Annotated in this window: 49 protein-coding genes, 1 tRNA gene and 2 pseudogenes (2 of these 52 only partly in view); 29 read left to right on the forward strand and 23 right to left on the reverse strand. The window is 55.0% G+C overall.

Annotation, left to right across the window (positions count from 1 at the left end; translation table 11 throughout):
* Together A0U92_RS06480 and pdeM are read left to right on the forward strand one after the other, a co-directional pair.
* Positions 1–1,146 carry the 3' end of a ligase-associated DNA damage response DEXH box helicase gene (locus A0U92_RS06480; RefSeq protein ID WP_077812516.1) on the forward strand. The gene continues 1,278 nt to the left of window position 1, outside the view, so only the last 1,146 of its 2,424 coding nucleotides appear in the window; its start codon lies off the left edge, out of view; its stop codon occupies positions 1,144–1,146.
* Positions 1,143–1,808 (forward strand): ligase-associated DNA damage response endonuclease PdeM, encoded by a 666-nt coding sequence (gene pdeM, locus A0U92_RS06485; RefSeq protein WP_077812517.1) that lies wholly within the window; start codon positions 1,143–1,145, stop codon positions 1,806–1,808. The genes A0U92_RS06480 and pdeM overlap by 4 nt, the downstream gene beginning before the upstream one ends.
* A gap of 88 nt (positions 1,809–1,896) precedes the next feature.
* On the opposite strand, the gene glyS is transcribed toward pdeM, so the two are convergent.
* Both glyS and A0U92_RS06495 read right to left on the reverse strand, forming a co-directional pair.
* A complete protein-coding gene (glyS, locus tag A0U92_RS06490) occupies positions 1,897–3,972 on the reverse strand; it encodes a glycine--tRNA ligase subunit beta (RefSeq protein ID WP_077812518.1) in 2,076 nt (691 codons plus the stop codon).
* 3 nt (positions 3,973–3,975) lie between these two features.
* Complete coding sequence (locus A0U92_RS06495; protein ID WP_149026396.1) at positions 3,976–4,878, reverse strand: glycine--tRNA ligase subunit alpha; 903 nt, start codon at positions 4,876–4,878, stop codon at positions 3,976–3,978.
* A 184-nt stretch (positions 4,879–5,062) separates the two neighbouring features.
* Here A0U92_RS06495 and A0U92_RS06500 point away from each other — a divergent pair, with 184 nt between their 5' ends.
* Together A0U92_RS06500 and A0U92_RS06505 are read left to right on the forward strand one after the other, a co-directional pair.
* Positions 5,063–6,691 (forward strand): dihydroxyacetone kinase subunit DhaK, encoded by a 1,629-nt coding sequence (locus A0U92_RS06500; RefSeq protein ID WP_077812520.1) that lies wholly within the window; start codon positions 5,063–5,065, stop codon positions 6,689–6,691.
* A 55-nt stretch (positions 6,692–6,746) separates the two neighbouring features.
* A complete protein-coding gene (locus A0U92_RS06505; protein WP_077812521.1) occupies positions 6,747–7,220 on the forward strand; it encodes a YbaK/EbsC family protein in 474 nt (157 codons plus the stop codon).
* A gap of 222 nt (positions 7,221–7,442) precedes the next feature.
* On the opposite strand, the gene A0U92_RS17225 is transcribed toward A0U92_RS06505, so the two are convergent.
* The 6 genes from A0U92_RS17225 to A0U92_RS06535 form a co-directional block, all read right to left on the reverse strand.
* On the reverse strand, positions 7,443–7,817 hold the full coding sequence (locus A0U92_RS17225) for a hypothetical protein (protein WP_149026397.1): 375 nt from the start codon (positions 7,815–7,817) through the stop codon (positions 7,443–7,445).
* Positions 7,818–8,038: 221 nt separating this feature from the next.
* Positions 8,039–8,584, reverse strand: coding sequence for a peptide-methionine (S)-S-oxide reductase MsrA (gene msrA, locus A0U92_RS06510; RefSeq protein WP_077812522.1), 546 nt, complete (start codon positions 8,582–8,584; stop codon positions 8,039–8,041).
* A 239-nt stretch (positions 8,585–8,823) separates the two neighbouring features.
* Positions 8,824–11,517: a valine--tRNA ligase gene (locus A0U92_RS06515; RefSeq protein WP_077812523.1), complete on the reverse strand. Its 2,694-nt coding sequence runs from the start codon at positions 11,515–11,517 to the stop codon at positions 8,824–8,826.
* A gap of 141 nt (positions 11,518–11,658) precedes the next feature.
* On the reverse strand, positions 11,659–12,585 hold the full coding sequence (locus tag A0U92_RS18235; RefSeq protein ID WP_236748296.1) for a DUF2497 domain-containing protein: 927 nt from the start codon (positions 12,583–12,585) through the stop codon (positions 11,659–11,661).
* 23 nt (positions 12,586–12,608) lie between these two features.
* Positions 12,609–14,048 (reverse strand): TolC family outer membrane protein, encoded by a 1,440-nt coding sequence (locus tag A0U92_RS06530; protein WP_187668879.1) that lies wholly within the window; start codon positions 14,046–14,048, stop codon positions 12,609–12,611.
* 141 nt (positions 14,049–14,189) lie between these two features.
* On the reverse strand, positions 14,190–14,927 hold the full coding sequence (locus tag A0U92_RS06535; RefSeq protein WP_077812525.1) for a protein-L-isoaspartate O-methyltransferase family protein: 738 nt from the start codon (positions 14,925–14,927) through the stop codon (positions 14,190–14,192).
* 219 nt (positions 14,928–15,146) lie between these two features.
* Here A0U92_RS06535 and A0U92_RS06540 point away from each other — a divergent pair.
* Positions 15,147–15,220, forward strand: a tRNA-Cys gene (locus A0U92_RS06540).
* A gap of 332 nt (positions 15,221–15,552) precedes the next feature.
* Here the strand turns inward: A0U92_RS06540 and A0U92_RS06545 are convergent.
* Positions 15,553–16,527 (reverse strand): glucokinase, encoded by a 975-nt coding sequence (locus A0U92_RS06545; RefSeq protein ID WP_077812526.1) that lies wholly within the window; start codon positions 16,525–16,527, stop codon positions 15,553–15,555.
* An 84-nt stretch (positions 16,528–16,611) separates the two neighbouring features.
* Positions 16,612–17,427 (reverse strand): SDR family NAD(P)-dependent oxidoreductase, encoded by an 816-nt coding sequence (locus tag A0U92_RS06550; RefSeq protein WP_236748348.1) that lies wholly within the window; start codon positions 17,425–17,427, stop codon positions 16,612–16,614.
* Positions 17,428–17,617: 190 nt separating this feature from the next.
* Here A0U92_RS06550 and A0U92_RS06555 point away from each other — a divergent pair, with 190 nt between their 5' ends.
* The 4 genes from A0U92_RS06555 to A0U92_RS06570 all read left to right on the forward strand — a co-directional run bounded on the left by A0U92_RS06555 (position 17,618) and on the right by A0U92_RS06570 (position 22,403).
* Positions 17,618–18,784, forward strand: a complete 1,167-nt coding sequence (locus A0U92_RS06555) for a GNAT family N-acetyltransferase (protein WP_077812527.1) — start codon at positions 17,618–17,620, stop codon at positions 18,782–18,784.
* Positions 18,785–19,124: 340 nt separating this feature from the next.
* Positions 19,125–21,122, forward strand: coding sequence for an FUSC family protein (locus A0U92_RS06560; protein WP_408736112.1), 1,998 nt, complete (start codon positions 19,125–19,127; stop codon positions 21,120–21,122).
* A complete protein-coding gene (locus A0U92_RS06565) occupies positions 21,119–21,325 on the forward strand; it encodes a DUF1656 domain-containing protein (protein WP_077812529.1) in 207 nt (68 codons plus the stop codon). The genes A0U92_RS06560 and A0U92_RS06565 overlap by 4 nt, the downstream gene beginning before the upstream one ends.
* A 121-nt stretch (positions 21,326–21,446) precedes the next feature.
* A complete protein-coding gene (locus tag A0U92_RS06570; protein ID WP_077812530.1) occupies positions 21,447–22,403 on the forward strand; it encodes an HlyD family secretion protein in 957 nt (318 codons plus the stop codon).
* Between the two features lie 139 nt (positions 22,404–22,542).
* Here the strand turns inward: A0U92_RS06570 and A0U92_RS06575 are convergent, their stop codons facing one another.
* Positions 22,543–23,460, reverse strand: coding sequence for a DMT family transporter (locus A0U92_RS06575; protein ID WP_257788160.1), 918 nt, complete (start codon positions 23,458–23,460; stop codon positions 22,543–22,545).
* 114 nt (positions 23,461–23,574) lie between these two features.
* On the opposite strand from A0U92_RS06575, the gene A0U92_RS06580 reads away from it, so the two are divergent.
* From A0U92_RS06580 to A0U92_RS06635, 13 genes are all read left to right on the forward strand, one after another.
* Positions 23,575–24,159, forward strand: coding sequence for a TetR/AcrR family transcriptional regulator (locus A0U92_RS06580; RefSeq protein WP_077812532.1), 585 nt, complete (start codon positions 23,575–23,577; stop codon positions 24,157–24,159).
* Between the two features lie 46 nt (positions 24,160–24,205).
* Positions 24,206–24,865 (forward strand): hypothetical protein, encoded by a 660-nt coding sequence (locus tag A0U92_RS06585; RefSeq protein ID WP_149026398.1) that lies wholly within the window; start codon positions 24,206–24,208, stop codon positions 24,863–24,865.
* A gap of 86 nt (positions 24,866–24,951) precedes the next feature.
* Complete coding sequence (locus tag A0U92_RS06590) at positions 24,952–26,919, forward strand: copper resistance system multicopper oxidase (RefSeq protein ID WP_077812534.1); 1,968 nt, start codon at positions 24,952–24,954, stop codon at positions 26,917–26,919.
* Complete coding sequence (locus tag A0U92_RS06595; RefSeq protein ID WP_077812535.1) at positions 26,919–27,671, forward strand: copper resistance protein B; 753 nt, start codon at positions 26,919–26,921, stop codon at positions 27,669–27,671. The genes A0U92_RS06590 and A0U92_RS06595 overlap by 1 nt, the downstream gene beginning before the upstream one ends.
* Before the next feature lie 192 nt (positions 27,672–27,863).
* On the forward strand, positions 27,864–28,091 hold the full coding sequence (locus A0U92_RS06600) for a Flp family type IVb pilin (protein WP_077812536.1): 228 nt from the start codon (positions 27,864–27,866) through the stop codon (positions 28,089–28,091).
* Positions 28,092–28,117: 26 nt separating this feature from the next.
* Positions 28,118–28,603 (forward strand): prepilin peptidase, encoded by a 486-nt coding sequence (locus A0U92_RS06605; RefSeq protein ID WP_077812537.1) that lies wholly within the window; start codon positions 28,118–28,120, stop codon positions 28,601–28,603.
* A complete protein-coding gene (gene cpaB, locus A0U92_RS06610; protein WP_077812538.1) occupies positions 28,603–29,472 on the forward strand; it encodes a Flp pilus assembly protein CpaB in 870 nt (289 codons plus the stop codon). The genes A0U92_RS06605 and cpaB overlap by 1 nt, the downstream gene beginning before the upstream one ends.
* Positions 29,459–30,871, forward strand: coding sequence for a type II and III secretion system protein family protein (locus A0U92_RS06615; RefSeq protein ID WP_077812539.1), 1,413 nt, complete (start codon positions 29,459–29,461; stop codon positions 30,869–30,871). The genes cpaB and A0U92_RS06615 overlap by 14 nt, the downstream gene beginning before the upstream one ends.
* Position 30,872: 1 nt before the next feature.
* Positions 30,873–31,169 carry a hypothetical protein gene (locus tag A0U92_RS17230; RefSeq protein ID WP_149026399.1) on the forward strand — a complete coding sequence of 99 codons (297 nt, stop codon included), beginning with the start codon at positions 30,873–30,875 and terminating at the stop codon, positions 31,167–31,169.
* Positions 31,166–32,422: a CpaE/TadZ family protein gene (locus A0U92_RS06620; protein ID WP_077812540.1), complete on the forward strand. Its 1,257-nt coding sequence runs from the start codon at positions 31,166–31,168 to the stop codon at positions 32,420–32,422. The genes A0U92_RS17230 and A0U92_RS06620 overlap by 4 nt, the downstream gene beginning before the upstream one ends.
* Positions 32,419–33,765 (forward strand): TadA family conjugal transfer-associated ATPase, encoded by a 1,347-nt coding sequence (locus A0U92_RS06625; protein ID WP_077812541.1) that lies wholly within the window; start codon positions 32,419–32,421, stop codon positions 33,763–33,765. Before A0U92_RS06620 ends, A0U92_RS06625 begins: the two co-directional genes overlap by 4 nt.
* Before the next feature lie 3 nt (positions 33,766–33,768).
* Positions 33,769–34,740: a type II secretion system F family protein gene (locus A0U92_RS06630; protein ID WP_077812542.1), complete on the forward strand. Its 972-nt coding sequence runs from the start codon at positions 33,769–33,771 to the stop codon at positions 34,738–34,740.
* Between the two features lie 4 nt (positions 34,741–34,744).
* On the forward strand, positions 34,745–35,650 hold the full coding sequence (locus A0U92_RS06635) for a type II secretion system F family protein (protein ID WP_077812543.1): 906 nt from the start codon (positions 34,745–34,747) through the stop codon (positions 35,648–35,650).
* A gap of 57 nt (positions 35,651–35,707) precedes the next feature.
* On the opposite strand, the gene A0U92_RS06640 is transcribed toward A0U92_RS06635, so the two are convergent.
* Positions 35,708–36,517: an IS5 family transposase gene (locus tag A0U92_RS06640; RefSeq protein WP_077812350.1), complete on the reverse strand. Its 810-nt coding sequence runs from the start codon at positions 36,515–36,517 to the stop codon at positions 35,708–35,710.
* A 47-nt stretch (positions 36,518–36,564) separates the two neighbouring features.
* Positions 36,565–36,960, reverse strand: a pseudogene (locus tag A0U92_RS06645) (transposase); the annotation flags it as partial.
* A 333-nt stretch (positions 36,961–37,293) separates the two neighbouring features.
* On the opposite strand from A0U92_RS06645, the pseudogene A0U92_RS06650 reads away from it, so the two are divergent.
* Together A0U92_RS06650 and A0U92_RS06655 are read left to right on the forward strand one after the other, a co-directional pair.
* Positions 37,294–38,051 (forward strand): annotated as a pseudogene (locus tag A0U92_RS06650) (IS5 family transposase).
* 74 nt (positions 38,052–38,125) lie between these two features.
* Entirely contained in the window at positions 38,126–39,076 is a 951-nt protein-coding gene (locus A0U92_RS06655; RefSeq protein WP_077814207.1) for an IS481 family transposase, read from the forward strand.
* Between the two features lie 22 nt (positions 39,077–39,098).
* Here the strand turns inward: A0U92_RS06655 and A0U92_RS06660 are convergent, their stop codons facing one another.
* The 5 genes from A0U92_RS06660 to A0U92_RS06680 form a co-directional block, all read right to left on the reverse strand.
* Entirely contained in the window at positions 39,099–40,418 is a 1,320-nt protein-coding gene (locus A0U92_RS06660) for a hypothetical protein (protein WP_077812544.1), read from the reverse strand.
* Positions 40,419–40,569: 151 nt separating this feature from the next.
* Positions 40,570–42,729: a hypothetical protein gene (locus tag A0U92_RS06665; protein ID WP_077812545.1), complete on the reverse strand. Its 2,160-nt coding sequence runs from the start codon at positions 42,727–42,729 to the stop codon at positions 40,570–40,572.
* A 7-nt stretch (positions 42,730–42,736) separates the two neighbouring features.
* Positions 42,737–45,601: a DUF4159 domain-containing protein gene (locus A0U92_RS06670; protein WP_077812546.1), complete on the reverse strand. Its 2,865-nt coding sequence runs from the start codon at positions 45,599–45,601 to the stop codon at positions 42,737–42,739.
* Positions 45,598–46,620, reverse strand: a complete 1,023-nt coding sequence (locus A0U92_RS06675) for a DUF58 domain-containing protein (RefSeq protein ID WP_236748298.1) — start codon at positions 46,618–46,620, stop codon at positions 45,598–45,600. The genes A0U92_RS06670 and A0U92_RS06675 overlap by 4 nt, the downstream gene beginning before the upstream one ends.
* A 2-nt stretch (positions 46,621–46,622) precedes the next feature.
* Positions 46,623–47,666, reverse strand: a complete 1,044-nt coding sequence (locus tag A0U92_RS06680; RefSeq protein WP_408736113.1) for an AAA family ATPase — start codon at positions 47,664–47,666, stop codon at positions 46,623–46,625.
* A 103-nt stretch (positions 47,667–47,769) separates the two neighbouring features.
* Here A0U92_RS06680 and A0U92_RS06685 point away from each other — a divergent pair, with 103 nt between their 5' ends.
* From A0U92_RS06685 to A0U92_RS06700, 4 genes are all read left to right on the forward strand, one after another.
* Positions 47,770–48,399, forward strand: coding sequence for a DUF1285 domain-containing protein (locus A0U92_RS06685; RefSeq protein WP_077812549.1), 630 nt, complete (start codon positions 47,770–47,772; stop codon positions 48,397–48,399).
* Positions 48,399–49,658: a CCA tRNA nucleotidyltransferase gene (locus tag A0U92_RS06690; protein WP_077812550.1), complete on the forward strand. Its 1,260-nt coding sequence runs from the start codon at positions 48,399–48,401 to the stop codon at positions 49,656–49,658. Before A0U92_RS06685 ends, A0U92_RS06690 begins: the two co-directional genes overlap by 1 nt.
* Before the next feature lie 151 nt (positions 49,659–49,809).
* The gene (locus A0U92_RS06695) at positions 49,810–51,600 is read left to right on the forward strand and encodes an ABC transporter ATP-binding protein (protein WP_149026400.1); all 1,791 of its coding nucleotides are present in this window, start codon (positions 49,810–49,812) and stop codon (positions 51,598–51,600) included.
* Between the two features lie 169 nt (positions 51,601–51,769).
* Positions 51,770–52,033, forward strand: a complete 264-nt coding sequence (locus A0U92_RS06700; protein WP_077812552.1) for a DksA/TraR family C4-type zinc finger protein — start codon at positions 51,770–51,772, stop codon at positions 52,031–52,033.
* A 136-nt stretch (positions 52,034–52,169) separates the two neighbouring features.
* On the opposite strand, the gene A0U92_RS06705 is transcribed toward A0U92_RS06700, so the two are convergent.
* From A0U92_RS06705 to gatC, 4 genes are all read right to left on the reverse strand, one after another.
* Complete coding sequence (locus A0U92_RS06705; RefSeq protein ID WP_077812553.1) at positions 52,170–53,081, reverse strand: 50S ribosomal protein L11 methyltransferase; 912 nt, start codon at positions 53,079–53,081, stop codon at positions 52,170–52,172.
* 276 nt (positions 53,082–53,357) lie between these two features.
* On the reverse strand, positions 53,358–54,815 hold the full coding sequence (gene gatB, locus A0U92_RS06710; protein ID WP_077812554.1) for an Asp-tRNA(Asn)/Glu-tRNA(Gln) amidotransferase subunit GatB: 1,458 nt from the start codon (positions 54,813–54,815) through the stop codon (positions 53,358–53,360).
* Positions 54,812–56,296: an Asp-tRNA(Asn)/Glu-tRNA(Gln) amidotransferase subunit GatA gene (gene gatA / locus A0U92_RS06715; RefSeq protein WP_077812555.1), complete on the reverse strand. Its 1,485-nt coding sequence runs from the start codon at positions 56,294–56,296 to the stop codon at positions 54,812–54,814. Before gatA ends, gatB begins: the two co-directional genes overlap by 4 nt.
* Positions 56,296–56,586, reverse strand: coding sequence for an Asp-tRNA(Asn)/Glu-tRNA(Gln) amidotransferase subunit GatC (gene gatC / locus A0U92_RS06720; RefSeq protein WP_077812556.1), 291 nt, complete (start codon positions 56,584–56,586; stop codon positions 56,296–56,298). The genes gatA and gatC overlap by 1 nt, the downstream gene beginning before the upstream one ends.
* A 71-nt stretch (positions 56,587–56,657) precedes the next feature.
* Here gatC and ruvX point away from each other — a divergent pair, with 71 nt between their 5' ends.
* Entirely contained in the window at positions 56,658–57,155 is a 498-nt protein-coding gene (gene ruvX / locus A0U92_RS06725; RefSeq protein ID WP_187668922.1) for a Holliday junction resolvase RuvX, read from the forward strand.
* A gap of 48 nt (positions 57,156–57,203) precedes the next feature.
* Here the strand turns inward: ruvX and A0U92_RS06730 are convergent, their stop codons facing one another.
* Positions 57,204–57,671, reverse strand: the 3' portion of a protein-coding gene (locus A0U92_RS06730) for a hypothetical protein (RefSeq protein ID WP_236748299.1). Its footprint extends 447 nt past the window's final position; only the last 468 of its 915 coding nucleotides appear in the window; its start codon lies beyond the right edge, outside the window — the gene reads right to left on this strand; it ends in the stop codon at positions 57,204–57,206.

Raw genomic sequence — 57,671 nt, forward strand, 5'->3', positions numbered from 1 at the left:
TTATCGCTTCAGGATTTTGAAGCTGTTCTTCGGTTTGTGGAGGACGGTGGTTATGCGCTGCGTTCCTATGACCGGCATCGGCGTCTGTTTCGTAACGATCTGGGCCAGATCTGGGTTCGTAACGAAAAGATCATAAAACAGTACCGCATGAATATCGGCACGATTGTCGACTCTCCGTTGCTGCGCGTCAAAACACGGCAGGGGAAATACTGTGGTGAGATAGACGAGTTTTTCGCGTCCACGCTTCTGCCGGGTGACACCTTTCTGCTTGGTGGAGGGCTGTTTGAGTTTCTGGGCATGCGGGACACGAGTGTTCAGGTCGCCACCGGGCGAGGGCAGAATCCCCGTGTGCCTGTATATGGCGGCAATCGCCTGTCCATCTCGTCCAATCTGGCGAAGCGGGTTCTGACAATTCTGAGCACGCGCTCTCTGTGGCCTGACCTGCCTGAAACGGTTCAGAACTGGTTACAGAAACAGGAACGCTATTCCCGCATGCCAGCCCCGGAGGGACTCCTGATTGAAACATTTGCTTATAAGAAAAGATATTATCTGATCTGTTATGCTTTTGAAGGACGTAATGCCCATCAGACTCTGGGAATGCTTTTAACGAACAGACTTGAGCAGACCGGAGCTGCGCCTCTGGGCTTTGTCGCAAATGACTATGCTCTGGCGTGCTGGTCCGTTCATCCGCCTGAAAATATTGGAGAGCTTTTCAGCGAACAGTTGCTGGGCGACAACCTGCAGGAATGGCTCGATAAAAGCGCCATGCTCCGGCGCACCTTTCGTGAAGTGGCGCTGATTTCCGGGCTTGTTGACCGTAATCTCCCCGGTCGTGAGAAAAGTCGGCGGCAAATGACCATGAGCACCGATCTTCTCTATGACGTGTTGCTCAAATACGATCCCGACCACATTCTCCTGCGGGCAACGCGTATGCAGGCCGCAGCGGGACTGACCGACCTTAACCGGCTTTCGGCGATGCTGAAACGGGTGAGCGGTAAACTGGATATTGTGAGCCTTCCACGGATTTCTCCTTTTGCGGTGCCTTTGCTGCTTGAACAGGGGCGTGAAAAAATCAAAGGGGGTTCTGGTGAGGAGGCGCTTCTGGCTGAAGCGGAGGCACTTTTCAGATTGTCTGAAAAATCGTGAGCAAAACTGAAATTACACTTGGGGAGAACCGTCTTTTTCTGTTGCCGTCAGGCGCGGTTTTCATTCCTGACGGTAATATTCTTGTTGTTTCAGACCTGCATTTTGAAAAGGGAAGCTCGGCACTCACGTATGGCCTGCTCCTTCCACCGGGTGACACGTCTTCAACGCTCGAACAACTGGAACAGCTCGTAAAAGACTGCGCTCCGCAAAAAATGATCGCTTTGGGTGACAGTTTTCACGACAGGGACGCCTTCAACCGGCTCTCATCAGAAGACTGGCGACGGCTGGAGCGTATCACTGAGCAGACGAATATGGTCTGGATTACGGGCAACCATGACAGTGAACCGTTCCATGACCTCTCCGGAGAGTGGGTTGAAGAGTTCAGGTACGAAAATCTGCTGTTTCGCCATATCCCCTCTGATGACATCCCGTCAGGATATGCGGAAATTTCCGGACATTTTCATCCCAAGATCCAGATGCGGATCAGGGGGCACAGGCTGAGTCGTAAATGCTTTCTTGCCAGCAGAGAGCGACTGATATTGCCAGCCTGTGGAAGCTACACGGGTGGATTGGATATCAATCACCCACAGATAAAATCGCTTTTTCCGGAAGGCAGAATGTGTTTCGCATTGGGAAACGATAAAGTCTACCGCGTGGAGTAGTCTTTGCGGATTGCATGAGAAATCCGTCGATCTGGACTAAAAAACGGGACAGCATGAACCGTCCCGATTTTCTCAGACCGCGAACCGATCACCCGTCAATCTGGCTGAAATCCGCAATCAGACGCGTCATCCGCACCAGTTCCGACAACAGCTTCAGACGATTGCCACGCACCTGCGCATCGTCGGCATTGACTGTCACTTTGTCGAAGAACGTGTCCAGCACGGAGCGCAGGCTGGCAGCCTCGCGCATTGCATCGGAGTAGTGTTCTTCTCCAAAGGCCGTTTCAACCTTGGGAATGACCGCACCCAGCGCATTGGCCAGAGCAATTTCCTCTTCCTGCGTATAGAGCGAGGCATCCGGCGTGCCCTCGTGCGGGCCGTCCTTCTTGTCCTCGATCCGCAGGATATTCGCGGCACGCTTGGTCGCGGCGAGCAGGTTCCTGCCGTCTTCCGTCGCCAGCATGGAGGCCAGCGCCTCCGTGCGGGCCAGCAGACGAACGATATCGCTGTCTGTATTCCCGACCGATATGGCGGCGAGAATGTCGTGACGTGCGCCCTCGCTACGAAGCTGCACACGCAGACGTTCGGCGATGAAGCCGGGCAGAAGATCCAGATCAGGCGCGTTCTGAAGGGCAGGGGGCAGAGCCTCGGACGCCTTTACAAACAGCGCGACCAGATCAAGGCGCAGACTGTTGGTGCGGATCAGATTGATGATTCCCAGAGCCGCACGACGCAGGCCATACGGGTCGCCGGAACCGCTCGGCTTTGCACCGACAGCGAAGAACCCGACCAGCATGTCAAACCGGTCAGCCAGCGCCAGAGCGATGGAAACAGGAGCCGTCGGCACGCTGTCAGCAGGACCGCGCGGCATATACTGCTCGGCAATAGCAGTGCTGACATCCTCAGGCTCATGGTCATGACGGGCGTAATAACCGCCCATTACGCCCTGCAACTCAGGGAACTCACCAACCATGCCGGTGGAGAGATCGCTCTTGCTCAGCAGCGCGGCACGAGCAGCGTGGGCCGGGTTGGCTCCCACCATCGGCGCGATGATTTCCGCCAGACGCACAAGCCGCTTCACCCGTTCGCCCTGACTGCCCAGATCGGCATGGAACGTGACACGGTCGAGGCCCGCAACGCGTGACTCAAGTGTCTGCTTGCGATCCAGATCCCAGAAGTGACGCGCATCGGAGAAGCGCGCGCGAAGCACGCGCTCGTTGCCGGCAATGACCTGTGCGCCGCCGTCAGTCGGCTCAATGTTCGCCACGAACGCGAAGCGCGGAGCGGCGGTGCCGTCGCTGTGACGCAGAGCGAAGTAGCGCTGGTTCACACGCATGGAAACCTGCATCACCTCGGCAGGCAGTTCCATGAACGTCTCGTCGATACGACCCAGCAGCGGCACGGGCCATTCGACCAGTCCGGCCACCTCGTCCACCAGCCCGGCGTCGGGAGCGATGTTCAGCCCTTCCTGTCCGGCCAGATCGTTGATGCCTTTGACGATGGCCTGACGACGGTCAGACGCTTCGATCATCACGCGACGGCTGTTCAGCCCTTCGCGCCAGTCCGCGACACCCTTGACCGCAAACGGCTCGGCGCGTGTGGAGCCAACCGGGAAGAAGCGGTGTCCTTCCGTAAGGTTACTGCCTGTCAGGCCGTGACCGGTATCCGTGTCCGTCGCCAGTGAGAACGGCACGACCGTTCCGTCCAGAATGCACAGGATACGACGCAGCGGACGCACCCATGTAAAGCTGCTGCCCGTGCCCCAGCGCATGGACTTCGGCCAGGGGAACTGGCGCAGGATTTCGGGCAGACGCTCGGCCAGAGACACTTCGGCGGACACGGCAGGCGTTGCACAGTTCAGTACCCAGAAGCCGTTTTCCAGAACCAGATCGTCCTTGCTCACACCATGTTTACGCGTGAACCCGGCCAGCGCCTGTTCCGGCGCACCGTCACGCGGACCACGCTCGGCCACGGTCTCGGCGGGGACTTCCGTGTTCAACTGGCAGGTCAGGGCAATCCGACGAGGACCGGTAAAGGTTTTCACCTCACGCGGATTGAGAGCGGCGAAGGCTTTTCCGAACAGACGGGCCAGATCCTCGCCCGCCGTTTCCTGCATACGGGCCGGGATTTCTTCCGAGAGAAGTTCGAGCAGAAGTTCAGCCATGACTCAGCCCTCCACCTTCTTTGTGGCGACTTCTTCGGCCAGCCAGGTTTCACAGCAGAGTTTCGCCAGCGTGCGGACGCGACCGATATAGGAAGCGCGCTCGCTCACGCTGATAACGCCGCGCGCATCGAGCAGGTTGAACAGGTGGCTGGCTTTCAGGCACTGATCGTAAGCAGGCTGGGCCACACCGGCTTCCGCCAGCGCCACGGACTCTTTTTCAGCGTCGATGAAGTGGCGATGCAGCATCTCCGTGTTCGCCAGTTCAAAGTTATGCCGCGAGTAATCGCGCTCGGCCCGCAGGAACACGTCGCCATACTTCAGCCCCGCGTCGTTGAAGGCGAGGTCATAGACGTTCTCGACGCCCTGCACATACATGGCGAGGCGCTCAAGTCCGTAGGTCAGTTCCGTAGACGGCACCGACACAGGAATACCGCCGACCTGCTGGAAGTAGGTGAACTGCGTCACTTCCATGCCGTCACACCAGACTTCCCAGCCGAGACCCCATGCGCCGATGGTCGGGTTCTCCCAGTCATCCTCGACAAAACGGATGTCGTGCAGATCCGGGTCGATCCCGATGGCGCGGTAGCTCTCCAGCAGAAGTTGCTGACTCTCTTCCGGCGTCGGCTTCAGCAGCACCTGATACTGGTAATAATGCTGGAGCCGGTTCGGGTTCTCGCCATAGCGTCCGTCGGAAGGACGGCGGGACGGCTGCACATAGGCGGCCTTCCACGGCGTATCGCCCAACGCCCGCAGCGTGGTGTGCGGGGAGAGCGTGCCCGCGCCGACCTCGATGTCGTAGGGCTGAAGGATGGCGCACCCTTGGGCCGACCAGAAGCGATGGAGGGTCAGGATCAGATCCTGAAACGACAGGGGTTTGCCGGTAGGGCGAGGGGACGCCGGGTCCATGGGACTTAACAAGCTCCGCTTATATGCAGGGGCGGGCACCATACAGTGATGAAGCCCGGACGGAAAGAAAGGAGCCGGAGGGGACCGTCGTGCGTTACGGGAATGACGGCTCGCGGGGCTGTTTCTTGTCTCGGAGGTCATTGGCGGGCAAGACGGATACGAACAAAAGAAAGAGACAGTGCCGATGAAGCGCTTCTTCAACTCCCGAGAAACTCTGGTGACGGAATCGCTCGACGGCCTGTTGCGCTCTTCCATGGGGCAGCATCTCTGCCGCCTCGACGGCTATCCCGAGATCAAGGTTGTCCTGCGTAAAGAACGCAATCCGGAGCATGTGGCGATCATCTCGGGCGGTGGCTCCGGCCACGAACCGGCCCATGCGGGTTTTGTCGGGGAGGGGATGCTGGACGCGGCAGTGTGTGGCTCCGTGTTCGCTTCGCCCGGTGTCGATGCCGTACTGGCCGCGATTCTGGCCGTCTCGGGAAAAGCCGGATGTCTGCTGGTCATCAAGAGCTATACCGGAGACCGCCTGAACTTCACGCTGGCCGCCGAGCAGGCCCGCGACATGGGTATTCCTGTCGAGACGGTCATCGTGGGCGACGATATCGCTCTCCCTGACAGTCGTTTTCCGCGTGGGCTTGCCGGAACCGTGCTGGTCCAGAAGATTGCCGGTCATGCGGCGTCACAGGGCGAGCCGCTGGATGTCGTGGCCCGAAAGGCGCGGGAGGCCGCAGAGAAAATTGCGTCGATCGGTCTCTCCCTGACGGACTGTAACGCCTACGACACCGCGCATAAAACCCGTCTGGACGACACTCAGGCCGAACTCGGTCTGGGCATTCACGGCGAGCCGGGCGCCCAGCAGATCGACGTCGCCAAAGCGGACAACCTCATGGCGCAGGCGGCGGCCGCGCTTCAGAAGGCGCTTTCTGGTGGTGAAAAGAAATACGCCCTGCTGCTCAACATGCTCGGCAGCATCCCGCCTGTTGAAATGACGCTGCTGCTCGAAGCCTTCGCCAAAACACCCCTCGCGCAAAAGGTCGAACTCATCATCGGGCCAGCGCCCGTCATGACGGCACTGGATATGAACGGCTTTTCGCTGACCGTCATTGAACTGACTGACGACATCACCAAGGCGCTGAAGGCGTCCGTCGAGCCGCCCGCATGGCCCGGTGTCGCGACTTTCGGCAAACCCGCCCTCCGCAAGATGCCCGCGCTTCCGGAAACCTTTGAAGTCGCGGCCTCCTCCAGCCCGCAACTGGAAGCTCTGATGCGTACGGGGGCCGAAGCCCTGATCGAAAATGCTGACAGTCTCAACGCGCTTGACGCCAAGATCGGCGATGGCGACGCAGGCTCGACCTTTGCCGAAGCCGCAAAGGAAATCCTCAATGCGCTGGACCGTCTGCCTCTCGCTGACCCGCACGCGCTGTTCGGCACCATCGGGCGCGTGCTGACCCGTCACACTGGCGGTTCCAGCGGGGCTCTTCTGTCGGTTCTGTTCTCGACAGCAGGCCGCAGCACGTCATCATGGGCCGTGGCGCTACAGGAAGGGCTGGAGGCCATGCAGACACTGGGAGGCGCGAAGCCGGGTGACCGGACCATGATCGACGCGATTGATCCGGCTCTGAAAGCGCTGGCTGATGGCGGCTCGATCAGAGACGCGGCAGCAGCGGCCCGCAAGGGCGCCGACGCCACCAGAAAGATGGGCAAGGCTCACGCCGGACGCGCGTCCTACGTGCCGGAGAGCCAGATGAACGACGTGCCGGACCCCGGCGCGGAGGCGATCGCCCGGTTGCTGGAAGCCATGTCTGCATCGTGATGATTGAAGAAGGATTCCCGCTGTTTCGGGAACCCCGTTGCCAGAGGCATGAAGTATGAGTCTTGAATCCGTTAAAGCCTTTTTTGTCGCCAACGCGCCCGACGTGGAGATCATCGATCAGGGCGCGAGCACGGCGACGGTCCCTCTGGCGGCTCAGGCGCTGGGCGTAAAGGAAGGCCAGATCGCCAAGACACTGGCCATCAAGGTGGGCGAGGAGCGGGTTCTTGTCGTCATGGCCGGAGATGCACGCCTCGATAACCGCAAGACCAAGGCCGCGTTTGGCGCACGCCCCAGAATGCTCCCCGCCGAGGAGGTTCTGGAACTGACCAGTCATCCCGTCGGCGGTGTATGCCCGTTCGGTCTGCCGCAGCCGATGAAAGTCTATTGCGACATCTCACTGAAAGCGTTTGACGAGGTGTATCCGGCGGCAGGTTCGCTAACGAGTTCGGTAAGGCTGACACCGGGGCGAGTGGCGGAACTGGTTGATGCGGGGTGGGTGGATGTGAGTCAGGATGTGGTCGTGGAGTGAGGGGTAGATAAGGTCTGCTTCAAAAGACGATTATACCATTTGTAGGTATGTCTGCTTTCGCTCTACTTTATGAAGGCAAAAACATCTGAGCGGAAGTTTCTGCAGTAGACGGTCCGTAAGATTCCCTCGGCGGGCATGGAATGCGTCTTCGACATAGAAACAGGCTCGGCCGAAATGCGAGGGCTAAGCAGAGTAAGAGGGTTCGGCAATCACAACAAAATATTATACATCAGGTGTTATCAGCTTGGTCCCATTTTTCAAAATGGCCCATCCTGTTTTATAAAGTAAATAGCAAAAGAAATCATTATCTGATAGAGGATTTTTTTCAGGAAGGTTGTTATTGTGTGTTATAAAATTCCCTAATATTCTACGAGAAACTACGAATGGAGAGTCCCCAGAAAACTTAGCTATCTTTTTCTCAACGTCGTATTCTACTATAAGATTTTTCTGAATGGCAAACTCAAAAAAATCTACAAGATTTTTTATAGCTTCTGATGTGTGAATATTATTTTCTACATCGGAATTAATGTCGTTCCATATGCCATATAAATTATTTCCATCTAAATATTTTAATGCTTCAGAAAATTTCTCTGACATTTCTCACCTAAAAAATTGAGTTTTGTTTCTCGTGCTCCTTTTGCAACCTATTTTTTATCTCTAATTTTTCGAGTGTCTGTTTGTCGAAATCCCTTAATTATGTTGCAAAACATAATTTAGTTTTTATGAATACACAGGATCTTTTCCCCTCCCAAAAGTGGACTATTTATAGATAACATCAGATATTTTAAGCATAAAATCGTTCAAAGCTTTTAGTGCGATCAGCTTTCATCGGACCTTTTCTGCAAACCCGCAAAAACCTTCCGCATCTTCACAACCTTCGGCGCAACAACAACCTGACAATACCCATTGTCAGGATTACGCCTGAAATAGTCATCATGTTCCGCTTCCGCTGGCCAGAATGTGGTCAGCGGTTCGATCTGCGTAACCAACGGCGCATTCCACAGGCCCGACTGTTCGATTTCCTGCCTGACAGCTTCCGCCGTTGCACGCTGTTCTTCACTGGTCCAGAAAATGACCGACCGATACTGGGTGCCTCTGTCATTCCCCTGCCGGTTCAGCGTGGTCGGATCGTGTAGCGTGAAGAAAATCCGCAAAAGCTGGGCATAGGAAATCACCGCCGGATCAAAGATGACTTCCACGACTTCCGCATGACCGGTGAGGCCAGAGCAGACCTCTTTATAAGTCGGGTTTTCGGTCTTGCCGCCCGCATAGCCGGACTGCACGCTCAGGACGCCGTTGATGGAGACCAGCACGGCCTCCACGCACCAGAAGCATCCTCCACCGAGTATCGCTGTTTCAGTCATGGGGTGGTCCTGTCAGTTCATCCTGTGGAAGTCTGTCTTACCTTCAACCACATGCGGGCGACAGGGTTTCTCCGCCGCTCACACATAAGAGGAAACCCGCAAAAACTATCACCCCACAACACCATGGTCTTAAACATAAAAAGTTTTTGGTGAAGCTTTTTTCAAAAAGCTTCAAAGAACACCGCCTTTTTGAAAAAAGGCGGTACCCAAAACTTTTATCTGCTTAAGACACCCAGCACTCACCCCAGACGGGCGAGTGCTGCCTTCAGGCGATCCCGATCACCCTGCTGGGTCACCAGACGCTCGCGGGTTTCCTCAACAATCTCCGGTTTACCACGGGCGATGAAGTCCGCATTGCCCAGCTTGCGCTCGGTTTTCTCGATTTCACCTTCCGCCTTGTCCAGCTCCTTCGCCAACCGGGCGCGTTCAGCGTCCAGATCGATGATATCGGCAAGCGGCAGAACCAGCGTCGCTTCATCAAGCACCGCCTGAGCCGAGCCTTTCGGCACATCGCCGTCCAGAACGCCGATTTCGGAAACACGGGCCATACGGCCAATCGTTTCCCTCCAGCGTGTGGCGCGATCCTGCGTGGTGGCCGATGCATCCTTCAGCAGCACAGGCGACAGACGGGAAGGGGGCACATTCATTTCCGAACGCACAGTGCGGATTTCGGAAATAAAGCGTGTCAGCCAGTCGATTTCCTCAACAGCCGCCTCGGCTCCCGGCACGGTCACAGGAACCGGCCATTTAGCGCCCATAAGCTCGCCACGCGGACCATAGCCGAACTCGTGCCAGAGCGTGTCGGTGACAAACGGCATGATCGGCTGAAGCAGACGCAGGATCGTCTCCAGCACCCAGGCCGTGACGGCGCGCAGTTCGTCGGCTTCCGGCGTTGTGTCGCCCGAAAACAGCGGCTTGGTCAGTTCCAGATACCAGTCGCAGAAACGGTTCCAGACAAAGCGGTAGCAGGCACCAGCATATTCATCGAAACGATAGGCTTCGAGCGCGCTGGTCGCCTCGCTGATGGCCTTGGACGCTTCGAAGATGATCCAACGACCGAGCGGGCTCTGCACGGTCGAAGGATCGAAGCCCTCAACCGGCTTCACCCCGTTCATCTCGCAGAAGCGCGAGGCATTCCACAGCTTGGTCACAAACGCACGATGATCTTCGACGCGCTTCGGGCCAAACTTCAGATCACGCCCGACGCCGGTCAGCGCGCAGATGGTGAAACGGACCGCATCCGCGCCGTACTGGTCGAGCAGTTCCAGAGGGTCGATGCCGTTGCCCTTGCTCTTCGACATTTTCTGGCCACGCTCATCGCGCACCAGACCATGAATGAACACGGTGTGGAACGGCACATCCTTCATGAAGTGCAGACCCATCATCATCATCCGGGCGACCCAGAAGAAGATGATGTCGAAGCCGGTGACGAGCACATCGGTCGGATAATAGTGGGCCAGATCTGGCGTCTTTTCAGGCCAGCCGAGGGTGGAGAACGGCCACAGGGCGGAGGAAAACCACGTGTCCAGCACGTCTTCATCCTGCGTCAGTTCGACATCTTCGCCGTAGTGCGCTTTCGCCTGCTGCTTGGCGTCGGCGTCGTCATATCCGACGAAAACGGCGCCATCCGGGCCATACCAGGCAGGGATACGATGCCCCCACCAAAGCTGGCGGGAGATGCACCAGGGCTGAATGTCCCGCATCCAGGCGAAGAACGTGTTTTCCCACTGGCGCGGCACGAAGGTGACATCGCCTTTCTCAACGGCTTCAATCGCCGGACCGGCGAGGGTCGCCGCATCGCAATACCACTGCGTCGTCAGGCGCGGCTCGACCACAGCGCCACCACGCTCGGCGTGCGGCACCTGATTGGTGTGCGGTTCGATCTCGACGAGGTAGCCCAGAGTCTCAAGCTCGGCGACAATGGCCTTGCGGGCGTCCTCGCGGGACATGCCTTCCAGAGCGCGTACGAAAGCAGGATCGGCCAGACCGTCAACGGTGTGAAGATCGTCTCCGATTTCCGCAAGCGTAACGGCAGCGCCTTCATCCAGCACTGTCAGCATCGGCAGATCATGACGCTTGCCGACTTCAAAGTCGTTGAAGTCATGCGCCGGGGTGATCTTGACCGCGCCAGTGCCTTTTTCCGGATCGGAATAGGTGTCGGCAACGATGGGAATACGCCGACCGGTCAGCGGCAGGACAACAAAACGTCCGACCAGAGCCTTGTAACGCTCGTCCTCGGGGTGCACGGCGACAGCCGTATCGCCCAGCATGGTCTCCGGACGGGTCGTGGCGACGACAATGGATTCACCGTCAGAGTCCGCGACCGGATAGCGGATGTGCCAGAGATTACCGCGAACTTCCTTGTTCTCGACTTCAAGGTCGGAAATGGCGGTTCGGAAATGCGGGTCCCAGTTGACGAGGCGACGGTCACGATAGATCAGCTTGTCACGATACAACGAGACGAAGACTTCCTTGACGGCCTTGGACAGCCCGTCATCCATGGTGAAGCGCTCGCGCGACCAGTCGAGGGACGAGCCGAGGCGGCGAAGCTGGCGGGTGATGCCGCTGCCGGATTCACCTTTCCATTTCCACACACGGTTGAGGAACTCTTCGCGGCCAAGCGCCTGTCGCGTGGTGTTTTCGCCAGCCAACTGCCGCTCGACCACAAGCTGGGTCGCAATGCCCGCGTGGTCCGTGCCGGGCTGCCAGAGTGTGTCGCGCCCCTGCATGCGCTGCCAGCGGATCAGCGTGTCCTGCAACGTCATGGTCAGCGCATGCCCCATATGGAGCGTGCCGGTCACGTTGGGCGGCGGGATCATGATGGTGAAAGGCGTGGCCTTGCTGTTCGGATCGGCAGCGAACCGTCCCTCAGTTTCCCAGGTTTCGTAGAGCTGGGCTTCGGTGTCGGTCGCCTGAAACGTTTTGCTGAGCATCGCCTCTAACCAGATGGAAGGTGTTTGAACAAAAAGAAACGCAGCGCTTGTGCCGCGCTGCGTTTCCTCATACCGCTTGGAGCGGGTTTCTGACCAGCCATCCCTGAACCGTTTCCGGTCGGTCAGGCCGGGTCAAAGGGATCAGCGGTCGCTAAGACGCTCGATCTCTTTCTGAACAGCCTGCTGCACGATACCGGACAGGTGCTGATCCAGCCATTCCTTCAGGAATGCACGGACTTCGTCACGAACGATATCTTCAATGGTCAGGTTTCCACCGCGCGTAATAGACACTCGTCTCTCCTTATGTTCAAAAGATTGTTTGCGGCGCAGCATCTGTTGCAGCGCGCCAAAAGAATGTTCCGTAGCACCGACAGTCTGCTTGTCCAGAGCGATCTGTACTGGCAGCGGGGCATCAGAGTCTGAATAACCGGCAGCAGCTTCCGCCGGAGTTCTGTTCTCGCTCATTCTGGTCCTAGCCTGTTGTGACTCGGTAGTTTCCACCAGTTGCACTGGTCGAGACAAGGGGGGAATGACAGGTATTGGGGTTGGCAGGGGGACGGGAGCATGATTTTCGGTTTCTGCCGTTACCGATACATGCGTCTCTGCTGGCTGAACGGGAGCAGGCTCCGGTTCAGGCGCAGGAGATTCAGGTTGAGCCGCGTGCACTGGCTCTGCGGACACTACGGCTGGAGCAGGCTCAGGTGCTGATGCGGGCTCAGGTTTGTGTTCTGGCTCGGGACTGACTGCTTCGGGAGGAAGAGCCGGTGCGTGAACTTCGACAGGCGGTTCTGCATGACTCTCTGCGTCAGGCTCTTCTTCATGCGCAAACATGGAAGAGTCGAGCACGAGGACGCTGTCGTCATCGTCATCGTCCTGCGTGGCGGGGACAGGAAGCGGTGCGACCTCTTCAGGTTTCGTTCTCGCCTGTCCCGTGATCTGGGGTGAGGTTTCAGCAGCCTGTTGAGACGCTGCATGCGCCTCCTTTCCTTCCTGCAAAATGCGGCGGATGGAACTCAGAACGGTGTTGATGGAACCGTTTTCAGGCTGCGTGTCGTTATTTTCTGTCATTCAAAAACCTTTCCACGCCGCGCTTATCGTCCGGGCTGATCCAACGCATAGTCGTTCAGACCCCACAAACGATCCTTAACCGCGTCATAATAGGCTTTCTCATTATAAAGCGGTACGTTCAGATGTAGATCAAGAGCCGTCAAGCGTCCGATTGCAGAGGCGACGTTGTAAGAGGACGTGACCATATTGCTCAAGCTTTGAACAAGGGCGACCTGAGCCTGAAGAAGCGTGCTCTGCTGCTGAAGCACTTCAAGAGTAGTGCTTGTGCCAACAATGGCCTGTCTTTCCACGCCATCAAGGGCGACCATGCCAGCCCTGATGGCTGCGTGATTGCTCTCGATAGCGGCTTTGTAAGACACCAGACGCTGCCAGTTTGATGCCGCGGCCTGTGCGGCGGTTCGCCGCTGGACATCGACGGCGCGACTTGAAGCCTGCGCCTGCTGCTTGGCCTGTCGTACTTCTGAATATTCCGAGCCCCCCTGATAGAGAGGTACGCTTACATCCAGTGTGGCGTATTTATCATCGTTGGTCTGACCACCAAGCTGCTGGTTGACCTGACGCATGTAGGCTGCCGAAGCCGAGACAGTCGGCATCAGAGCCGCCATAGCGACTGCTACAGCATCTTTCTGCGCCGATTCGGTGAACAGCGCCGTAATGACGTCGGGATTGTTTTTCACCGCCAGAGCCACGGCCTCGTTCTCCGATTTGACCGGGAGCACAAGTGGTTGGGGTGGAATAAGGTTGGGCGGAGGGGCCATGCCCACCACCTGCATATAGGTAGCCTGTGCGGTCTGAAGGGTTCCCTCCGACTGCTGGCGCGTGGCTTTCGCGCTCGCATAGGCAGATTCGGCCTGCGCCACATCGGTACGCGTGATCTCACCAACGCGGAAGCGCTCGTTTGTCGCTTTAAGCTGCTGTTCGAGAACGCGCTCGTTGTTGATGTTCAGCTGCAGGAGCTGTTCGTCCTCAATCACGCCGACGTAAGCGTTCACAACACTGATGAAGACCTGTTGTTCCGTGGAGATCAGCTTGGCTCTTTCGGCCATGACCTTGTTGACGGCCTGGTGCGTCTGGGCGGTTGTCTTGCCACCGGTATAGATGGGCTGGGTCGCAATCACATTCGCCGCAAAACCGAACGTGCTGTATTTGCGCTGATAGCTCGAAATGCCTTGCGACGGATCACCGGTGTAGTTGTTGCTGCCCTTGTAGTAGCTGGGGTTGAACTGCCCCTTGATGGTGGGATGCCATCCTGCCAGCGCGGTAGGAACGTTTTCGTCCGTCGCTCTCAGTGTTGCGCGTTCCTGCTGAAGTGTCGGATTGGTCAGATAGGCGACAGAAAGAGCTTCCTCAAGCGTGTGAGGAATGAAACTGGGCTCGCCGCTGCCGTCGTATTTCTGGGCCATGGCTGTCGAACTGCACAGCAGAGCTGCCAGTCCAAAGCCTAGGCGGCAGGAATGCTTCATTTAACTTCTCTCTTTGCTACCTGCTCCGCATACTCGACCGGAGTTGAGAGCTTATGCCACGCTGGTGTCGGACTTTCCACTATTCTACTTAACAGCAGATTGCCACGCCGGAATTTTATATCTGCGGCGTTTGCTTTTTTCTCAGAAGGCAAACGCCGCCGGCCGCTCAAAAGCGGGCAGGACTGGGGCTTCGGCATCGAAAAAGCGATGGATGGACCATCCTTCAGACCTGTCGGCTTCTGCCAGAAAAGCAGTGGACGTGCCGTCGTTCGGACGAAGGATTCCTGCCACACGACCATTTTCGCTCAGTTGAGAGGAGCAGAAACGCGGGATTTCGGAAATGGCGCCGTCAAAAATGATCAGATCGAAAGGGGCGTTTTCCGGGGCGCCGGAAAGAGGGGACGCATGCGTCCATGATATTACGGCAGACACGTGATCCGTAAAGGAGATGCCGATGGCCCGAAGGGTATCATCTTCCTCCAGCGCTACCACCTCTGCTCCCAGCATGGCGATGAGAGCAGCCAGATAGCCTGTGCCCGCCCCGACAACGAGAACGCGTTGTCCTGTCCGGATGTCGGCCATCTGCAGGAGTCGTGCAGTGACCATGGGTTGCAGCAGATAACGACCATTTCCGAGCGGAAGAGTGAGGTCCGAATAGGCGAACTGCCGTTCATTGCCGGGCACTGCGTATTCGCGCGGCAATGTCCGCATTGCAGCGATGATGCGGGGATCATTGACCTCCACAGGACGAACCTGATCATCAACCATCCGTTGCCGGGCGTCATCGAAAGCCGAAGAAATTTGGTCAGCGGTGGGAGTGATCTCTGGGGAATACGGGGCCATCACTGAGGTCCGTATCCGGTCTGCGGCGTGGGTCATGATGGTCACGTTCCGTTTCAGTCTGTGTGAGATCCTTGGCAACGCAGCCGTTCCAGGATTGTCATTGCGATAATGAGAAAACCCAGCAGACCGGCTTCGTCAACTCCTTGTATCGCAAACAGTGCTGACAATGGGTTGAGCAGAGGCGGCCGACACGGGAATCACAGACAGGGCTTGACCCGCAGGAGGACGTGCGGGATATAGCGCAGGCACCGATGAGGTCCGGTGGCAGAATGGTGATGTAGCGGACTGCAAATCCGCGAATGTGGGTTCGATTCCCGCCCGGACCTCCAGTATTTCCTGAAAATCGCAGATAACCGGGAAAGCCGGTCTGATTTTACGGTTACGGCTGTTTCCGTTTTACAGGTCTCAAAACCGCACGCCCGCCTGAACAGTCTTTTCTCACTGAATGGACATGACAGAGTCCCGCTGCCTCTTGTGAGGGTCTGACGGGCAATTGTGTCCGGCGCCATTCACCTGCTTACTGGCGATGGTGAGAGACCGTACGCGCAGAGACCCGACAAGGTCAGGCCTCCAGGCTCTCTCTGTCTTTTTCATGAACCGCGATCAGGCGCTGGAAGCAGTTCCTTGTTTCCGACTGCCTGATGGAATCCACGATTCCGCCTTATTCCCTCGCCATCTGACAGGCGAGGGCTGATGCTGCCCCGAAGAGGCCCGGCTCAGGGTAATGGATCATTCTGACAGGAATTTTCCGCATCAAGGATTCGAATCGTCCTTTTGCAATGAAGCGGGGAAAGAAGTCCGAATGAGGCAGGATTTCCATCAGGCGTTTACCCAGTCCTCCGGCGATGACCACACCCGTTGCGCCGTGAGCAAGAGCCATGTCGCCTGCAAATGATCCCAGTAGCTGACAGAACCGGGTCATTCCTTGCGTGGCGATCTGGTCATGGCCCTCCAGAGCCATCGTCCAGAGCTGCCTGTCGTTCAGCTTGCGACTCATTTCTCCCCTGTCCTCGGCGATGAGGTCGCATATGGGAATGATCGCCGGTCCTGAAATGAGTCTCTCCGCCGAAACGCGCCCGTGGAGCGCGCGAAGACGATTGAGCAGCCGGTCTTCAAAATCGTCTGAGGGGCTGAAGCCGATGTGACCACCTTCCGCGCCCCGGACGAGGGTTTCCCCTCGGTTACGGATGATGCTGGCCGTCCCCAGACCTGTTCCCGGACCAATCGTCAGAATGGTGCCTTCTGAGGGTAGCGGTCGATCCGGTCCGCACAGATAAGGCTGACTGTCGTGATCAAGATGCGCGACGGCATGGGCGACGGCTTCAAAATCATTGAGCAGCAGAGGGTTGTCGACAGACAGTTGTCTCGGAAGATCAGCTCTAACGATGATCCAGGGGTTGTTCGCCATTGTCAGGACTTCGCCCTGAACGGGAGCGGCAACCGCCAGAGCGGCCCGGCGTGGGAGAGTGCGCCCGCTGACCTGACGAAAATGAGCCCATGCGCTTTCCAGCGTATCGTGGTCCACCACATCCAGAATCAGGGGCTCATCAAGTGATCTGACTCGCCCCTGATCCACCGTTGCGATGCTGAAACGCGCATGGGTTCCACCGATATCGGCGACGACGATCTCTTCCATGATCAGCAGGCTTCCTTTTTGTTCACCAAAGATAAAAAGTGCTGTGTTTCAGCGGTAAGTGGCATTGCTTCGGAAACAGAGGATTCAGGCTGTCTGTTTCGAGGCAGGTTTGGTGGAATCGCCCTGGCGGGGTCGTTGGTCTGCATTGATGCGTGTCATGATGACTCTCCGGATGATCCCCGGCGTGAGACGGTCGATCAGGCGCAACAACCGGAATGGCCAGGGAAAGATTGTCTCCCCCTTATTGTGGGCAAGAGCGGCGATGATGTGGCGAGATGCGGCTTCCGGCGTCACGAGAAAAGGGCGGGGCCCGATAATGCGGCGACTCATGTCCGTATCCACAAAGCCCGGCGCAATAAGAACCACTTTCACACCCAGAGGAGCAAGCGCCATGCGCGCCGAACTTGCGAATCGGGCCAGACCGGCCTTCGATCCACCATAACCGGCGGCAAAAGGCAGGTCATGATAGGCCGCCACGGAGCCGATAAGCGCGATCCTGCCGCCGCCGCGTGCCTGCATCCTGTCTGCGGCCGCCATGGTGAGGGCGGAGGGAACCGCATAGTTGACGAGGCCGAGTTCAAGCACGGTTTCGGCGCGTTCCGTTTTTTCCGAAGCCGTTTTCATATCGGAGAGGCCGGCGCAGAGAATTACTGTGTCAAAATGTAACTTATCGTCGTCGGCACGAAACGCCGCGAGCGCCATGGGACCATCTGCGAGGTCGATTTCCCTGGTCAGGACAGACGCGCCCCGTTCCCGGCAAATTTGCGCGACATCCCGCAGGCGACCGGCATTGCGGCCCCACAGGGCAAGGCTGCTTCCTGGTCTGGCGTGATCGCAGGCAAGCGCTTTTCCGATGCCGCCCGAAGCGCCTGTTATGAGAATGCTAATCGGTTTCGTCAGGGCATGGCTTGTCGCGGCAGGCTTTCTGATGGATGAAAAGCGGGAAAACCGAAACAATCTGTTGTGACGTTTGTGTTGTTTCACGTTGGCAGCGGTTTCTTTCAACGGTATGTCCAATGCCCTTCACGCACCGAGAGAGAAGGTGCTGGTTATGGTATCGCGCGGGACCGCGTGTTTGCAGGGAGAGTTCATGACCCAGACGGCGCGCCTTGTCATTACCCCGGTCAGGGGTTTCCGTCAGTTGTCGACTTTCATCCGCCTTCCGCGCCGACTGTATGCTGGCAGTGCCGGGTATGTGCCGCCACTGGACATGGAACAACGCAATCTGCTCGATCCGGCGAAATCGGCTTTCTACCACCATGGAGAAGCGCAGTATTTTCTGGCCTGGCGCAATGGTCGGGCCGTCGGACGGATTTCTGCGCAGATAGATAATCTGGTGCGCGACGCCGCTCCGGAAACGGAGCTGACACCGCAAACAGGATTTTTTGGCGCTCTGGATGCAGAGTCCCCGGAAGTGGTTGCGCCTCTTCTGGAGGCCGCTGCCGAATGGTTGCGCGCAAAAGGCATGAACTCGATGCTCGGGCCGTGGACGCTGAACAGCAATGGTGAATATGGCACGATGATCGAGGGACAGCAGGCTGCCCCCATGGTCATGATCCCCTGGCATCCACCGTTTCTCAGCGAGGCCATTGAGGCTGCGGGTCTCACGAAAGAGATGGATGTCCTGTCCTATCAGATGGAGATGGGCCCCCACGCCGAGAATGCGCATATTGTTCCGAAAGGGCTTTCTCTCGGGGAAGGGCGTCTTGGCGCGCTGTCCGTCCGTCCGATGGATGCGAAGAATATCGAGCGTGACGGCGAGATTCTCCGGACGCTGTACAACGATACCTGGCGAGAGACCTGGGGTTTCGTTCCGTACACGGAAGACGACATGAGCGGCATGATCCATGAGATCAAGCCCATCCTTAAATCGGAGCATTTCGTCCTCGTTGAACAGGACGGTGAACCCGCGGGTGTCGCGCTGGTGGTGCCGAATGTTTTCGATGTGTCTGGTGATCTGGGAGGCGCGCCGTCCCCTCTGGGATGGGCGAAGCTCGGCCTGCGTCTGTTGCGGCATGATTTCCATTCCGCCCGTGTCATCCTGCTTGGCGTCGGTAAATCGCTTTCGGGGACGGCGCTGGGAGCGCTTCTGCCTGCATTGCTGATCAGCGAACTGATGAAGCGGGGCCACAGTCTGCCCTACCGGAAGATCGAACTTGGATGGGTGCTGGAGACCAACACGCCCATGCGCCGCCTGATCGAACGGATTGTTCCGGAGCCGACCAAGAAGCACAGGGTGTTCCGTCGTTCTCTCTGAGAGGCGGCGTTTCTACCTATTACATCATGTCACGCTTCTAAAATGCACGCTCAGGCAGTGCTGCATGTCATGATCGGCTATATCGTGTCCGTTCAAATAATAATGATGCGCCGTCTGTGAATATCACGTCGGACGGTGACGCATGCTCAGCCACGTTTTGTTATTTGTAATCCTGTCCAGCACAGTTGATGAGAAGTAGTTGTTTTCCGTCAACTGAGTAGTGAGGCTGGAGATTAGGGTGGGCGTGCGTGGTCATACATCTGCCCCGCACTGGTGGTCATTACGACGACTGGTGTGGATGCCTTCACCCGGCAAAGATTACTTTCCTGCCGGCTGGTTCATGTTCTGTGTACGAACATGGCTTGCCGTCTGGCTCGCTCTGGCCGTGTCCTTCTGGCTGCAGATCTCCTCGCCGGGATCGTCTGCCGTGACCGTCATGATTCTGGCCCAGCCCCTTCGCGGCCAGATGCTGTCCAAAGCCCTTTACCGGCTCGCCGGTACTTTTGTTGGCGCATTTGTCGCCTTGGCGCTGACATCCTGTTTCAGTCAGGATCGCGCCCTTCTTCTCGGCGGGGTCGCCCTATGGCTCACCCTTTGCTGCATCATGGGGACGCTTGAGCGGGATTTCCGTGCTTATGCCGCCATGCTGGCAGGTTACACGGTGGCGCTGATCGCCATTGGCTGTATCGACACACCGGAAACCGCTTACGATGTCACCGTCAATCGTGTGTCGGCCATCGTTATCGGGATTGCCGCGACCGCCGCCGTCAATGACGTCTTCGGTTCGCCGACCGCCTGGAGCAAGCTCACACACGCGCTGGATTCACTGGCTTCCATGGTGGCGCGGATCGCCCGGGATTCTGTCGCGGGCCGATCGGTGCCGGATGCGGCGGCATCCGCAGGTATCGCTGGCCAGATCATGGCGCTGACGTCTCAGGTCTCCTTCGCCCGCACGGAGATTTCAGACGGACGGCTCCGTATGGTCGGCGCGCGCTCCGCCATGGTGGCCCTGCTGGAAATGCTGAACTGCAGCCGGGCGATTGCCATGGTGCTTGAACGCGGTCTGGTGTCTGACGATGTGCTCAAGCGTGTCCGCTCCGCCTTCGGCACCGGCGATGCGGCGTCATCGCCCCGCATCGCCGTCGAGGATCTGGAGCAACTGGCGCGGGAAACCCATCTGGACGCGGCGGGTAATGAGACCCGGCTGACTCTGGACGAAGCCTGGTTCATCGAGCGCGTCATGTCCCTGCTGTCCTACTGGCGCTGGGCCGAGGATGGTGTGGATTGTGTTCACAAGGGCGGACATGCCCGGACGCAGGCGCCCGAACTGAAGATTGTGACCCATCAGGACGTCATTCTCGCGCTTCTGAACGGTCTGCGCGTGCTGATCGGTTTTTCGCTCGCGGCGGGTCTCTGCATTCTGACCGGTCTGCCGCAGAGCTATTCCGCATTGTCCCAGACCGCAATCGTTCTGACACTGGCGGCAACGACCTATGACGTCCGGGCCTTCGGGATGGGCGCATTGATCGGCATGCCATTGGCGATCGTCGTCGCAGCCATTCTGAACTTCGGTATTCTGCCACATGGGGCGGAGATGACGTTCTTTGCGATCATGGTGATCCCCGTCATCTTCGGAAGCTGCCTGCTGTTGCTCAATCCGAAGACGTCCGCGATCGGCTTCAATGCAGGCGTGTTCTTTTTCGTCATTCTCGGCGTCGCCAATGAGCAGAGTTATAACCTCGCGCAGTTCATCAACCGTGACGAGCAGTATCTCTTCGCAGGCGTGCTGATCTTCATCACTCTCACGCTGCTCCTGCCACCCAAGGCGAAAACCCGTCGTTTCCGGGTGGCGATGGCTATCGGGCACGATCTCCATCGGCAATTCGAAGGTCATGGCGAGCAGGAGGGATCGGCTCTTATCAGCCGTCACTATGACCGGCTGACCAAGCTCAGGATGTGGAACAGCTACCTCCGGCCTTCAAAGGCGCGGGATCGTGTCTTTGCCCGTTTCGCCAGTCTTGATGATCTTGGTGGAGCGCTGGCCCGTGCGCGCCGGCATCTTCAGCGTGCGGCAACGATCCCGATTGTGAGAGCCGAAGCTGAAGCGGCCCTGCGGTCTTCGATCATCTATAATGTAGATGCCGCCATAACCCGTATGACCATTCATGCGGAGCGTCTTCTGCTGCTGTCAGAAAATCTGCCGCATGGTGAAATGGCGACGGTTCTGGGTGCTGTGTCAGGCATGGCGGGCGCGATCCGTATTCTGGAACAGAACCGTTCCGCCATCAGGCTTTATGATCTCAACCCTGTCCCTGCGATGCGCTGGAGAGCCCAATGAACGCGCCTCTTCAGTCCGTCATCAATATAGGCGGACTGCTGGTTTCCTCGTTTCTCGTGCATGTCGGCCTCGGCCTTCTGACCATGGTGATCCTCAAGCCGATCCTGACCAGGACACGTCTGGACCGGTTCATGTGGAATGTGCCGCTCGCCGAGTTCGGCATGCTCATTATCTTTACCGGGATCTACACGATCCTGCTCTGAACGGAATGCTGATCTGGCCATCCGCCGGACGGAAAACGGAAAAAGGAGCGTTGAGAGGCAATGGAACGACTGCAAAGCATGCTGACGTCCGGTTGGAACGTCATGGACAGAGGACCGGATCGTGTTTGAAAAAGCGAGAAAGGCTCTCCAGTACACAACCACTGCAGTTATTCTCATCATTGCAGCGATTACGGCTTTTGTTCTGTGGGATTACTATACATCCGCTCCATGGACGCGAAACGGACAGGTCCGTGTCCAGACCGTCAATATCGCGCCGCGTGTCTCCGGGCCGATCATCGCCCTTCATGTCCATGACAATCAGGTCGTGCATGCGGGAGACGTGCTGTACGATATCGATCCGTTCGACTTTCAGGTTGCGGTCGCCAATGCGACAGCCGTGGCGGATCAGCGAAAGGCGGATCTTGTTCTGAAAACGGCCCAGCATAACCGTCGGGACAGGCTGACCGATGCGGCGGCGTCACCGGAAGAAAAGCAGGTTTATGAAGCGACCGCCGAGGTCGCGAGGGCTGTCTATGCCCAGGCGCTTGCACAGCTTTCGCAGGCGAAGATCAATCTGGAACGAACCCACATCCGGAGTACGGTAACGGGGCCTGTCAACAATCTGATCATGAGGGTGGGCGACTTCGCCACGGCAGGTAAACCGAACATCACGGTGATTGATCAGAGTTCCTACTGGGTGGATGGTTATTTCGAGGAAACCAAGATCGGCTCGATCAACATTGGCGATCCAGTTCGCGTGGACCTGATGGGCTTCCATCATCCGCTCGAAGGACACGTGGTCAGCATCACCCGAGGCATTGCAACTTCCAACGCGACCAGTGGTGTGCAGGGTCTGCCGACTGTGGACCCGGTCTATACATGGGTGCGTCTGGCCCAGCGTATCCCGGTCCGAGTCCAGATCGACCGTATCCCGGATGATGTGACGGTGTCTGCCGGCATGACCGCAACCGTGACGATCGTTGGCAGCAAGGGGCATCGGGCGCATGATACGCTTCAGGATGCGTTCGAGCGGCTGCATGACACAGTATTCGCGGTCGGTGCCGGGACGCATCGCTAGGTCCGGTTCAGGCTGCTTTGCATGAAGAATGGCGGATGGCCTCGTCCTGGTATTCTCGGGACGCAGAAATGGATATCCGTGAGACGTTATGGACAGGGCGTCTCACGGACTGCGCTTTTTCGCATAGGGGGCCGTCCCGTCAGTTAAGGCCCTGTGGCGTCACAGGACTCGGCTGCTGGCAGCACATGGCGTCAGCCAGCTCAGCAGAGGAATATTGACCGGTCGCCGCCGGTGTTTTCGCAGCTCTGTAGCGCAGCGCTGGAGCCAGATTCCATAGCACGGCGGCAAGCACGATCCCGCCGCCAATGAGTGCTCCCGTGCCTGGATATTCGGAGAGGACCAGCCAGACCCATAATGGTCCAAGTACGACGTCAAGCAATTCCACCAGGGCCGCTTCAGTCGAACTGATGAAACGGCTTCCCATCAGGAACAGCAGGAAGGAAAGGGCGGTCGTCAAAACCCCGAGCGCGAAAAGAAAAGCGAGATCGTGAAGTCCGGGAACCGCGCCTGAGGAGAAGGGAAGAGCAACCAGTGAACAAAGGAATGCGGCGACAGCATTGATAAGGGCGAGATTAAGCCGTGGGACGGCGCGCGCTAATATCAGCAATCCTGCAAAGGTGACAGTCATGAGAAGAGCCAGCAGATTTCCGGATATATCTGCAAGATTCACTCCCTGGCCAGCAACAATTCCTACGCCGATGAGTGAGACCACGCTGGCGACGAGCGCACGGCGCGGGCTGCGTTCGCCGATGAAGACCCAGCCGATCGCGGCCGTAAATAAAGGCAGCGTCGCATAGAGAATCATCACGTTTGCCACGCTGGTCAGTGTCAGCGCCGCGGCATAGGCCCCCATCGCGACAGCCGACAGGAGAGAGGCGCCAAGTCCAGCCCAACCAAAGACACTCTCTTGCGCAGGCCAAAGGACAGCGATTGCCAGAAGGGCGCAACCGGCAAAAAAGGAGCGCCACAGGATCAGGTCGCCGACCGGCACATCAATAAGATGCACAAACAGGCCAGCCAGGCTCCAGAGCAACGTCGCGACGGTCACGAGTATCAAGCCGTACTGCCTCTGTCGCGGCATCAAGCACCTCAATTATAACGGACTCGGAAGCATACCGACCGGTCTGTTTGCAAGTTTGACGAATTAGGGCGATCGGTCTAATTTTGTCCAATGAAAAAACGGAATACCCGGGAAATTCTTATCGAGGAAGGTCTCAGGGCTTTTCTTATGAATGGCTTCGAAGGCATCGGCATTCAGCCGATCCTCAAGCGGGCCGGGGTCACGAAAGGGTCGTTTTACAATTTCTTCCCCAGCAAGGAGGCTTATGCGCTTGAGGTGATCGAAGCGTATTCGCTTCGATACGAGGCCTTTCGGATGCGCAGCTTTGCCGGGGATAGTTCGCCGTTACGTCGGTTGTGGGCCTATTTCGAGGATCTTGAGACCGAAATGGAACAGGCGCCGGAGACGGCAGGATGCCTCTATGGCGTCCTGTCCCAGACGAGCACTCCTCACAATGAAGCCTTGCGGCGCCGTGTGAAAGTGGCGTTCGCGCACTGGCAAGCGCAAATGGCGGATCTGCTCAAACAGGCTCAATCGGTCGGAGAACTGGAGGCTGATGTCGATGCCGCAGACGTCGCCGGTGCTATCATTGATGCGTACGAAGGGGCGGTCATCCGGATAAGGGCTGAAGGGGATATGAAGCCAATGCGGCGCTTCCGGGAACTGACTCTGAAACGTCTCATTCCGGCGGTGTAACGGGCAGCGTAAAAGAGCATGCTCGTGGTCTTTTGCCAGACTGAAGTTGTTCAGGGAACTTGTAAAGCTCAAGGTCTATGACACGCCGAGATCGACGATCCGTGCGACATCCAGTTTGTGTGAGGTCGCATGGGACTCAACTGAAGACATATCCTTCAGACAGGACGTCTGGTTTCACTTTGGCTTGCTCTGTCTTGTCGTGCTCGATAGGATTCTCCGACAGGCCATTTCCGGTCTTCGCATGAGGCAGAAACTGGTGCGTCGGGTGACTGAGACAAAAGTGGGAAGGTGGGGCGTGATTCTGCTGTTGCAGGTCGCGTTGCTTCTGACTGCGCTGATGCCAGCCCAGGCCATGATGTCGCATGTGCAGAATGGAAAACCGTCAGGAGACAGGCACGCCAGCGGCATGGCGATGGACGGAATGATTCACTCTGCTGCTTCTGGTCCGTCCGACTGTGCCGGCCACCATCATCACGCTCTGTCTGAGGCGGCACACTCTCGGCATTGCAGCACTCATCATGAACATGGTCCTGATTGCTGCATGAGTGACGGGTGCGTTCAGCTCCCGTTGATGGCGGACCTGCGGGTGTCGGCCGTTTATGGAAAACGGCTTCTTGCTGCAACACATTATCATAGACCCGCATTCGGTCTGCCTCCGGGAGAGGCGGCCATACCGGCGTTGCCGCCTCCCAGAACCCTGTCCTGAAAAACCGCCTGAGGCGGTGATCTGTCCCGAAGGACCGGTGTTACCGGCCATCCTTCCTCTGTGATCTTTTTCAGGATCTTTCAGACATGATTGAGTCTGTTTTCCCGAAACACGCGCCCATCGGGCGTCGTCGTTTCGTCACCGGCGCGGCTGCTCTGGGCTGTGGGGCGGCTGTTTCTCCAGCTCTGGCGCACAAGGCGGTCACTGAGAGCCCGCTTTCGGCCGAACTGCCGGACGTATCTTCGTCCTTTCTTCTGAACGTCGAGAAAATCCCGGTTCGGGTTGGGCGGCAGAAAACCAAAGGGATTGGAATCAATGGTTCTATTCCGGCGCCTACCTTGCGCTGGCGGGAAGGTGATACTGTCGAACTTCAGGTCAGAAACCATCTTCATGAAGACACATCGATCCATTGGCATGGCATTCGTCTTCCGGCCGACATGGACGGAGTGCCGGGACTGAGTTTCGCGGGAATTCCTGCGGGAGAGACGTTTACCTATCGTTTCCCGGTCCGGCAGAGCGGTACTTACTGGTATCACAGCCATTCCGGTGGACAGGAACAGGCCGGGCTCTATGGGGCGCTGGTGATCGACCCGGCTGACAGGCCTGCCTATACGGCGGACCGGGATTATGTGGTGCTGCTGTCCGACTGGACGGACGCCGATCCCATGGACATCGTCTCCAATCTGAAATTTGACGGCGACTATTACAATTTCCGCCAGCGTACGGTCGGCGACTTTCTGCACGATGTTCGCAAGGACGGCCTGATGGCGAGTGTCCGGGACCGGCTGATGTGGGGCGGCATGAACATGGCTCCCACGGATATCTCGGACGTGTCGGGAATCATTTACACCTATCTCATGAATGGCCGATCGCCGGACAAGGGATGGACGGGCCTTTTTCGTCCGGGAGAGCGCATTCGGCTCCGCTTCATCAACGCGGCCTCCATGACGCTGTTCGATGTGCGCATTCCGGGTCTTACGATGCAGGTTGTCGCGTCCGACGGTAACGACGTGGAACCGGTCCATGTGGATGAATTCCGTATTGCCCCGGCAGAGACATACGACGTGATCGTGCAGCCCGCGGCTGACGAAGCTTACACGATCTTTGTGCAGTCAGAGGATCGCACTGGCTACGCACGCGGAACGCTTGCCACACGGGAGGGCGCTCTGGGGGCTATCCCGCCCATGGATCCACGACCGCTGAGGACAATGGCGGACATGGGTATGGCGGGCATGAAGGGCATGGGCATGGGCATGGATGGGGAGCAGAAAAGCGACCCGATGGCCGGAATGCATATGGAGCCCCATGACCAGGCTTCTTCAGGAAAGACGGTAACGGCGGTCCCGCAGAAAGCTCACCGTCACGCTGCCATGGACCACATGAATATGGGTCAGGCGGATAGGGGAGACATGGCCGGGATGGAGATGGGCCGCATGGATATGTCGGGAATGTCCATGCGGCACCCCATGCCGGAGACTCACTCTGACGGCGCAAGGCAGAGTGGGCCATCCGGCGATCATGCCGTGGCGTTGCCCGTCAATCAGCCTTCGTCATTGAAAACAGGAGTCGAGGTTCAGAGTCTTGCTTCAAACCCTCAGAACCGCCTTGGGGAGGCCGGGGATGGCCTTGATGGCAATGGACGCAGATGCCTTCGCTACACAGATTTGCGTGCCCTGAAGCCGGGGAGTGACCTGCGTGAGCCTTCCCGGGAGATTGTGTTTCATCTGACGGGAAATATGGAACGCTTTATCTGGGGTTTTAACGGGAAGAAATTTTCGGAGGCAGAGCCTGTCAGGTTGCTGGTTGGGGAACGTGTCAGGTTTATCCTGATCAATGACACCATGATGGAGCATCCCATCCATCTGCATGGCTTGTGGAGTGAGCTGGAGAACGGACATGGGAGGTTTCAGCCGTACAAGCATACCGTGAACGTCAAGCCGGGGGAGCGGCTAAGCTATCTTGTCACGGCGGATGTGCCAGGATTATGGGCGTATCATTGCCATCTTCTCTATCACATGGATACCGGCATGTTCCGGACGGTGGTGGTGGCGTGATGCGGCGTCTGACGCCAGTTGCCCTGGCAATTGCAGCGGCATGCGGGTCTTCCGCCGATGCGGCGCCAATGAACAAGGCAATGGCTGTTTCCTATGTGAACGGCATCATGCCCGTCATGGATCAGCGCACTTATGTCCATGCGTTGCTGGACCAGTTTGAGGCACGTTACAGCAGTGCTGGCGGGCAGTTCCGTTATGATGGGCAAGCGTGGTTCGGTTCCGATTACAATAAGCTGTGGCTGAAATCGGAAGGGACAGTGGGAACCGATGGTCGTTTCGGAGATGGAGATCATGAGATTCTTTATGATCGCTCAGTCTCGCGTTATTTTGATGTGCAGTCGGGGGTGCGGCTGGACATAGATCGTGGCCCCACACGCGCCTGGGGAGCTATAGGTCTTCAGGGATTGGCTCTTTATTTCTTTGATGCCGAAGCGACTTTCTATTTCAGCGATAGGGGCGTCGCTGCACGTCTGACAGGTTCGTATGATATCTTCATTACCAATCGGTTGATTCTGCAACCGCAGGCAGAACTTAATTTTTATTCAAATTCTGACAGTGCGCGAGGTGTTGGCAGAGGGCTGTCCGACATCGATGCGGGTTTGAGATTACGCTATGAATGGCACAGAAAGATCGCGCCTTATATTGGCGTCACATATTCGAACATGTTCTATGAAAACAGGTTTTTTCAAAAAACCTTCAGTCAGACCGGCAATGGTGTGAACTTCACTTTCGGTATTCGAAGCTGGTTCTGACTGTTCGTTGGGCAATGAGATTTTTCAAGAAAACGCTCTTCCAATAAAATGGAAAGTGGATGTTTCTGCCGGCTCCATTAACCTTTGATTAAAAGTTTTGCGGCAAATCTCTAACGAGCCCGAGCGTGAGAAAGACCATGACCGCTCCAGAGGCGCAACAGGTAACTTACTGTGACGACAGGATCAGGACACATGGACTACTTCATTGTTCAGAAAATTGCTGAAAGCAAAGCAGTTGAACGGCTCCGTACTCTTTTTGCAGACCGCGAAGGTGTGACGGCTATCGAATATGCTCTTATCGCAGGGCTTATTGCTGTAGCTTCTTTTGGTGCGATGAAACTGCTTGGTTCTTCGTTGCAGACGCTGTTCAGCACGATCTCCACAACTCTTGGTAGCGCACCGACTTCCTCGGGCAGCTAAGGCAGCCTGACGGGCAGATACGAAAGATGCTGCGGTATATCGCATTGGATGCAGCATCTTTCCTGCTTGTTTTTTCAGCGTGCACGGATATTCATGCACGAAAAATATATAACTCAGCTTCTCTTTTAATATTTGTTCTGTCCATTTTCGTGTCCTGTGCACGAGGGGACTTCTTAAAAGAGATGATCGCTGTTATATTACTGTTTCCAATATTTTATACTTTATGGATTTTCCGTATATTCGGAGGTGGAGACGTCAAGCTTATTTTGGCAGTTATCCCTCTGGTTCCCCTTTGCGATCTGGTTTCTCTGTTTCTGTCCATTTCGATAGCAGGCGTTTTTGTCGCCTTGTGCTGCCTGATTGTATCGGCATTGAGTCAGCGAAATAGTAGTTTTCAGGCGTCTTTACAAAACATTTTTGTTTTTCGCGTGAAATCATCCATGTCCGTTCCTTACGGCGTGGCTATTGCGATGGGTGTTCTTGTTGAAACACTCAAAGATCAGGGCATGTAATGAAACTTTATCGCTACATATTATATTCTTGCTTTGCTGTTCTGACGGTTGTTTGTTTCGTTCTGATTTTCAGGCTGGCTGCAAAGCAGCAGGATGCGCCGCGGGTTGTGCAGGTGGTGAAGCCTGAGCCGATGGTGGCGGTGCTCGTCGCCAATCGGCAGCTCTATGCTGGTGAAGTCCTTCATTCTTCTGATATTACCGGTGCGAGTATCCCGAAGGCTTTTGTTTTGCCGGGAACTGTAATGGACTCATCTTCAGCCAGGCAGAATGTGATTGGTAGCCTGTTGCGGGTGTCAATCCCCAAGAACGCACCTGTTAGAGGTGAGGATGTTGTGCATGCCGGAGACGGAGGATTTCTTGCCGCATTGCTGAGTCCAGGCAAGAGGGGTGTCGCCGTGCCTGTTGATCCATCAAATGCAGTTGGCGGATTGATCTGGCCTGGCGATTATGTGGACGTCCTTCTTATGCCAACTCTGGAGCATGGTCAGGAAAACTCTGATTTTCAGACGTCTGCTGTCAAAACTCTTTTGCAGAATGTTCATGTTGTTGCTGTAGATCAGCATCTTGTCCGGGGCCAGGGGCCTGCAAACGCTTCTGCGCAGAATGCAAGAACTATCGTTTTGGAACTGAATTCAGAGGATGCGCAAAAACTGGCTCTGGCAGAGAAGGTGGGACATCTGACCTTAACTTTAAGGTCTATGACCAAGTCAGCGGAGGATGCTTCAGTAGCAGGCGCTACCTGGAATGACGATATTTTTGAGTCAAAAATTAAAGAAAAAAAAGTGGAGCCGCATAAAACGGCAGCAATTGAAAATTCCATACATGTGTTTAATGGGTTAACGGAAGTCATAAGCAATGAACATGAGTAATATAAAAAATATATTGAAATTTTCTGCTGTCAGTTTGTTTTCTTTTCTGGTGGTGGTAAACGAAATTCACGTAGCTCAAGCAAGGTCATCTTCAAGCATTATTCTTGAAGTAGGCAATGGTAAACTCATTGAATTGGATTCGAGCGTTACCAGCGCATTCGCGGCTGATCCAAAGATTGCTGAAGTAAGACCGGCAAATTCAAAAACACTTTTTGTTTTTGGAACGGGGGTGGGTCGCACCACAATTTCTGCCGTCAATGGGGAAGGGCATCCAGTTGGGCAGTATGATATAGTTGTCAATCCTTCTCAGTATGCGGCGCACCAGGTAAAAGAAATTGCGACGCAATCTTCGGGGGTCAATTATGGATCTCGTGCGGGTCAGAACGGCCTGGACCTTACGGGTAATGCACCAAATCCGGAAAATGGAGAACGTGCGTGGGAGATGGCTAAGGATCAGGCTGGTAAAGCTGATGTTTACGATCATGTAAGATTAAAAGACTCCACTCAGGTCAATTTACAAGTGCAGATTGTAGAAATGTCGAGGCAGCTTGTAAGAGAAATCGGTGTTGAATGGCAAAATATGAACGCTTTGGGGACAAGTGCTGTCATCGGACTTGCAACTAAAAATCCGCTGGCGGCACTAGCGTCAAGTCAAAGTAGCTTTGCTTTTCTGTCACGATTTAAAATTGGTGGAAAGCAAACTACTTTAGAAACAATCATTGATGCTCTTGCTCAGGATCAGTTGGTGCACATGTTGGCTGAACCTAATCTGACGACTTCCAGTGGGGAGCCTGCTAGCTTTCTCGTGGGTGGTGAATATCCGATACCAATTTCATCTTACAATAACACAGTTTCTGTTCAGTTTAAGCAGTACGGTATTTCTTTGTCGTTTGTTCCTACAGTCCTGTCGGGCGGACGAATAAACCTTCATGTAAGGCCGGAAGTCAGCCAGCTTTCAAGCAATGGCGCTGTATCGTTTGGTGAGGGTAATGCAAGCATAAGCATCCCTGCAATAACAGTTAGCAGAGCTGATACGACCATAGAATTGGGTAGCGGACAAAGCTTTGCGATTGCAGGACTTTTTCAGGATAACACAACGACACAAGGGCTTGGACTGCCGGGACTTGGCGATATCCCGATATTGGGTGCTTTGTTTAAATCGAACAGTTTTCAGCATAACCAAAGCGAATTGGTCATTATTGTTACTCCTTATATTGTAAAGCCTGTTTCCAACCCTGACCTTCTTTCAAAACCAAATGATCACTGGTCTGCTCCGGATGACTATCAAAGAGTGTTCCAAATGAGCCAGACAGGTGGGAGGCGAAAAGGTATTGAAAAAAATGCGGGTAACAAAGCTGAAGAAAGAATTCCTTCAGATGTCGGGTTTATGGTAGATTGAAATGAGACATAACTTTCAATATTATCTGATTATCGTAGCCGTATGTTTGGTTCTCGATGGTTGTGCGCAGGTAGACCCTCTTTATCAGGCTTCGGCTTGGAATGCACAGAATTCGAATGGAAAGAATTTATTATTACAAGTAGAAAATGCGCATGATCTTTCCGTGGGAAGATCTGTTTCGGATTACAATGGTTCGTTAGCCGTAGATGCTGTCAAAAGACTGCGAGATGGTAAAATAAAAACTCTGGAAAAAGTTAAGCTGAGTGACGTTGCTAGTAGTCAATCAGGTGCACAATGAGTCAGTTTAAATCGATTGATCACGGGCATTCATTCGAAGGAGCTCTTAAGAAAAGTTCTTCAGAGTTTAGTATTCAAGGTTTTGTTTCTGATGTTGCTAGTGAAAATGTGTTGAGAGAGGTATTGGATGAATTTCATCCTGGAAAATTTTCTCTTGCATGTCTCTCGTGCTCTCTTGCCGCTGTAAAATTAAGTCGCGGTATTTCTCCAGACATTTTAATTATTGATGTTTCTGGAGAAGATCAGCCAATTACATCTTTGGTTGAACTTTCAAATGTCCTCGAACCTGATGTAAAAGTCCTTGTTATTGGTGATAGGCAGGATGCAAATTTTTATAGGCAGTTAACCAGAGGTCTAGGGGTAGCTGAGTATTTATATAAACCCCTCAATAGATCAATGGTCTCTAGATTTTTTGGACCATTTTTAAATGAGGACGAATATACGCCAGAAGCTACTCGTGGAGGTAGGGTTCTGGGTTTTGTCGGGGCAAGGGGAGGAGTTGGCACGACAACAATCGCAGCTAATTTCTCATGGTATTTAGGTGAAGTTGCAAGACGTCACAGTCTTATTATAGATGGTGATTTGTATACTGGAGCTCTATCTATTCTTATGGGTGTCAAAACTGATAGTGGACTTCGTACTGCATTTGAAACACCACAACGTGTGGACGAATTGTTTATTGAAAGAAGTGCGCAAAAAATTGGAGAAAGATGTGATATTCTGAGTAGTCAGGCTGATATGTCAGAAATTATTTCAATTTCAAAAAGTGGTCCGAGTCATCTTATCGATGTAGTGAAGAAGAAATATAATTATATATCAATAGATATACCAAAAGGATTTGGAGAAATTTCTAGAAATATGATGGATTTGTGTGAACAAAAAATCATAATTATAGACCCTTCTCTCGCTTCATTACGAGATGTTCTAAGATACATAGCTTATCAAAAAAATAGTAAATATGGATCGAGACCTTTAGTTGTTCTGAATAAACTCGGACAACCGGGCTCTCTCTCTCTTAAAGAAGTTACGGATGTATTAGGCCGTCCTCCTGATGTAGTTGTTCCATTTTTACCAAGAGTTATTAATGAATGCGAAATATCTGGATACCCGGCAGCTCGCTTAAAAAATGCATTTAGCTCTGCCATATCAGTTTTAGTACAAGAGGCTGCATCAGTAGCAATGGAAACAAAAAAAAGTAAAGTTGGAAAAATAAGAAATAAAATAGAAGATATTTTTGTGAGGTGGCAGTCATGAGTTTAAGTCCACGTTTTGGGAAAGTGTCATCGCAAATTCCTACGTACGTTGGAAAAGGTGATGACAGCTTCAATGTCCAGCATAGAGAAATAATTGGTCAATGGGCTGAATTGCATGGATTGTGCTTGGAGAGATTGGATCCAGTCGCGGTCTCTAAATTGCCTCCTGAGCGGCTTATTCCGGAAATTGAACGTGTAGTTGATGAGACTGCAACAGAAAAAAGAATTCAGCTTAATGCCCGTGAACAAAAAATTTTGGCAAATGAACTTGTAAATGATATAAATGGTCTTGGTCCTATTCAACCACTTTTGGATGATGATCGTATCACTGATATTATGGTTAATGGTCCATATAAAATATTTGTTGAGAAATCAGGAAAACTGGTTGATTCAGGAGCGCAGTTTAGAGATAGACGGCATTTAATGGCTGTAAGCCAAAGAATTGCATCTGCTATTGGAAGAAGAATTGATGAATCAAGCCCAACAGTTGATGCGCGTTTGGAAGATGGTTCTCGAGTAAATATAGTTTTTCCCCCATTGGCTCTTGATGGGCCTTATTTGTCTATACGAAAATTTTCAAGAAAGAAGATAGACTTTAAGAAATTGGTTGAAAACGGTAGTTGTTCTGTCCAGTTGGCTAAAATATTAGAGATCGCTTCTCGTATACGATTGAATGTAATTGTATCGGGTGGAACTGGTTCTGGAAAAACAACTTTAATGAACGCAATGTCTAGGTTGATAGACCCAAGTGAGCGAATAATTACTGTTGAAGATGCGGCAGAATTACAGTTTCAGCAGCCACATGTTGTTCGGCTAGAGACGCGACCCCCATCCATTGAGGGAACTGGTGAAATAACTCAAAGGGATTTAGTGCGTAATGCATTACGTATGAGACCCGATCGAATTATTATTGGAGAAGTGCGTGGCCCTGAAGCATTTGATATGCTGCAAGCTATGAATACTGGTCATGATGGAAGTATGTCCACAATTCATGCGAACACAACAAGAGATGCAATAACTAGAATAGAAAATATGGTACAGATGGGTAATTTTGGATTGCCGACATCTTCCATAAAAGCTCAGATTGTGGGTGCTGTTGATCTAATAATTCAAATAGAACGGCAACGTGATGGTGTAAGGCGGATTGTACAAGTTACAGATGTCTCTGGTATTGAAGGTGAAGTTGTTACTTTAAATGATATTATATCATTTCATATTGACGGTGAAAACTTTAATGGAAAAATAAACGGGCATTATGCGGTGTCCAGGTCAAGACCAAGTTTTTATAAGACTCTGGTATATTATCAACTTGATCATGTGTGGTCTGGAATATTTGAGGATTAAGATATGCATATTCTTAACGAAATTTATTTTTATATTTTTATTGTACTTATATGTAATTTATTAGTCGTGTTTGGTTTTTTTAATCAAAAAAAATTAGACAACTATATAAGTAAAAGATTTGATGATGTTCTGGATTGTGGAAAAAATATAGATTTTTATATAAATAATAATCCAAAGATTATAACAAATAAAGTTATATCAAAAACATATTATGATTATATATTTAATTTTTTATTTGGATTTGATAAAAATGCAGATATTTGTTCTTTTTATGAATTTAAAAAATATCTTTTATTTTCTTTTTCTTTGTTTTTTTTGTCGTTTGTTGTTTTGTCTTCTTATATTTCATTTAATTTTGTTTTTTGCTTTTTATTCTTTATTATTTGGATAGTATTTGTTAGATTTTATTTTATGCGAAAAACAAATAAATATAAAAAGAATCTTATTGAGCAATTACCAGATGCTGTTTTTATGATGGCTAGAAGTTTAAAAATTGGAGTTTCATTATCTCGCACTCTTGAATTGATATCTAGGCAATCACCCGAACCAACTAAATCTTTATTTGAAGATGTTGTAAAAAAAATATCTGTTGGCAAAGAGTTTAGTGAAGTATTGGATGAATTGTCGATTAAAGCTGGAGTTAATGAATATAAATTTTTTTCAATTATTACAAAATTACAAAATAGAACTGGTGGAGGACTCGCGGACATTTTGGATGGCTTTGGACAAAATATTAGAAAGAGAATTTCAACAAGAAAGAAAGCAATTGCATTGGCTTCTGAGGCACGTATGAGTTGTTATGTTTTGTCAGCTTTGCCGTTGTTTATGGCTGCAGTATTAAGTATAATGAATCCTCAATATATTTCAGTTTTATATAAAACAGATGCCGGGTTGAAGCTTTTGTATATCGCGATATTTCTGTTTTTGTTTGGTATATCTTCGATGTTTCTGGTCACAAAATACACTTTGAGGTGATGTTATGTATTTCATTTTTTTTGTATATATTATACTTTTTATTGCATTTATTATTGATGTGGATGCTGCTTTCTCTTTTAGAAAGAGAAAAGAATTGAGAATAAATAATATATATAAAAATGATTATGTGATTAATTCAAGTGAAATTAAAAATAATAAATTATATATAATTTTCTTGAATAAAATAACAAGTATCATATCTAAATTGAAATTGATAAATTTTGATTCTGATCATAAAGAAAAAAAATATTTAGATTTATTTGGAATTGATTATAGTTATTTTTTATCCATTAAAGTATGTATGTCGTTTTTTTGTTTTTTTGTTTTTTTGTTTTTTTTATTTTTTTTAAAAATTGAAATGATTTATTTAATTTTATTTTCTTTGGTGTCGGGGTTTGTCGGTTTTAAATTCCCCGATTTTGTTTTGAATCAAAAAAGAAAATATCACTTTTCTCGTGTTGAAACTGGGATGGCGGACGCATTGGATCTATTTTTGGTGTGTGCAGAGGCTGGCTTGGCAATGGAATCAGCAATGGAATGTGTAGCTATTGAAATGGTTGATTTAAATAAAGATGTAGCTGACGAGTTTAGAATAACTATAAATGAAATGAGAATTAGTAATGATAGAGTAAGGGTTATAGAAGATTTAGGAAGAAGAACTGGATTGGCAACTATGCAGCGTCTCAGTGGAGCTTTAATTCAAACATTTGAAACAGGGTCTTCATTGGTATCTGTTTTAAAAGTTCTTGTTTCTGAAATAAGAGAGGATTCTTTAATAAAATTTGAAGAAAAAGCAGCTAGACTTTCTATTATGTTGACTTTTCCAATGATTATATTTCTGCTTCCATGTATGTTTATTGTTATAGCAGGTCCAGCAATGCTTAATTTGATGGGTGTTCTTAAAAATTAAACGAAATATATTTCTTTGTGTATGATCAAAGTTAACCTGGACGGACACTAGAAGGTGTTATGCACCTTGAGCGAGTATAGCGGCGTTTCTGAGCATGAAGCATGCGAAAGCGACGACATGGAGACTTGCGAGTGTTGAGGCATAGCGCTCGTAATCCTTGACGAGCCTACGGCATCGCGTGGCCCATGCGAAAGATCTTTCGACGACCCAGCGACGAGGTAGCAGAACAAAACCGCGCTTGGCCTCGGGCAATTTGACGACCTCAAGGGCGATACCGTGAGCCCGCGCTGCCTCTGCCGGCCTCTCACCCGTATATCCCTGATCGACATAGGCCAGTTCGACGCTTTCGTCCGTCACTTCCTGAATGGCGGCAGCGAGGCGTCCGACCTCGGCGCGATCGTCCCGATTGGCTGGCGTGACGTGCAGGGCCAGCAGATGGCCAAACGTGTCCACGGCCATATGCAGTTTCGAGCCCTTTTTGCGTTTGGCCCCATCATATCCGGCGCGTGCCCCGCTCTCCGGCGTCGAACGCAAGGTTCGGCTGTCAAGAATAGCCGCCGTGGGTTCCGCCTTGCGGCCTGAGGCCATGCGCAGCACAGCACGCAGGTCAGACGCCAGCGCTTCGAAGCAGCCTGCCTCCATCCAGCGACGGGATTGCTGATAGACCGCCGACCAGGGCGGCAGATCGTTCGGCATGGCGCGCCAGGCGATCCCGTAGCGGATCACGTAGCGCAACCCGTTGAACAGTTCGCGCAGATCATGCCGCCGCTGTTCCGCGTCCTCTCGCATCAGAACCAGATACGGAACAACCAACGACCATTCTTCGTCTGACACGTCAGAGGGATACGGCTTGCGAGCTTGCTTCATTCAGCATTACTGAAACAATCACGCGCGAAAGTACATAACACCCTCTAGGTCAGGCGTTCGTGAAACAACCAGACTGTTTTGGCATCCGGCACGCGGTCCGTCATCCTCCGCCTGTATTCCAACGATACTGCGTATCGCCGGAACCTTGCAGGCTCCGCCCCAGACCAAGGAAACGCATGAAGGACAGGTGGTCGTGGATCAGGTATTCCGTCCGCTCGTCGGACAAATTGTTCAGTGTCTGGATGACCAGAATTTTGAACATCAGCACTGGACCAAACGGCGGACGACCGCCTTTGCTTCCGTCTGAATAGGCCGGTGCCTTGTTCAACTCCGGACGAAACACCTCAAAATCCACAGTCCGGGAAAACGCCTCAGGTTGGTCACCGAGCCCACTCAACCGGGCAAGCCGCTTTTCAACATCAAAAAAAACCAGGTTGCGTCATGAGCCACTCCTCCAGTCATCACACAAGAAATGGAATCATAGAGAAAGCCCAAACCCAGAGGGTTTTTCGAACCAATATTATATAAGTAAATACCTTATTTTCTTGACTATTTATATGTTTTGTTGTTATATTGATAATGCAACCCTAAGAAAAAAGGAAAATTATACAAAAAGGAGATTTCAATAATGGCTATTTCATACAGAAAATACAAAAAGAAAATTACAGCAACAGTCCGACTTAATGGCGAATGCCTTAGGACCGATCGACATTCAGGATTCCCTTTTTTTGGAATGAGTGATTCATAGAGCACCGTGTTGGAACACGGAGCGTGGGATGGGGATCAAGCGTTACGAGTTGACCGAGGTGCAATGGCAGAGGATTGCGCCTTTGCTACCCGGCAAGGTCGGTGATGCAGGCCGTAGCGGGACGGATAACCGCATGTTCGTGAATGGCTGTCTTTGGGTTCTGCGCTCCGGCGCGCATTGGAAAGACCTGCCTGAGCGGTATGGCAAATGGAAGACGGTACATCGTCGGTTCAGCCGATGGTGCCATGCCGGGGTGTGGGAAAAGGTTTTCGAGACGCTGACGGCCGATCGGAACAATCAGTATCTGATGCTCGATTCAACCATCGTTCGCACCCATCAGCAGGCCGCGAGCGGAAAAGGGGGGCCAAAGATCAGGCGCTGGGGCGTTCTCGAGGTGGTCTGACGACCAAGATTCATATGCTGGCCGATGCGCTGGGCCGCCCGCTGTGCTTCGTGGTCACGGCTGGTCAGGTTGGCGACGTCACCCAGGCGCCGGCCCTGCTCGCGGGTCAGGAGGGGGCTGCCGTCATTGCCGACAAAGCCTATGACAGCAATGCGTTACGTGCCCTCATCGCTCAGATGGGTGCAGAAGCCGTCATTCCTTGTAACCCGACCCGCAAGATTATCATCTCCCACGATGCCATCGCCTACAGGATACGTAATCGTATCGAGCGGTGCTTCAACCGCCTCAAGCACTTCCGACGCTTCGCTACCAGATATGATCGACGCACCATCCATTTCCTCGGCTTCGTTCACCTCGCCTCAGCCATGATCTGGATGATCTGAATGTCGATCCGTCCTAGCTGTTTAGTCCCGTGTTTTGATGGTGCATTATTCAGTCAGGAATGGAGGGATGCACTGTGGGACAGATTTTACACGGGAGCGCCCGCACGACAGAAGCGGTCCGTCGAGCGATACACGATAGTCAAGAGAGCCTGAGGGTTCTGGCCAGGCGTTATGGGATCAACCCGAAGACGGTTGCGAAGTGGAAGAAGCGCACTGCGGTCGGTGATTTGCCGACCGGCCCCAAAGACGCGCATTCGACGGTGCTGAGCATTGAGGATGAGGCGATCATCGTTGCTTTCCGCCGTCACACGCTGCTGCCGCTGGACGACTGCCTCTACGCACTCCAGGCGACGATCCCGCACCTGACGCGATCATCCCTGCATCGCTGCCTGCAACGACACGGGATCAGCCGACTACCCGAGGTGACGGGAGACAAAAAACCCAGGCGCAAGTTCAAGGCTTATCCGATTGGCTATTTTCACATTGATATTGCTGAAGTGCAGACTGCGGAGGGTAAGCTGCGCCTGTTTGTCGCGATAGACCGTACCAGCAAATTCGCCTTTGTCGAACTGCACCGGGAAGCCGGAAAAATGATTGCCGCAGGTTTTCTGCGGAACCTGATCGCAGCAGTCCCTTATGCCATCCATACAGTTTTGACCGACAACGGCATCCAGTTCACCAGTCAGACACGGCATAAATACGCCTTCCACCCTATCTTTGATCGGGTGTGCGACGAAAACGGTATCGAGCATCGGCTGACAAAGGTGAAGCATCCATGGACCAACGGCCAGGTTGAGAGGATGAACCGCACGATCAGGGAGGCAACAGTCAAACGCTTCTATTATGAAACACATGACCAGTTGCGTCAGCACCTCGCGGACTTCGTCATGGCCTGCAATTTCGCCCGAAGGCTCAAGACGCTACGCGGTCTCACTCCATATGAATTCATTTGCCAGCAGTGGGAAAAAGAACCATCACGGTTCATACATAACCCGCACCATCAAAATACGGGACTAAACAACTAATCACTTAAGCAGTGATTCAAATTTACCTGCGTCGCATAAAAAATAACAAAATATGGGATAGAGAAAATAACTTTGACCGTTTATTGGTCTTTTTTACTGTGGCGGGTGATGATATGAAAAAAAATTCATGTTCATAAAAATGGTCTTCATGAGAAATTCGATTATCTCTGTGATTTGAAAGAAATTTATTGTTCACTATCAGACCTGTGTACCCTCTGGCTTTTTGCAATTTTATCGAAGGAACCAGCCAGTCATAAGTTGTGACATGATTCCAGAGCTCATCAAAAAGCATGCAATCAACGGAATATTCAGACACATTGCCAAGAATTAAATAGTCATTGTTTTGAGTTTTGAATTTATTTGTTAGAGAAAACTCTCTTTTTTCTATGTTAAATGTTAAGAATTCTCCATAAGAGACAATAACACTAAGGCCAGTGGCCTTGATAGGTTCGAGGATATCTGCCGGAGTAAATCTTTGAATGGCATCTTCAACATGGTTTTTCTGGCAGAGACTTTCAAATACCATATTTTGAAAATCTGGTCTGTTCATGAATTCTTGCGTTATGCCAGACTTTGTTGGTCGTGGACTTTGCAGAGCTTTTTCAAAGATTTGAGGGTGTTTTTTTAGGGCCGCATTCAGAATATTTCGATGATTATCTTTGCTTGCTTTTCTTATTTTTTGAAATGATATCCGAAGTTTTTCCGGATTTTCAATGTTTTCTAGTGTCTCTCTGAGATTTTCTGTTCCCTTTATGTGAAATAAAATCACATGCCCTGTGTAAAATACTTTTATATATATAGGATTTTTTGTGTATTTTTTATAGAAATCTACGTGCTTTTTATCTTCTTCAACGGCCTCGTCATACAGAATATAGACATTTTCGGCAAAATCTTCATCTCGAACGCCCATACCTTTCATGTCAGGCTGGAAAAATGCGTCGTAACTGGATGCGGCGCCCTCACGTTCATCGATATCAAGAGACCAGCGTGGCGCTAGGGCTATGCTATGAGATGCTTTGAGTTTCTTTGAATATTTGAGAGCGGCGTAACCTCCCATCGAATCACCGTAAGTGTATATGGTTTCTTTTTTATCAGAAATGTTTTTTGCAAATTCTATTAATTCCAGTGATTTTTTACTTCTATACCAGTTTCTTTTTTTTGAAACGATCCCAATTGTATCTAGGTTAAGCTTTTTGCAAGAATCTCTAAAGAGATACTCACCTGAGTAGGAACCTGCTTCATAATAACCAACCTCACCAAACCCGGAAAATGTTATAAGAGTAAAATCGCTTGATCCGATATTTCTATATACGAAACCATCTTCATTTTCGTAGACAAGCATATCTTTGGACCACACTCTGGCAACATTTATATTCCAGCTTTCAAAGCATTGTTTAAAACTTCATGTAAGATAGTTAGTGGTAATATTTCAGTAAAAATTTTTATCTTATTATGTCTTGTTGTTATTTGTTACATGAAAGAGGCTTGTTTAGTTATCCTCTTCCTTCGCGGTACCATCCTGCACCGATTAAAAGGAGCACTGCGATCAATGTCGCCCATGCCGGCAGTAACTGGGTTGCACTTGTCCCAGTCAGAATCCTAGCGTGCCTTTGTGGGAAACCGAGCGCCTCGACTGAACTTCCGTAATGAACAGGAGGGACGCTGAGCTTCCCCGGGTCATCCCCAAGCCAGGCAACAGTTCCACCCGTGCGGGCTGCGACAGGAGCAACTGTTTCGGCTGTCAGACGCAGATCAGAGAACTCTTCCGGGTTTGCTTTCACAGGTGCCGCAAAAGCACGGTGATTGCCATCGTCGGCTGTCCAGATTCCAGATTGTGTCACTGGCATCTGCCCGGTTGTGACACCAGAACCCACGCTATGCAGGGTCATTGTCGATTTTGTTCCGTCTGGAGCCGTGAGCGTAATATCAGCGGAAGCAGTATTGGAAACACTATGGCGTGTGACAGTCAGGGTGCCTTCAGAGATATGCGCTTCGAGACGCTCCTCCTCAAGGTCCGGCTCTTTCATGAGCCAGTGTGAAATGCGCCGTAGAAGTTCAGCCTGTGGCCCTCCTCCCAGTTCTCCACGAGACCAGAGCCATATCTGATCGGAAAGCAGGAGGGCGACGCGTCCTTTATCGACGTGATCAAGCACCAGAAGCGGGGACGCGTCAGGACCGCTCATCAGCACCTGTCCACGCGCGTCATCCGGATGGAGAGCCCGATACCAGGGGCCCCACTCATTCGCACTTTCCGCATCCGGGCTTGCGGAAGTGCTCGGAGCTGGAGCACCCGGCAGTTCGGCTGTCACCGGATGGCGACGCCCTTCTTCCGTCAGTTGCGGACGGAAGCGACGGATGGTGACGCCGGGTGCGGCTTCGGTCGGGGCCAGATCAGGAGGCGAGGCGGGTACGTGGGCCGGCAGGACATCTCCAACTGCGGTCTCCTGCAGTGAGTTGGGGCCTGTGAATTCCGGACCGGCAATCAGGAACAGACCACCGCCCTTGCGCACAAAGCGGGCGATATTGCGCAGGTAGACAGGCGGCAGGATGTGACGGTTTTCGAAGCCGTCAAGAATGATCAGATCGAACTGACCGATCTTGTTCTGGAACAATTCCTCGACAGGGAAGGCGATCAGGGCCAGATCGGAGAGCGGGGTTCCATCGTCCTTTTCCGGGGGGCGCAGAATGGTGAAGTGAACCAGATCGACGGATGGATCGGCTTTCAGCAGACGCCGCCACACACGTTCGCCCTGATTGGGCGTGCCGGAAACAAGCAGCACGCGCAACCGGTCCCGGACACCGGTGATGGTCAGGATCTCCTGATTGTTCTGCGTGGAGACTTCCCCCGGAAGTGTGGAGACGCTGAGACCCACAAGCGTTTCGCCGGGATGGGAGACAGGCAGCGAAATGTCCTGTGGCTCGCCGGTATGGACAGGAACGCTCAAAGCCGGGTTGCCGTCGGTTGTCAGGGTAATCGTGGCGGACGCGCCGGGTTGGGTGTCGGGTCCGAGATCATCGACCTGAACGCGAATAAGCGCGGATTTCCCGACAATGGCGTATGGAGGCGCCTGAAGAATACGCAGACGACGGTCTGTTTCTTCGCCGCTTCCTGTCATCAGTACGTGCAGAGGCAGGGTGACGGCATGACCCTGACTGTCATGCAGGGCAAGACGTTCCGGAATACCCTTGGGCGCATCACGGGTCTGGCCGTCCGTGATCAGAATAGCACCAGCCAGTTGCTCGGGAGGGATGTCGGCGGCAGCTTGCGACAGGGCGTCGAACAGGCGGGTGCCCCCTGTCTGCCCGCCGCGCACAGTGACCATGCGCAGGCCGGGTCCGGTGGAACCCTGTTCGCCAAGAATACGGGCTGCGGCACGGGCGATGGCCGCCCTGTTTTTCACCTGCATCGAACCCGTCTGATCGACGATGACCAGAGCAGTTTCAGGCAGTTCCCGATGTGTTTCCTTCAGGGACTGCGGCCCAGACAGCCACAGCAGAATGACCGCTCCCGCAAGCCCACGAAGAAGAGTGCCTCGCATACGGACCAGCAGGCCGATCGCCGTTACGGCAATCAGCAATCCAACCAGCGTAAACAGCAGCCAGTGCGGCAGCAGGGGCGCGAAAGCGATAGTGTGGGTAAAGCTGTCGATCATGCCGCCCTCATTGTCCGAGACGCTTGAGGATCGCGGGAACGTGGACCTGATCCGCCTTGTAGTTGCCGGTCAGCGCATAGATGACGGCGTTGACGCCGAACCTGTAGGCAGTCTGCCGCTGCTCGTCTCCGCCGGGAAGCACTGCGAACCGTGTGTCGCCGTTCTGATCCACGGCCCAGGCATGCGCCCAGTCGGCGCTTCCGATGATGACGGGACTGACGTCATCGTTCTCGGCTTCGCCATCACGCGCGACCCAGACGGGCTGTCCCGCATAGCGGCCCGGAAAGTCGTGCAGCAGATAGAATGTGTGACTCAGCACATGATGATCATCGAGACGGGTGAGTGGAGGAATAGGCAGCCCGGCCGTAACGCGCCGGAGAGCCGCGGCGCTGCCAGGCGCATCACCTGCCAGAGCGTCGTTGTCACTGGAGCCTGATGCCGCGGTATCGACGCCCTGCGTGTCGATAATGATCATTCCGCCATGGCCGATAAAGGTGGTCAGGGCGCTGGTCACGGCAGGGTCGGCATGGGCGTCAGTCGTGATCGGCCAGTAAAGAAGCGGATAATAGGCGAGATCGTCCCTGCCGGGATGAACTCCGTCCGGGTGTCCGATCACGGCGGAAGTGCGAGCGTTCACGTAGTCTGAAAGACCCTGAAGCCCCTCCCGTGACACGGCATCGACCTCCGGATTGCCTGTGACCACATAGGCCAGTCGCGTTTCAAGTGCCGCTCCCGGCACGGCGGTCGTAGCTGGTGGTGCTGTTTCAAGAGCGACAGAGGCTTCCTGAGCATATCCGGAAGAGGTGAGCGCAGCAGAAGAAAGGAACAGGAAAACCGAGAGATGAAAGGCTTTGCGCGCACGGGCCAAGGAGAAAAACCCCCGCAGAAAAAGGGTCGCCAGCGCATCGACCGCCAGCAACAGAAGAGCGATGGCCAGCAGTACCGGTCCCATCAGCCTGTCCGGTCGATGTCCTGCCGGGTTGGTGACCGCGCCTGTGGGAGGCAGGGGGGACAGGTCGTGAAGCGTGTCACCCACGTTCAGCGCGCGTCGTGCGGCACGTGATCCATACAGGCCGGGAGGATGTTCCGGGGAGACGGCAGTGGCGCCAAACTTGCTGGAGGCGAGTCCGCGAGCAAGAGGAGACGGCACACCAAGCACGCCTTCTCCATCCAGCGTCATGACTGGAGGCAGCACGCTGTTGTCGGAAGGAATGTCTACACCACTGGCATGTTCGACAAGCCGGGTGAGCATGGACACGAACAGGCCGGAAAGTGGAAGATTTGACCAGTCCGCCGTGGGGGTAACGTGAAACAGCACGATCTCGCCCTTGCCGAGGGGTGCGTGGGTCACGAGAGGCGTGCCGTCTGCCAGCCGCGCCCAGCTATGCGTCGAGAGGTCTGTTGCTGGTTGCGCAAGGATCTGTCGCGAGACAGTGACATCCTGTGGAACAGTCAGCCCATGGAAGGGTGAATCGTCCGAGAAAACCGCCAGAGGCTGGGGTTTTCCCCATGACATGGCGCCGCCAAGCTGACGGGCCGCGGGCATCAGCGTCACAGGAAGCAGCGTCTTTTCCGGGTCTGTATGGGCGACCGTGTCGGCGGGGGCGGTCTCGGGCGTGCCCTGCGCGCTGTCTTCGTGTCCGGCCAGTGTCCGACCTGCAAAACGGATCAGGGTGCCGCCTTTTCTGACCCAATCCGCAACCTTCTGCCGGGTCTCCGCATCGGCGAGAGTGCCGTCCGGGGCGATCAGGACAGATAATGGCTGGGACAGGAGCGCGGTCGTGCTGCCGGTGCGCAGATCGGCATTCGGAGCAAGCGCGCGCCGGAGGTAGAAAAGGCTCCCCACCAGCGGCGTATCACCGCTGCCTGTCGCGATCAGTCCGACAGGACGCAATCTGTCACCTTCATCCAGCAGCAGGGTTCCCGGCGCGCTGCCGCTGCCGTCGATCGTCAGCATATCGACACGATTACGCATGACCGTTGGCAGGGAAACCGAAACCGGCGCGCTGCTGGCTCCGGCAGCCAGGGTGACATCAGCCAGAGCCAGCGTTCCGCCGTCCTCACTGTGGGCTCGCACCCGGACCCGGCGTGGAAGGTCGGACGGCATCGCCGCCAGACGCGCCATGACGCCAGCATCCGGGAGAGTGTCAGGAGAGGTGGTCCGAGATTCCTCCGTGGCGTGACTCAGAACAAAAGCTCCGCTGCCGGTGAAACGGATTTCCTGCACGGCCCCAAATGCCTGCATGGCGGTTGTGAAAGACCGGTCTGCATTGCCGCCATCCTTACCCGAGGAGGCGAGCCCGTTCGACAGATAGACGACCGCTCCGACGGAAAGGCCGTCTGATTTCATTTTCTCTAGCATCTGACCCGCAAGAGCCCGATCGGCAGGCCATGGCAGCGGTCTCAGCGCATCAAGGTTCAGTGCGGCCTGTTCCACGGAAAGAGCCCGAAAGGCTGCAGGACTTTCCCGTTCTTCGGAAGCTGTCGCCAGAAGGACGGCGGAGCGGCCACTCCGGCCTGCTGCGTCGAGAAGGGCATGAGCCGCCGCGTTGCGCTCGTTCCAGTCGGGCGCGGTCATCATATCGTTGTCGATGACAAGAAGCAGGGTGCCGCTGCCGGGCAGAGGAACGGGCTTGCCCGGAATGACCGGTCCGGACAGCCCCAGAATGAGCAGGCTGGCTGCTGCAAGACGCAGGATGAGCAGCCAGAAAGGCGGTGTCGCCGCATCATCCTGTCTGGGATGGAGCGATGCCAGAAGAGCCACCGGCGGGAAGGTCTGGACGCGAGGTGAGGGCGGGCGGGCGCGCAACAGCCACCAGAGGGCCGGAAGGCTCAGAAGACCGGCGAGCAGGACTGGGAACTGAAAGATCATGGGCGTCCGCCTCCCCGGTGACCCGAGAGGGAAGCGCTCAGGGAGAGCAGAGCGGAAGCCGTGGATGTATCAGTCTGGTGGGGCTGGAAAGTATGCCGGCAACCCTCGGCGATGGTTCTGAGGCGGGTCTGTCTGCGTGCGAAGACGCCGGCGTAGTCAGGGCGAAGGGTTTCCACGGCGGGAAGGATCAGATCCGGTTCGTTTTCCAGCCCTTCGAAGCGGATGCGTCCCGAATAGGGCAGATCGCGTTCCGCCGGATCAATGATCTGGAGAATATGGGCGCGGACACCGCTTCCCGCCAACTGACGGAAAAGGGTCGTCACCTCTCTGTCTGGGGCAAGAAGGTCGCTGGCGATGACAAGCTGTGAATAGGGTGGCAGAGCCGAACCTTTCAGAAGCGTGGATTCATCCGGCTGCTTTGCCAGCGAAGCAAGCGCCAGGGCGATACGGCTTGCGATCCTGCCCGCACCGAGAGGCAGATCGACACGTCCATTTGGAGACACGAGGCGCACGCGCTCTCCACTACGTTCCAGCAGAGAGGCGACAGCCAGTAACAGCAGTATGGCCCGATCGCGTTTCAGGGGCAGCGAAGATGGCTGCGACGACCAGATCATGGACGGGCTGAGGTCGCACCAGAGATAGATGGTCTGGGCATGCTCGGCCTCCGTCTCGCGCACATAGGCCTTGTGACTGCGGGCCGACTGCCGCCAGTCGATGCACGTAACCGGCTCTCCCGGCAAGGCGGGGCGATACTGCCAGAATGTCTCACCCGGACCGGAACGTCTCTGGCCGTGCAGTCCGGCCGAGACGGTCGTCGCGATGCGTTCCGCTTCCAGTACGAGCGATGACAGCGTTGACGCCAGCCGGTCCGCTTCAGACGCCACAATCGCGGGGTCACCGCTGATGAGGGCGGCATTGTCCCTTCTGGTTGCAGAGGACGCGGATCGCATCTTTCCCGCAAGTCTGGCGAGAAAACCGGAAGACAAAGCGCCAGAGGACGAAGGAGTGTCGTTTGTCACGATCAGCCCAGACGGGAGACGAGCCCGTCGATCACATCTTCGATCCGGGTCGAATCGGCTCTTGCCGAGAAGCTGAGCGCCATACGGTGGGCCAGCACGGGCCGCGCAAGAGCGGCGACATCATCAAGGTCTGGAGAGAGGCGTCCATCCAGCAGGGCGCGGGCGCGGGTGGCGAGCATCAGGGTCTGAGCCGCGCGTGGACCGGGGCCCCATGCGATGCAGTCTTTTACCGTCTGCACATCGGTGGTCTCGGGACGAGCGGAACGCACGAGATTCAGGATCGCGTCCACAATGCGTTCACCCACAGGGAGAGCCCGGACCATCGCCTGCGCGTAAAGTACATCCTCGGTGGAAAGGATCGGTTGCGGTCCACTCTGTGGCACGCCGGTCGTCGCCAGCAGCATGGCGCGCTCATCGGCGGCTTCCGGAAAGGTTAGCTGGATCTGGAGCATGAAACGGTCGAGCTGGGCTTCGGGAAGCGGGTAGGTGCCTTCCTGATCGATCGGATTCTGGGTCGCCAGAACATGGAACGGGCGAGGCAGCGCGTATTCCGTGCCGGCAATGGCCACGCGGTGCTCCTGCATGGCCTGCAGCAGGGCGGACTGGGTGCGCGGGCTGGCGCGATTGATTTCGTCCGCCATCAGCAACTGGCAGAAAACCGGTCCCGGCACGAAGCGGAAACTGCGGTGACCGGCGGCGTCTTCGTCCAGAATTTCGCTGCCGGTGATGTCGGACGGCATCAGGTCGGGCGTGAACTGCACACGCCGGGAATCGAGGCCGAGGACCGTGCCGAGTGTGGTGACCAGCAGTGTCTTGCCAAGGCCGGGCGCGCCGACCAGCAGGGCGTGACCACCTGAAAGAATGCTGACAAGCGCCTGATCGACCACATCCTTCTGACCAAAAATGATTCGGCCGATTTCCGCCCGCACATCCTGCAGACGGCGGGCGACAAGATCGACCTGCTGCGCTGCGGAGGTGCTGTCCGGGAAGGCGTTTCCACCGGAGGAGCCCGTCTCGGGGGCGAGGGATACGGTCTGGTTTGGCATCATTTCAGGCGTCATAGGTCCAGTCTGACACGTCCGGGGCTTACATCAAGCCGGGGGGCAACCCTATATCGGTATGGTGCGCAGGCAAACAGATGTGGGTTAATTGAACGTGACATCAGATGCTTTTGTCGAAAAATCGGGAGATGACCGCCGGATCGGCGGAGGTGACCAGAAGGGGCGGAAGCCGTATCAGTGCGGCCGGTTGCCCTTCCTCATCCGTCGGGACGGAGTCTGGCTCTACCGGGGTTCCCCGATCAGACGAAAGCCGATGGTCTGTCTTTTCGCCTCGGCTCTTTCCCGTGCGGCGGACGGTGCTTACTGGCTCCGCACCCCTGTCGAGGAAGGAACGGTCGAGGTCGAGGATGTGCCATTCGTCGCGGTTGAGCTGGAATGGTGCGGTGTCGGACGGGAGCAGCGCCTGTGTTTCCGCACCAATATCGATCAGGTCGTCACGGCTGGGCCCGAGCACCCCATTCTGGCCCGGTGGGACGTGCCGCTCGACGCGTGCGACAGCGCGCCGCCGCCCTATCTCACGGTGAGGCAGGCTGAGGGAGAACTGCCATTGCAGGCCCGCATCTCACGTCCCGTCTGGTACGAGCTGGCGGCTCTTGCTGAGCCTGGTTGCTGTGAGGGGAAAGCCTGTCTGGGGGTCTGGAGCGATGGCGTGTTTTTCCCGCTGGCTCTCGCTCCACGCGGATGCCGGGAAGGCAATGATGAGGGCGAAGACTGCTGATGACGAAAGTCGCGCGGCTTCCGCTTGAGGCGCTCCCTGATTTCCCCGCGCTCTGTCAGATATGGAAGGTGCTGCCTCAGGCCCGTCTGGTCGGCGGGGCCGTGCGCGACATGCTGAACGGTCTGCCCGCCAGCGATTTCGATTTCGGCACCCCCGAAACGCCGTCGGAGGTGATGAAGCACCTGAGGGATGCGGGCATCGGTGTCGTTCCCACGGGCCTGTCTCATGGAACCGTCACCGCCGTGATCGACCATCGCGGTTACGAGATCACGACGCTTCGCCGGGACGACGTGACGGATGGTCGCCATGCGTATGTCTCCTGGACCCGGAGCTGGGAGGAGGATGCGGCGCGGAGGGATTTCACCATCAATGCAATGTCCTGCGATCAGGAGGGCAGGATCCATGATTATTTTGGCGGCCGGTCGGATCTGGCGGCCGGTCGGATCCGGTTCGTTGGCGATGCCGCCATGCGCATACGGGAAGACGCGCTCCGTATTCTCCGATTTTTTCGCTTCCAGGCCCGCTTTGGATCGACGCCGCCAGATCAGGATACACAGGAAGCGCTCGCGCAGGGCGTGAGAATGATCGATCGACTTTCTGTGGAGAGGGTATGGTCAGAACTGCGGCGCATTCTGACCGGACCAAGGGTTACTGACACGTTGCAACTGATGGAGGCTACAGGTGTGCTGGCTGCATGCCTGCCCGAGCTGTCAGGGACATTACCCGAGGCGATAAGTCTTCTCGATGCTCTCATCGTCTGTGGCGGTCCCTCCGAGCATTGCCTGCGGACCGCGGCTCTTCTGGCAGGCGCTGGAGCCACTCCGGAAGGAGTGAAAGCATGTGTCGAACGACTGCGACTGTCGCGTGCAGATGCAGCGTTGATCCAGGCCTTTCTGCTCCCTCCGCCCTTTGTGCCGGACCGTGTCGTGACGGACGAAGACGTTGTTTGCGTGCTGGCCGAAACAGCGCGAGATGTCGCATTGGGAAAAGTCTGGCTGGCGGAAGCGCATCAGATTGCGAGTGACCCGGCACGTCATGACGCAAGGCAATGGCAGCGGCTGCGGTCTCAATTTTCTGATCTGCCAGTTCCGGTCTTTCCTCTCGCAGGTCGTGATCTGCTGGCCGCCGGCATACCGCCGGGGCCACGTGTCGGAGAACTGCTTTCAGAGGTCCGCCTATGGTGGATGCAGTCAGGCTGTCGAGCCGGACATGCTGAGTGTCTGATCTATCTCCGTGATCTGCGTGAGAGTTTTCTTTGAAGTTATTTGTAAGAAAACTTCATTATCAATATGATAATAAAAGTTATTTTAAAAAACAATATGTGTTGTGTCTGTTTCTGGCGGCAATTCTGGGGGGACGTTCGTCTGAGTGGTTCTTTTCGTCTGTGGTCCATGTTGGTAGATGACGCCAATGAATGCTCTCCCGCCGCGCTCCCCGTTGACTGATCTGTCACATCAACCCAGGCAGTCTGATGACAGCAGATCGCTTCTTCTGCGTCTCTGGCGGGATCAGATCAGCTCTCATCGAGGCAGGATTCTCAGCGTCCTTGTCCTGACAATCGCCATGGCGACGCTGACCGCGCTTTACCCTCTTGTCATCCAGCGGGCGCTCGACATGTTCTCCACGCACGATGAGCGTATCCTTTATCAGGTGCCGCTACTGATCGTGGCGATTACGCTGGCGAAGGCCGCGGCTCAGTATGGACAGACTCTGGCGACGCAGGGGCTGGTGCTTGTGGTCATCCGTGGATTGCAGGGCTCGATGTTCCGGCACCTGACCATCGCGGATGTGGCGAGGATCGAGCAGGATGCGCCGGCTTCACTCGCCGCGCGCTTCACGACTGACGCGATTTCAATCCGCGAAGCCATGATCCGGGCCGTCAACTCCCTTGGGGATGTGGTAACGGTCGTCGGGCTGATTGTGGCGATGATCTACATGGATTGGGAACTCAGCCTGATTGCGGCGATCCTGTATCCAGTTGCCGCCGTGCCGATCCAGCGGCTTGGCAAGAAAGTTCGGCGCGCTTCCGGCAATGTCAACGAGCAGATTGCCTCTACTGCCGCGTTCCTGACGGAAAGCTTCGCTCAGGCCCGGACAGTGCGTGTCTATCGTCTTGAAGAGCGTGAGGAAAAGCGCGCGGATACCGCCTTTGACCTGCTTCATGAAGCTTTTCTGAGGATCATGCGTGGCCGTGCGCGTGTTGACCCGCTGCTTGAGGCGCTTGGCGGTTCGGCTGTGGCGGCTGTGCTGGGATTCGCCGGATGGCGTGCGGCCATGGGCGGAGCGACGCTCGGAGACTTTTCCGGTTTTGTTGCGGCGCTGCTGCTTGCCTCGCGTCCCTTGCGTGCGCTTGGAGCGCTGAATGCGGCGCTGCAGGAAGGGCTGGCCGGATTATCCCGGATATTCTCCCTGATCGACGAGAAGCCTGCTGTGCAGGACCACCCGCAGGCCCGCTCTCTGCCGGCAGGACATGGGCATCTGTGCTTCGATACGGTTGTTTTCCAGTATGCCGACGGCCGCATGGGACTGAATGGTCTCTCGTTCGAGGCCCAGCCGGGGATGACCGTGGCGCTGGTCGGACCATCCGGCGCCGGCAAATCAACGGCCCTTTCGCTTATTCCTCGTCTGCATGATGTGACCCGCGGGGCGATCACCCTCGATGGTGTCGATCTGCGCGATGTCGGGCTGGATCACCTACGCAACGCGATTGCCTATGTCAGTCAGGACCCTCTGCTTTTTGACGTGTCTGTCCGTGAGAACATCCTGATGGGACGCCCGGGCGCAACAGATGCCGAGGTCCGCGAGGCAGCCAGTCTCGCTGCCGCCGAGCCATTCATCACGGCACTCCCTGACGGGTTTGACACGATCGTCGGGCCTGGAGGCGGCAGACTGTCCGGTGGGCAACGGCAGCGTATCGCCCTGGCACGTGCCCTGCTGCGTGATCCACGCCTTTTATTGCTTGATGAAGCCACCAGCGCACTGGACAGTGAGAACGAGGCTCTGGTGCAGGAGGCATTGGGAGAACTTCGGGCCGGGCGCACGACGATCATCGTCGCGCATCGTCTCTCCACAGTTCGATCAGCCGATATGGTGGTGGTCATGGAAGACGGGCGCGCTGTAGAGCATGGGACACATGCTGCTTTGATCGCCCTGGATGGACTGTATGCCCGTCTGGTGCGAAGTCAGGGGCTGGAAGAGTAAGGATAGCCTCAAAAGGATACGCCACCTATTCGGCGACCGGAATTTTCGCATATCCATGTCGTTTTTGAGAAGAAGAAAGTCGTTTGCCGCTGAATTCTATAGAACGGCACACGATATAAGTCCCGTGTATCTGGATGTCTGAAAGCATCTCTCTGAGGGACATTTCATCATGGCGACAGGCTGGGCTCCGGAAGGAGCAGTGCAGGAGCAGATCGACGACACCATTGCAGACGCGGTGAAGCAGGCCCGCTCAGGCATTCCTGCCGGAGAAAGCGCCGTTCACTGTTGTGACTGCGGTGAGCCGATACCCGAAGCGAGACGCAAGGCTTTGCCGGGCGTGAAATTCTGCATCGAATGCCAGTCAGAACGCGACAGCCAGCGCGTGTTCAGCAGTATCAACCGTCGAGGCAGCAAGGACAGCCAGTTGCGGTAGCAGAACAGGGGAATCAATCTGTCCGGGTAGAAAATATCAGGAGCTGGACCGATGTTCCGGTCACAATATGCCCTTCATTGAATAGCTGCCAATAAACAAGCCCAATGGTCCAGCATTTTTAGATTCTTTTGCCCTATCAGCGAGCTGCGCCAAACGGCTTCCGCAGGATCAGCGTTCCCCAGTCGCCTTCACGAAGATGACGTTCCAGCACCAGTCCGCAACGCTGGTGCGCGGCCAGCACCATGCGCACCTGAGTATTCAGCAGTCCAGCCAGAATGACAGTGCCGCCCGGAGCAAGATGGCGGCTCAGATCCTTGGCCATCATGCAGAGCGGACGGGCAAGGATGTTGGCGAAAACCAGATCATAAGGCGCACGACGGCGGATTTCCGGCGTGGACCAGCCATTGCCGAGCCGCGCTTCGATCAGACGTGACAGGCCGTTACGGGCTGCGTTCTCCTGAGTGATCCGGACAGACCATGGATCAATGTCGGTCGCCAGAACAGGGCGGTGCAGCAGCGCAGCCGCTCCCATGGCGAGAATACCGGAGCCACAGCCCAGATCGAGAATATTCCGGGGCCTGCGATGCGCCACCAGTTCAAGAGCCCGCAGACATCCCCGCGTCGAGCCATGTTCCCCGGACCCGAACGCCATGCCCGCATCCAGCGTGATGGTGATGCGGTTGCTATCGGGGGCTTCATCCAGATGGGAGCCCCGAACGATAAAGCGTTTGCCGACTTCCTGTGCCGGAAACGATTCATAGGTGCGGGCGAGCCAGCCTTCCGTCTCGGTGTTGGTGCGCTCCAGATCAGCGTTGATGCCTGTGGTCAGTGCGGCCAGAGCCAGAGCGGCTGCGAGTTCGTCTTCCGCATGACCGGTGTCTTTCACGCCCTCGACACGCCAGAGCTTTTCTTCTTCGTCGAACTCAAAAATGCCGACCGTCGCGCAGACCGTGCTGATGGCGTTCTCGTAAGCTTCAACGGAGATTTCCGGAACAGTTACGGAAATCGTTTCAAGTTCTGTCGCATGTCTGCGGCGGATGGCGGTCATTCGGGGCTCCGGGTGGCACACGCGGGAGCAGTCTCCCGTTCGGAAAGGCTGGTGTTTATCAGTATCGCAGGGAAAAGCGCCAGAGCAATGCAGAGAAACAGGCCGGTTCTTCTGCGCTCTGACTGAAGCATCTGTCAGGCGGGAGCGATAGGGTTTCCCGTGCGCGACAAGACAGCAGGCTTATCCGTTCACAGCGTTTCACGGAAAAACCTGCTGTCTGTCGGGTGGCGTAATTCCTGTCCGACCAGACAATGACATCTGGCCGGACAAAGGTCTTTAGCCGTCGAGTTTCTTGCGCAGGATGTCGTTGACGATCGCCGGGTTGGCCTTGCCACCCGTCGCCTTCATCACCTGTCCGACGAAGAAGCCGAACAGCTTGTCCTTGCCGCCCTTATACTGCGCCACCTTGTCGGCGTTCTTGCTGATGATCTCGTCAGCCGTCGCTTCGATGGCCCCCGTATCCGTGACCTGACGCAGACCCTTGCGATCCACAATGGCAAGCGGAGTTTCGCCGGTCTCGAACATGTCTTCGAGCACTTCCTTGGCGATCTTGCCGTTGATCGTGCCGTCAGCAATCAGGTCAAGCATCGCGCCAAGATTGGCCGCACTGACCGGGCTTTCTTCAATCGACTTACCCGTGCGGTTCAGCGCCGCGAAGAAGTCGCCCGTCACCCATGCGGCAGCCGATTTGCCGTCACGTCCCTTGGCGACACTTTCATAGAAGTCCGCCGTGGCCTGCTCCGCAACCAGAACACCCGCATCGTAAGCGGTGATCCCGTAATCCTGCTGGAAACGGGCGCGCTTTTCGTCTGGCAACTCCGGCAGCGTCTGCTTGATCTGGTCCACCCAGCTCTGCTCGATCACCAGCGGTAGAAGGTCCGGATCAGGGAAGTAGCGGTAATCGTGCGCATCTTCCTTGGAGCGCAGCGAGCGCGTCTCACCCTTGTGCGGATCGAACAGGCGCGTCTCCTGATCGACCTCACCACCGTTTTCCCAGATCTCGATCTGACGGGCTGCCTCAATCTCGATCGCCTGCATGACGAAGCGGATCGAATTGACGTTCTTGATCTCGCAGCGGGTGCGGAACGGTTCACTGGCGCTCTTGCGAACCGAGACGTTCACGTCGGCGCGCATTGAGCCTTCTTCCATGTTGCCGTCGCAGGTCCCGAGATAACGCAGGATCTGCCGCAGCTTGCGAAGATAGGCGCCAGCCTCTTCCGGCGAGCGGATGTCCGGCTCGCTGACGATTTCCATCAGCGCGACGCCTGCACGGTTGAGGTCCACGAAGGAGCGCTTCGGGTCCTGATCGTGCATCAGCTTGCCCGCATCCTGTTCAAGATGCAGGCGCGTGATTCCGATGTCGCGCGTGCTGCCGTCGGAAAGCTCGATCTGCACGACACCGGTGCCGATGATCGGAAGCTCGAACTGGCTGATCTGATAACCGGTCGGAAGATCGGCATAAAAGTAGTTCTTGCGGTCGAAGCGGCTTTCCAGATTGATCCGGGCTTTCAGGCCCAGACCCGTGCGGACAGCCTGCTCCACGCAGGCGTGATTGATGACCGGCAGCATGCCGGGAAAGCCTGCGTCAATCAGACTGACATGCGAGTTCGGTTCGCCACCAAACAGGGTGGATGCGCCGGAGAACAGCTTGGAGTTGCTGATGACCTGAGCGTGAACCTCAAGACCGACGACGATTTCCCATGCGCCGGTGTTGCCTTCAATCGTGTAGCTCATGCGCTCACTCCTGCACGCAGATCCGGACGGGCCGTAAACCCGGCAGCTTTTTCCAGAGCAGACCCGACCGCAATGATCGTTTCCTCGTCGAAGTGCTTGCCAATCAACTGGAGACCGAGCGGCAGACCTTTGCCATCAAGCGCCACCGGCACCGACATGGCAGGCTGTCCAGCCATGCTGGCAGGCACGGTGAAGATATCGTTGAGATACATCTGCACCGGATCTTCAGGTTTCTCATCGCGGGCGAAGGCCGCAGTCGGAGCCGTCGGAGTCAGCAGCACGTCGACTTTCTCGAAAGCCTGCGTGAAGTCCCGCTGGATCAGCGTACGGACCTTCTGGGCCTTGAGGTAATAGGCATCGTAATAACCGGCGGACAGCACGTACGTCCCCATCAGGATACGACGGCGGACTTCCTCGCCAAACCCATTGTGACGGGTCTTCTCGTACAGGTCATCAAGGCTGGTGGCGCCTTCAGCCCGCTCACCAAACCGCACGCCGTCATAGCGGGCGAGGTTGGACGAACATTCGGCCGGAGCGATGATGTAATAGGTCGCGAGGCCATATTTCGTGTGGGGCAGGGAGACATCGACAATCTCGCAGCCGGCTTCACGGAGCATGTCGACGCCCTTCTGCCAGACGGCTAGAATTTCTTCCGACATGCCAGGTGCGCGATACTCGGCAGGAATACCGACGCGCAGACCTTTCAGGCTGCGACCACAGGCGGCACGATAGTCCGGCACGGCAACAGTGGCGCAGGTGCTGTCCTTCGGATCAGCACCCGCCATGGCTGACAGCATGATCGCGGCGTCCTCGACGGAGCGGGTCATCGGACCGGCCTGATCGAGTGAGCTTGCGAAGGCGATGGTGCCCCAGCGGCTGCAGCGGCCATAGGTCGGTTTCAGCCCGACAATACCGCAATAGGCTGCGGGCTGACGGATGGAGCCGCCGGTATCGGTGCCGGTAGCGCCCATGGCCATACGCGCGGCGACGGCCGCTGCGGAACCACCCGATGAACCGCCGGGAACCAGAACCGAAGCATCATCCTTGCGATGCCAGGGGTTCTCGACGCTGCCGAACGCAGACGTCAGGTTGCCGGACCCCATGGCGAATTCGTCAAGGTTGGTCTTGCCGAGAAAAATCGCACCGTTTTCGAGCAGCTTCGCCGTGACGGTGCTCTCATAAGGCGGCACGAAATTTCCGATGATCTTGCTGGCGGCGGTCGTCCGTACGCCGTTGGTGCAGAACAGATCCTTGATGCCGAGCGGAATTCCGGTCAGGGGAGGAGCCTCACCAGCGACCAGCGTGCTATCGGCTTTTTTCGCTGCTTCGAGCGCCTTGTCGGAGGTGACGGTGATGTAGGCGTTCACCCGTCCGTTCAGCGCTTCGACGGCCTCGGTATGTGCCTTCGTCAGCTCGACAGCGGAAAATTCTTTCTTGCGCAGACCCTCAGCGGCCTGTGCGATCGTGAGATCAGTCAGCATTATTCGACCACCTTCGGCACGGTGAAGAAGGGACCTTCACGATCCGGTGCGTTCGACAGCACCTTCTCCTGACAGTCACCGTCAGTTACGGCATCTTCCCGGGGCTTGAGCGCCGCGTGGGTGCTGGTGCCGATCATGGGCGGTACGCCCTCGACATCAACTTCGTCGAGAATCTCGATCCAGCCGAGAATACCTCCGAGCTGTGTGCGGACAGCCTCGATTTCCTGGTCGTCAAGCCCGATACGGGCGAGCTTGGCAATGCGTCTCGTGGTCGCGAGATCAAGCGACATGAAGCAGAAACTCTCAAATCATGAAAAATAACGCTGGCGTTGCCGCCGGCGCGACACCATACCCTCAGGCGATGCCTCTGTTCAACATAACCGAACTCAGTGAAAAACTTTCCACCGGCCAGCGGCTGCTGGGAATTGATCCCGGCGCGAAGACTGTGGGGCTTGCTCTGTCAGATGTCATGCTGATGGTCGCCTCTCCGTATGGGGTTTTGAAACGGGAGAAACTCTCGCTCATGGCCCAGAAAATTACGGAAGTTGTCAGAGAACAGGATGTGGGAGCGCTGGTCGTCGGACTGCCTCTTTCCATGGATGGTGGATTCGGCCCTGCGGCGCAGGCAGCGCGTGATTGGGCTCAGGCTCTTTCCGACCAGATCATGGTCCCTGCCATATTATGGGACGAGCGGTTCTCTTCCAGCGTTGTGAACCGGACCATCATCGGTGAAGCTGATCTGTCCCGAAAGAGACGGGCTGAAGTCGTAGATAAGATGGCAGCAGCTTATATGCTGCAGGGCGCGCTGGATTATCTTTCGATCGAACGCGCCAGACATTTCTCGTCCTTTGAAGACTGAAACAGCCTGACGCCCCTTGAGCAGGGCTCGACAGACTGTTTCGTTAAGTCAGGCTGCGACGGCGGCGCACTTCTCTCTGAGAAAATCCAGCTGCCAGTTCAGTTCCCGCGGGGTCAGAGCGTAGGAACCATCGGCTGATGGAAGAATGGCGCGCATTGGCGGGATCAGGGCAAGGTGGATCTGCACGGCGGCAGCCAACGACGCAGGCAGACCAGCTTTCCATGCCAGAGCCACAAGGCCCCGTGCATTCCGGCCACTCAGTGTCTCCCGAATGACGTCCGCAGCTATGTTGGGTGTGCGGGCCAGAAGTTCAATGATTGCATCCACATTATCGTCGTGAAGGGCCTGTGTAGCCAGATCAACGATGTTGTCATTCATGACAGTGGAAACAGAAGCATTTCTTGTCGGTTTAATGACTTCCGATGTGGCGGCCAGTTCGAAAGACAGTTCTTTTTCAATCTTGTGTTTCACCGGCGCCACCAGATTCGCGCAGCGCTCTCTCACAAGATTTTTGAC

The organism is Acetobacter aceti, assembly GCF_002005445.1.
Classification (GTDB): Bacteria; Pseudomonadota; Alphaproteobacteria; order Acetobacterales; family Acetobacteraceae; genus Acetobacter; species Acetobacter aceti_B.

Coding starts and splice junctions, on each gene's coding strand:
- A0U92_RS06620 (WP_077812540.1), top strand. CDS start 31,166: ATGAGTCAGTTTAAATCGATTGATCACGGGCATTCATTCGAAGGAGCT.
- A0U92_RS06695 (WP_149026400.1), top strand. CDS start 49,810: ATGAATGCTCTCCCGCCGCGCTCCCCGTTGACTGATCTGTCACATCAA.
- A0U92_RS06505 (WP_077812521.1), top strand. CDS start 6,747: ATGAGTCTTGAATCCGTTAAAGCCTTTTTTGTCGCCAACGCGCCCGAC.
- A0U92_RS17230 (WP_149026399.1), top strand. CDS start 30,873: ATGAGACATAACTTTCAATATTATCTGATTATCGTAGCCGTATGTTTG.
- A0U92_RS06590 (WP_077812534.1), top strand. CDS start 24,952: ATGATTGAGTCTGTTTTCCCGAAACACGCGCCCATCGGGCGTCGTCGT.
- glyS (WP_077812518.1), bottom strand. CDS start 3,972: ATGGCTGAACTTCTGCTCGAACTTCTCTCGGAAGAAATCCCGGCCCGT.
- A0U92_RS06680 (WP_408736113.1), bottom strand. CDS start 47,666: ATGCCAAACCAGACCGTATCCCTCGCCCCCGAGACGGGCTCCTCCGGT.
- A0U92_RS06700 (WP_077812552.1), top strand. CDS start 51,770: ATGGCGACAGGCTGGGCTCCGGAAGGAGCAGTGCAGGAGCAGATCGAC.
- A0U92_RS06670 (WP_077812546.1), bottom strand. CDS start 45,601: ATGATCTTTCAGTTCCCAGTCCTGCTCGCCGGTCTTCTGAGCCTTCCG.
- A0U92_RS06545 (WP_077812526.1), bottom strand. CDS start 16,527: ATGGAAGAGATCGTCGTCGCCGATATCGGTGGAACCCATGCGCGTTTC.
- A0U92_RS06595 (WP_077812535.1), top strand. CDS start 26,919: ATGCGGCGTCTGACGCCAGTTGCCCTGGCAATTGCAGCGGCATGCGGG.
- msrA (WP_077812522.1), bottom strand. CDS start 8,584: ATGACTGAAACAGCGATACTCGGTGGAGGATGCTTCTGGTGCGTGGAG.
- A0U92_RS06605 (WP_077812537.1), top strand. CDS start 28,118: ATGCTGCGGTATATCGCATTGGATGCAGCATCTTTCCTGCTTGTTTTT.
- A0U92_RS06500 (WP_077812520.1), top strand. CDS start 5,063: ATGAAGCGCTTCTTCAACTCCCGAGAAACTCTGGTGACGGAATCGCTC.
- A0U92_RS06530 (WP_187668879.1), bottom strand. CDS start 14,048: ATGAAGCATTCCTGCCGCCTAGGCTTTGGACTGGCAGCTCTGCTGTGC.
- A0U92_RS18235 (WP_236748296.1), bottom strand. CDS start 12,585: ATGACAGAAAATAACGACACGCAGCCTGAAAACGGTTCCATCAACACC.
- gatB (WP_077812554.1), bottom strand. CDS start 54,815: ATGAGCTACACGATTGAAGGCAACACCGGCGCATGGGAAATCGTCGTC.
- gatC (WP_077812556.1), bottom strand. CDS start 56,586: ATGTCGCTTGATCTCGCGACCACGAGACGCATTGCCAAGCTCGCCCGT.
- A0U92_RS06630 (WP_077812542.1), top strand. CDS start 33,769: ATGCATATTCTTAACGAAATTTATTTTTATATTTTTATTGTACTTATA.
- A0U92_RS17225 (WP_149026397.1), bottom strand. CDS start 7,817: ATGTCAGAGAAATTTTCTGAAGCATTAAAATATTTAGATGGAAATAAT.
- A0U92_RS06625 (WP_077812541.1), top strand. CDS start 32,419: ATGAGTTTAAGTCCACGTTTTGGGAAAGTGTCATCGCAAATTCCTACG.
- ruvX (WP_187668922.1), top strand. CDS start 56,658: ATGCCTCTGTTCAACATAACCGAACTCAGTGAAAAACTTTCCACCGGC.
- A0U92_RS06565 (WP_077812529.1), top strand. CDS start 21,119: ATGAACGCGCCTCTTCAGTCCGTCATCAATATAGGCGGACTGCTGGTT.
- A0U92_RS06690 (WP_077812550.1), top strand. CDS start 48,399: ATGACGAAAGTCGCGCGGCTTCCGCTTGAGGCGCTCCCTGATTTCCCC.
- A0U92_RS06555 (WP_077812527.1), top strand. CDS start 17,618: ATGACCCAGACGGCGCGCCTTGTCATTACCCCGGTCAGGGGTTTCCGT.
- gatA (WP_077812555.1), bottom strand. CDS start 56,296: ATGCTGACTGATCTCACGATCGCACAGGCCGCTGAGGGTCTGCGCAAG.
- A0U92_RS06635 (WP_077812543.1), top strand. CDS start 34,745: ATGTATTTCATTTTTTTTGTATATATTATACTTTTTATTGCATTTATT.
- A0U92_RS06640 (WP_077812350.1), bottom strand. CDS start 36,517: ATGAAGCAAGCTCGCAAGCCGTATCCCTCTGACGTGTCAGACGAAGAA.
- A0U92_RS06495 (WP_149026396.1), bottom strand. CDS start 4,878: ATGGACCCGGCGTCCCCTCGCCCTACCGGCAAACCCCTGTCGTTTCAG.
- A0U92_RS06515 (WP_077812523.1), bottom strand. CDS start 11,517: ATGCTCAGCAAAACGTTTCAGGCGACCGACACCGAAGCCCAGCTCTAC.
- A0U92_RS06665 (WP_077812545.1), bottom strand. CDS start 42,729: ATGATCGACAGCTTTACCCACACTATCGCTTTCGCGCCCCTGCTGCCG.
- A0U92_RS06615 (WP_077812539.1), top strand. CDS start 29,459: ATGAACATGAGTAATATAAAAAATATATTGAAATTTTCTGCTGTCAGT.
- A0U92_RS06560 (WP_408736112.1), top strand. CDS start 19,125: ATGTTCTGTGTACGAACATGGCTTGCCGTCTGGCTCGCTCTGGCCGTG.
- cpaB (WP_077812538.1), top strand. CDS start 28,603: ATGAAACTTTATCGCTACATATTATATTCTTGCTTTGCTGTTCTGACG.
- A0U92_RS06535 (WP_077812525.1), bottom strand. CDS start 14,927: ATGACCCACGCCGCAGACCGGATACGGACCTCAGTGATGGCCCCGTAT.
- A0U92_RS06660 (WP_077812544.1), bottom strand. CDS start 40,418: ATGCTTGTCTACGAAAATGAAGATGGTTTCGTATATAGAAATATCGGA.
- A0U92_RS06705 (WP_077812553.1), bottom strand. CDS start 53,081: ATGACCGCCATCCGCCGCAGACATGCGACAGAACTTGAAACGATTTCC.
- A0U92_RS06580 (WP_077812532.1), top strand. CDS start 23,575: ATGAAAAAACGGAATACCCGGGAAATTCTTATCGAGGAAGGTCTCAGG.
- A0U92_RS06600 (WP_077812536.1), top strand. CDS start 27,864: ATGGACTACTTCATTGTTCAGAAAATTGCTGAAAGCAAAGCAGTTGAA.